Origin of the sequence: Xenorhabdus sp. PB61.4, assembly GCF_963894935.1 — a bacterium.
Classification (GTDB): domain Bacteria; phylum Pseudomonadota; class Gammaproteobacteria; order Enterobacterales; family Enterobacteriaceae; genus Xenorhabdus; species Xenorhabdus stockiae.
Genome location: NZ_CAWQJR010000068.1, coordinates 1 through 56620, shown reverse-complemented (window position 1 = coordinate 56620; position 56620 = coordinate 1). Strand labels below are relative to the sequence as shown.

The following is a 56620-nucleotide window of genomic DNA, read 5'->3' as shown; positions in this document are numbered from 1 at the left end:
AATATTTCTATTTTTTAAAACACCATTTCACTGGTAAATTGTTAAACTTTTATTATGGGCAAGTAATTACATAACGATACGTTACTCGTGATAACGTATTTCACGGAAAATCCAAATTAAAATAACTTTATCGCGCATTTTTAACACAGTCAATATGGCTATTTTTTAAAACCATTAATGTATATATTAAATATAAAATGCGTAATATATTTTTTGATAAAATATCACACCTACTTACATGATAGTCAGGAAAGAAACTCAGCAGAGTAAGCCCGCCATTCGCTTACAATCCACCCTCTTTATCGTATTCTGCCTGCAATCTGTTATATTAACGACGTTTCTGGATGTTCACTAAATGCTTGATTTTCTTTCAGCCAACCAACCCTATCGATTTTGGGTTTGAGGAATAGCGACTATGTCACAGCAAATTGCCATATTTGATCTGGACGACACCCTGATCCGTGGGGATTCCAGTCTACTCTGGACGAATTATTTATGGGAAAAGCAGATCATTACTGACCCCCACTTTATAGAAGCAGACCAGAAAATGATATCGGATTACAGTGCGGGGAAACTGAACATGCAGGAATACCTGTCAGTCAGTTTACAGGCCCTCTACCAAATACCCCATGAACAAGTTGATATCTGGCTGACAGATTTTGTGGAAACAACAATCAAGCCTCTCTTCTATCCCGCAGCGAAAACACAATTAGATATTTACCGCCAGCAAAATATTCCTGTCATTATCATTTCTGCTACTGTTTCTTTCGTGGTGAAAAAAATCGCGACTGCATTTGGCGTAAATACCGCAATGGGGATTGATATGGTCATGAAAGATGGCTGTTATACCGGCGATATTCAGGGTATTCCGACCTTCCGAGAAGGGAAAGTTACCCGCTTACAGCAATGGCTGGCAGAACAAAACTTATCGCCACAACATATCTCTTTTTACACAGACTCAGCAAACGACTTACCGATGTGTTTCTTTGCCAGTGAAGTATTTACCGTGAATCCGGATATGAAATTGCAGTCAGCAGCAGAAAAACATGGTTGGAAGCAATTGAACTGGGCATTAGCGCCACAGAGTTAATACCTGACATCGGGCCAATACAAAAGGCTCAGTTTTCCGGTTGCAGTTTCCATAATCCCCTTTATACTCTGGGGTGTTTTCTTGTCGGAGTGCCTAGCGTTCAGCGTATATCACGGTGGACACAGGCTGAGACCGTTTATTCGGGATCCGCAGAACCTGATCGGGCTAATACCCGCGAAGGGAACAAGAGTAATCCCTCTGCTGATATGCTTTATTGCTTCTGTACAGATCTTCTGCCAGATAACACCGTTCAGCAATCATCATTACTCCCTGCGAGCTCCAGACAAGCAATTTTCTCAACTTAAGCCTGATTACAGGCGATCACACAGTCAGGAATTTGCTATGTCTAATGCTATTACTAATGATACCGTCACTTCCAGTGCAGATATTATCCCTACAACGGATATCTCCCCTAAAACCCATCCGGCACGTCCACGTAAGGCCCAACGGGATGCTGCACAGGAATTCATCAATTCAATTCAGGGTGTCACTTTCCCCAATTCACGCCGTATCTATCTGGAAGGTTCACGCGAGGATATTCAGGTTCCTATGCGTGAAATTCAGGTATCTCCTACGCTGATTGGCGGGACAAAAGAAGAGCCTCAATTTGAGGAAAATGAACCCGTACCTGTTTATGATACTTCCGGCCCTTATGGCGACCCTGAAGCCGTGCTGGACGTGCACGCAGGTTTGCAGAAAATCCGCCAGCCGTGGATTGAAGAGCGCAATGACACAGAGCCTGTCACAACTCTCAGCGCTGATTTTACCCAACAGCGCCTAGCGGATGCCGGGCTGGATCATCTGCGTTTTCACCATCGTCCCCACCCTTTGAAAGCAAAAGCAGGCGAACGCGTTACCCAGTTACACTACGCTCGTAAAGGCATTATCACGCCGGAGATGGAATTTATCGCTCTGCGGGAAAATATGGGGCGGGAACGTATCCGCAGTGATGTACTTCTCCAGCAGCATCCGGGGCAAAGTTTCGGGGCAAACTTACCGGAAAACATTACGCCGGAATTTGTTCGTCAGGAAGTCGCTGCGGGTCGGGCGATTATTCCTGCCAACATTAACCATCCAGAATCCGAACCGATGATTATCGGGCGTAACTTTCTGGTGAAAGTGAATGCCAATATCGGTAATTCTTCCGTGACCTCTTCCATTGAAGAAGAAGTCGAAAAGCTAATCTGGTCTACCCGCTGGGGCGCGGATACCGTGATGGATCTTTCCACCGGACGCTATATCCACGAAACCCGTGAATGGATACTGCGTAATAGCCCGGTGCCAATCGGTACAGTCCCCATCTATCAGGCGCTGGAAAAAGTCAATGGCATTGCAGAAAACCTGACGTGGGAAATGTTCCGTGATACGTTACTGGAACAGGCGGAACAGGGAGTCGATTATTTTACTATTCATGCCGGCGTGTTGCTGCGCTATGTCCCGATGACCGCCAAACGACTGACTGGCATTGTTTCCCGTGGGGGCTCCATTATGGCGAAATGGTGTCTCTCCCACCATCAGGAAAACTTCCTCTATACCCATTTCCGTGAAATTTGTGAAATCTGTGCCGCCTACGATGTTTCCCTTTCTCTGGGAGACGGCTTACGTCCCGGCTCCATTCAGGATGCCAATGATGAAGCACAGTTTTCCGAACTGCATACACTGGGTGAACTGACCAAAATCGCCTGGGAATATGATGTTCAGGTGATGATCGAAGGGCCGGGACATATTCCGATGCAGTTAATCCGCCGCAATATGACGGAAGAGCTGGAACACTGCCACGAAGCGCCTTTCTACACATTAGGGCCACTGACAACCGATATCGCACCGGGTTATGACCATTTCACCTCCGGCATTGGTGCGGCCATGATTGGCTGGTTCGGTTGCGCCATGCTCTGCTACGTCACACCTAAAGAGCACCTTGGCCTGCCAAACAAAGAAGATGTGAAACAAGGGCTCATCACATACAAAATCGCAGCTCATGCAGCAGATTTAGCGAAAGGCCATCCCGGTGCTCAAATCCGCGATAACGCTATGTCAAAAGCGCGTTTTGAATTCCGCTGGGAAGACCAGTTTAATCTGGCCCTTGATCCTGACACCGCCCGCGCTTATCACGATGAAACGTTGCCACAGGAATCCGGTAAAGTTGCCCATTTCTGCTCCATGTGCGGGCCGAAATTCTGCTCAATGAAAATTACACAGGATGTGCGGGACTACGCCGCAAAACTGGAACAACAATCAGGTATGGAACAGATGTCCGAAGAATTTCGGACTCATGGCAGCGAACTGTATCACCGGGCTGAGGATATCAACGATGTCAAATCAGTCTGAAGCAATTTTATCTGAAACCGTTTGCCCTGAAACAGCCTCCTTTGCGCCAACCGAACACCGGTTGGGGTTATATCCCGTGGTGGACTCACTGAGATGGATTGAGCGGTTACTGGAAGCCGGTGTCAGAACGCTGCAACTGCGTATTAAAGATCTGCCCGAAGATCAGGTAGAGCATGATATCCGGCAGGCAATTGCATTAGGGAAGCAATACAACGCACGCCTGTTTATCAACGACTACTGGCGTCTGGCAATCAAACACCGTGCTTATGGTGTTCATCTGGGGCAGGAGGATTTAGATATTGCTGATCTCAATGCCATCCGACAGGCCGGGCTTCGGCTGGGGATCTCCACCCATGACGAGCAGGAACTGGCGCGGGCAAAAGCCTTGCGTCCATCCTACATTGCACTGGGGCATATTTTCCCGACCACAACCAAAGAAATGCCCTCAACGCCACAGGGTTTAATCGCCCTGAAACATCAGGTAGAAATCACACCTGAATTCCCGACAGTGGCTATCGGCGGTATTTCACTGGAACGAGTCCCTGATGTGGTCGCGACCGGTGTCGGTGGTGTAGCGCTGGTCAGTGCCATCACCAAAGCAAAAGACTGGCAACAGGCAACAGCCAGATTGCTTCATTTAGTTGAAGGGACACCTGACAAAAACGTTGAAGAAAATGATCGGAGGCGCTTATGTTGAACGATCAGGAATTTATGCGATACAGCCGTCAATTATTACTGGAAGATATCGGCCCGGACGGACAGGAAAAATTAAAAAACGGCAAGGTGTTAATCGTAGGGATGGGGGGATTAGGCTCCCCCGCCGCACTCTACCTCGCAGCAGCAGGAGTAGGGCATCTTTATCTTGCCGATGATGACAAATTACATGTCTCAAATCTGCAACGTCAGATCCTCTATCGCACCGCTGATATTCCCGCAGGTAAAGCCGCTCTGGCGGCACAAAAACTGTCTGATCTGAACCCATTGGTTAATACAACCGTCATTAATGAACGACTGGATAAAAAATCACTGACAAACCTCGTCCGGCAGGTCGATCTGATACTGGATTGTAGCGATAACATGGCAACCCGCCATGCTATTAACGCCGCCTGTATCGAAACCGGTAAACCGCTTATCAGCGGCAGCGCCGTTGGTTTCAGTGGTCAGCTTATGGTATTCGAACCGCCTTACCAGCATGGCTGTTATGCCTGCCTCTATCCCGATCAGGAAGAACCACAGCGTAACTGCCGCACTGCGGGTGTTTTAGGGCCGGTGGTCGGTGTGATTGGGACGTTACAGGCGCTGGAAGCTATTAAAATGCTGGCGGGTCTCCCTTCTTATCTGAATGGAAAACTGCGACTGTTTGATGGCAGAAAACAGAACTGGAGTACGTTACAGCTGACACCCTCACCACAATGTCCGGTATGCGGAACGCGCCCCATCATTGATAAAACTGCGGGTACAGATAAAACCGTTTCAGGAACAGAAATCGTATGAACATTATTGTCAACGATCAGACGATCACACTGGATACGCCGACAGATAATCCCATGACAGTTCAGCAGTTACTGGAACATATGCAACGTACCCAGTCAGGTACTGCACTGGCTATTAACCAGACCATCATCCCCCGCTCAGAATGGCATACCCACCAGCTCAGTGACGGGGATAATATCCTGCTGTTTCAGGCCATTGCAGGGGGCTAATGCCGGAGGTTAACCATGTTAAAAATTGCTGATACCACCTTTCATTCCCGTCTGTTTACAGGCACAGGAAAATTTGCCAATGCCGGGCTGATGATTGAAGCCATTCGCGCCTCCGGTAGCCAGTTAGTCACAATGGCGATGAAACGGATTGACCTGCATGGCAAAGATGATGGCATTCTCACCCCCTTGCAGGAGCTGGGGGTTAAACTCCTGCCAAATACTTCCGGCGCAAAAACCGCAGAAGAGGCGGTTTTTGCTGCCCGCCTTGCGCGGGAGGCACTGGGCACTAACTGGGTCAAGCTGGAAATCCACCCTGACGTGAAATATCTGTTACCTGATCCGATAGAAACCCTGAAAGGAGCGGAACAATTAGTCAGGGAAGGTTTTGTGGTTCTGCCTTACTGTGGCGCAGATCCGGTTCTGTGCCGCCGTCTGGAAGAAGTGGGATGTGCCGCTGTCATGCCATTGGGAGCGCCTATTGGTTCAAACAAGGGCTTACTCACCCGGGATTTTCTGCAAATTATCATTGAGCAGTCCAATGTTCCTGTAGTTGTCGATGCCGGTATTGGTGCTCCAAGCCATGCACTGGCAGCCATTGAAATGGGAGCTGATGCTGTCTTGGTCAATACTGCAATCGCTGTTGCCCGTAATCCGGTCAAAATGGCGCAGGCATTCAAAACCGCCATTGAGGCAGGCGGACTAGCTCATCAGGCAGGAGTGGCAAGCCAGAAATCCCATGCAGAAGCCTCCAGCCCACTGACCGATTTTCTGGAGGCTTTATGAACAGCAATACCGTGGCCGAACAGACTTTCCGCCATCGCTGGCAACAGTTGGACTGGGATGACATCACGCTGAGCATCAATAGTAAAACCCGCCATGATGTTGAGCACGCTCTAAATAATGAGCGCCTGACACTGAATGATTTTATGGCTCTGCTCTCACCCGCAGCCCTTCCCTACCTTGAACCACTGGCTAGGCGGGCACAGCAATTAACCCGTCAGCGATTCGGTAATACCGTGGGATTTTATATCCCACTTTACCTTTCCAATCTGTGCGCCAATGACTGTACCTATTGTGGTTTTTCCATGAGTAACCACATTAAACGTAAAACGCTCAATGAACAGGAGGTCGAGGCTGAATGTCAGACCCTGAAAAAACTGGGGTTTGAGCATATCCTGCTGGTAACAGGAGAGCATCAGAAAAAAGTCGGAATGGATTATTTTCGCCATTACCTTCCCTTAATACACCGTTATTTCAGTTCAGTCACAATGGAAGTTCAGCCATTGGCACAAGAGGAATATGCCGAACTGAAAACACTGGGATTAGATGCTGTACTGGTCTATCAGGAAACCTACCACGAACCGAGTTATCAGTTACACCATCTCAGGGGAAAAAAACAGGATTTTCACTGGCGACTGGAAACCCCTGAACGGCTAGGACGGGCAGGCATTGATAAAATTGGTCTGGGGGCATTAATCGGTTTATCACCTCACTGGCGAACTGATTGCTATATGGTGGCAGATCATCTGTTTTTCCTGCAAAAACAGTTCTGGAAAAGCCGTTATTCCATCTCCTTTCCACGCCTGCGTCCCTGTGCTGGCGGGATTGAACCCGCATCCCTGATGAATGATGCAGAACTGGTACAACTGATCTGTGCATTCCGCCTGCTGGCACCGGATGTTGAGCTTTCTCTCTCTACCCGTGAATCACCTTATTTCCGCGATCATGTTGTACCTCTGGCGATAAACAGTGTCAGTGCTGGTTCTAAGACCCAGCCGGGTGGTTATGTCGAAAGTGATCATCACGAACTGGAGCAATTTTCTCCGAATGACCACCGCTCTGTGCAACAGGTGGCCGAAGCGCTGGTCAGATCGGGCTTACAGCCCGTCTGGAAAGATTGGGATAGTTATTTGGGAAGGCAGGGATAAAAAATAAGCTTACGTCCCTCATCCACATTGCACATTGCACATTGCACATTGCACATTGGATGAGGGATAGATCATCGCCTCAACACTTATTTAAAGAGACCTTTTTCATTCAGATATCTTTTTATTCTTCTTCGGTATTTACAGGCTGATAAAACCAATACCAAGAAGCTACTATAAAAAATAAATTTAACGATACTTCCCGCAATGACAATACAGAATAAAACCCCGATAACCATAAAAAAATTAAAGATATTTTCCATTATCCATTTTAAAAATGTAAATATGCATTTTATGATGTGATAAATACACTCCAGTAGTGCCGCGAAAAACTCCAACAAATCTTCCATTTGCATCTCCTTTTCCGTAATACCTTTATTTTACTTTCTATATTCGGGTATTAATCCATCATAAAAGCATTTCATCTGACCGGATTGCAGCCATTATACTAACTCAAATCATGCAAAGGCTTGTTCAAGGCTGTCATCAGTTTGAATTCAGAGAACTTCACCTGTAATCCTTCTCGCTCTGGTGAACAACACATCGCACCAACAAACACTCGTTGGCCATTATGTTGGTTGATAGCAAAAGGAGATAACCGCAACAGAGGCCACTGCTTACCGTCGGTGGAATATTGCAGCCGGATAGCACCTTCCTGATAGGTCAGCCGCAACCAGAATTTTTCAGAGTTACCCGAAAAAATCCCCATCGCCCAGTCAGAATAAGGTGCGGTTAATACACTGCCGATTGTTGCATTACCATCGGCATATTCAATACCGGCTTTCAGCCAATGGTGTTCATCCACCAGCAACATAACGCCTGCCTGATCGTATAACTGCTCAAAACGCCCTTCAATACAGAGCTGAAACATGAACCCTTCTTTAATAAGTAAATCGTCAACATAGCAGCCGAAAATATGACCACTGTGGCGCTGAAAGCCATACCATGTATCACGCCAAAAATCGGTTTTATTATCGGTTACCACGCTCAGTGCATTATCCTGACGCTGCCATGAAGCAGGCTCATTAATCCAATGACAGTGCAATAAATTCATCAATATCTCCTGTGTGATTTGCCGTCGATGTTATTTATGCTCGACACTATTTACTTACGCTCAGGAGTAATCAACCGATACCCCGCTAGTAATGAAAGTGACAGCATGGCAATACAGGCAAAAGCACCATGTAATGTTATTTGGTGAGCAAGACCACCAATAATCGCAGGCCCAAGCAAAATACCTGAATAACCCATCGTAGAAACGGCGGAAACAGCCAGAGCATCAGGCATGACTTTTTGTCGCCCCGATGCGGTAAAAAACATTGGCGCCAGATTGGATAAGCCGGCACCAATCATCATAAATGCCACCGCTAATGTAATTACACCGGATGCCAGATAAATCAGCACAAATCCTGAAGTCGCCAAAATAGCACTTCCCAGAAAAACCCTTCGATAACCATACGCAGCAATGATTTTGTCTCCGAAAAATCGGCCAGATGTCATCGTTATAGCAAATAGGGTATAACCCAGCCCCGCCTGATGACTCGCCATATTATGCACACTGCTTAATAAGATCCCGCTCCAGTCCAGCATTGAGCCTTCCATCAGATAAACCACAAAACAGAGAAAACCAATCAGGATCACAATACCACGGGGTACAGAAAAAAATGGGGTATCCCCGGCTTCTGCCTCATCCAATAATCCATTCCATACCGGAAGCAATAACAAAATAGTGAATAATGTCACCGCGATCATGACCAAAAATGGGGATATTCCCATCAACAACAGCAAACTCACCGAACCTGCCCCCGCAATTCCTCCCAGACTGAACAAGGCATGAAAACCGGACATCACCGGCTGCTGTACTCTTTTCTCAATATTAACCGCATGAATATTGGCCGAAACATCCATCGCCCCAATACCAGCTCCGAACAGAAACAGCACACAAGCCAGAGTCAGGGGAGTTGGCAAAATACTCAGTCCCGGCAACATTAAAATTGCCAGTAACGTGAAGAGAATAAAAACCTTCCGGCAACCAACCCGCGCAGACAACATCCCTGCGATGGGCATCATGATGAAAGAGCCGATACCAAATGCCAGCATCAGTAATCCCATTGCACCATCATCAAGTGATAGTCGCTCCTTGACCAAGGGAATCAACGGAGCCCAACTCGCCATACTGAAACCTGCAATAAAAAACGAGAACCTTGTCGCCATAACAGGCTGTTTTATCAAAGATACTGCATACTCTTCAGACATCCGCTTACTCCATCAATCTATGTCACCTAACATATTTCTCTTATAAAAAAACGATATTTACTCAGATATGCCCCCTCCCAAATTCTTGGAAAGGGCATCTGCATTATTTATCCCGGTAATTACATTAGCTTAATATTCATTGAGTAAACCGAATATTTGGGGAATATCCACCAGCTCTCTAATGACCCCTGTGGACTGTTCATATTTTTCTGCTCCTGACAAAGCATGAGGCCAGGCATATATCCAAGGAATACCGGCTTGTTTTGCCGCCAAAATACCCAAATCAGTATCTTCAATCACCAGCGTCTGCCTGACATCCATAGCTTTCAATTTCAGCATCGCCAGATAAGGATCAGGAAAAGGTTTGGTTTGTTTAACATCGTCACCAGAAATCAACGCTGGCTCTTCCCTTAGATTCAACAACCCAAGATTGAGCAAACACACTTCTCGTGGGGCAGTCGAAACGAATCCAAAAACAATCTCATTTTGCTGTAAGGCTGATATCAGGTCAGTAACACCTGACCGTAGGTAGTGCGGAGATAATTTATCCTGATAAGTCGATATAATCCTGTCGGTAATACTTTTCTGTGCCTGTAACGGAACACCAATAGAACTCAATGTTTGCGCCAGACTCAAGCCTATCAACTGCTGAGGCCGAATCTCGTGCGTGTGATCAGGTGCCAGCTCACGCAGCACATCAAAATGCAACTGCTCACTATCAACAATGACCCCATCGATATCAAAAATGATATTGAATTTTTCCATCATTCATCTTCCATTATTTAAGATCAGACAAACGGATCAATACCTTACAGTTTGGGGTACTGAGTGGCACTTGCTGTTTAGCTGCAATATCACATCCGACAGTAAGAAATGCCTGCTGGTAATCGTCAAAATCAAAAACCTGACTGACCAGACGATCTACAGGGATCACCCCATCACGGATCATGACGTAAGCCCGTTCAAAACTGTTGTTCAGGGAATCAATCGAACCAATAACAGAAAGGCTTTTATCTGCGATTTTTAAGATATCGAGACTGGCATGTTTATCTTTCAAAGCTACATTCAGCAACTTACCACCGGGTGCCAAGTGGTCGAAAATATACTCAGTCAGTTGCCCGGTAGTATCTACACATAAGTCTATCAATGTAGATTTATCTCCGAATTCCTGTATCAGTGCTTCGTCAAAATCAGCATATAACCGGCATCCCACAGGTAAATTCTGGCTGGCAAACTGCATACGATACGGGTTTTTCTCAATGATGAACGCGTTAACTCCCCGTTCATGCAATGCCCAAAGGTACAGCATCCCCATAGGCCCCGCACCAGCGACCACAGCACGAATATTAGTATGGGTGATCCCCAGTTTATCCACGCCTGTCAGTGTGCAGCTTAACGGCTCGGTTAATGAAGCCGCTTCCATGCTGACATGAGGCTCTAGCTTAATCAGCGAGCTCTCTTTTGCCAGATATTGCTCAGCAAACGCACCGTCATAGGAGACACCGGCTTCTGTTCCCAATTTCTTTTCACAGTGATTCGGGCTGCCGGTCAGGCACATTCTGCAATGTCCACAAGAATATGTTGGGTTAATGACAACGCGATCACCAGCCTGAAAGCAGGTCACACCACTGCCAACCTGCGCAACAATACCTGTAGTTTCATGACCCAACGTCGTCCCCGGTACTGCTACAGGATAAAACCCGGTGATAATGCCTACATCAGTTCCGCATATCCCACAGACTGCGATATCAACCACCACATCATCAGGTTCAATGCAGGAGAGTGGTGCAACATGTTGGACTTCAATATCCCATGACTGATTAAATTTAAGCGCTTTCATTTATGCCACCTCCTGCTGGTGCTGTACAGAAGCGGTCAGATCAGCAAAAGTCAGATCCAGCTTATGGAGAATTTCAGCTAAGTGTTCCTGTGTACAAATTAAAGGAGGACGTACCTTAAGCGCTCGTCCCTTACCATAACGGGATCCCCGCAAGATCAGTTTATGACGGGAGGCTGTCGCGATTGCCTGTGCTGCAAATTCAGGTGTTGGCGTATCAAAACCAAACATATAGCCAACGCCCCTAACACCCGTAATTTCAGAATATTTATGCTGCAAATCCAGCAAACCATCACGCAGAAAAGTTTCGTTCTGGATGACATTATCTAAAATATGTTCATCTTCAATAATATCGATGATTTCGTTAAGAGCGACCAAAGACAACGGATTAGCACCGGAAGTACTGGAATGCTCAAATGATTCCAGCACATCCAGTGAACTGCGCATCAGCACACCACCGGTTGGAATGCCAATGCCACCAGCACCTTTGGCAAAAACGATAATATCTGGCTCCAGCTCTTTGGCATAACCCGTCGAAGCAAAGAAAGCGCCCGTACGCCCGAACCCTGTCTGAACTTCATCGGCAATGATAATGATGCCGTGCTGATGGCAGATTTCCCTGATTTTACGATAGAACTCCACCGGAAAAACAATATTCCCACCGTTCCCCTGAATCGGTTCAATAATCAGACATGCAATATTGTCGCTTGAGCCCAACTGAATGAACTGTTCCAAATCGATATATTGTGTGGTTTCCTCCTGAGATTCAGCCATCACACTGACCGGAGCGGGGATTTTTATGGAGCCTTCAATATTGATATGAAAATTTTTAAGCCTGAACGCATTACCGGAAACCTGCGCCGTTGCAAGCGATTGACCGTGATGCGCAAGAAAGAAAGAGACGATGCCAGAACGTCCCGTCGCCTTTTGAGCAATACGAATTGCACATTCAACCGCACCAGAGCCGGAAACATCGCGTAACCACATGCGATCTATGCCTTTAGGTGTGTATTTAACCAACTTAGTTAAAATATACTGGGACATTTCCCGGGTATACGCCGAACTCAAATGTGTGCATCTATCAATTTGTTGCTTTAATTTTTCGGCAAGCCGGTGGTTAGTGTAACCAAGTGGCAAATTAAATGTGCCCGATGCCGCATCAATATGTTTTTCCCCATCAATGATTAAATAAGGACCGTGACCGATATAACGGGAAAGCATACCTTCAAGAGAATTCTCTGCTGGGTGATAGTTATTTTCCATAATGACTCACTATTATTAGTTATATTAAACAATGAAGAATCCACCAACTACACGAAATAGGTGTAATCCTATTTAAAACTTAATAGTGATCACAAAAAAGAATAAAATACATTCAGTATTTTTTAAAAATTATCTTATATTTTTAAGTTATAACCTTTCCAATTCATATTTATTAATGAAATTACCGAAAATATCACCTTAGAAAAAATTTTACTGAACACCTAATCCCATCATTTTCATTAAATTCTGCGCCTGTTGAATCGCTTCCTGACGATGAGTAATACCCATTTTCTGATATAGATTGCGGATATGTGTCTTAATGGTTGTCGCAGCCACTTCCAGTTCAGTCGCAATTTGTTCATTGCTGTAACCAGAATAAATTAACCCTAATACCTGCCATTCACGTTGGGTTAATGGACTATTACGGATAAGTTCAGGTACATCGGGATGAGTAAGAAGCTGTTTAACAAATGTTTCATCAAAATGCGCAAATTTATGCCGATGCTGACGATTAATTTCACGCAGAATACGCTGTGCCCGGTGTTGTTCAAAATCAGGCAGGATATTGAGCTGGATAAGCTGGCGTAATTGCAGGGCCATCAACTCGCCCTCAAGCACAAAGTGACTGATAAACCCCGTGCGATTAGCCAATTTCAGCGCTTCTATCAGCACCTGTTGCGCTTCAGCCTTGCGGCCAAGCTGCCAGTAAAGCAAATTGCACAACAACAAATTGCGGTTTAAATCACTGACCAACTCCAGTTTTACCGCATACTGGCTCAGCATGTTTAAAATACTTTCTGCCTCTTCATACTGACCAAGCAGTATCTGAGCACGGGCAATATTACGCCACTGATTCTGATTGAAGTGATTACTGAAACTTTCAGGTTTTTCAGCCTGAGCCAGCCATTGAGCCACTGAAATATTATCTTCCAGATGCTGCCAGATAATGATCCGCAATTTATCCGTATTCGTTCTCCAGTCCCGATGATAATGCCCATTACTCAACAAATTTTCACAACGGGTTAAATGGCGGCGGGCATTATCAATATCTCCCCGGATTAACGAACATTTCGCTAGTTGAGACAGACATTGCAATTGTTGCTGAGGCTGAAAGTTAGACAGTACCTCCAGACCACGCCGGGCAGCTTCCTCTGATTCATCAATACGCGCCCAACACCACAGCAACTGGGAGCGAATACGCAACAGAAACTCATGCATCGGTAGCTGTTCCATATGTTGTTCGCGAACCAGATCAAAAGCGTGTTTTTGGGTTTCATACGCTCCCTGTAAATACCCCTGTGCCAGTAAAATTTCACTTTGCTGTAGCAATGCCCATAAAGCATAGTGGTAGACATGACAGCGGCGGGCCAACTGTTCCGTCTGCTTCATCAATGCTAATGCCTGAGACAACGCCCCCTTACAGTGCAACACTTCCCCTTTCACTGACATCGCGACAATACGGCCATATTCATTATCAGGCAGCAGAGCAGCCAGTGCTTTTTCAGCCAGCAAATCGGCATCATCCGGTCGGCCATCATTAATCGCAACCTGAGCACGTAATGCATCAAATTCCCCCAATAGTTCAGCTTCAATCGTTATCTGTTTTTGCTTCAACGATTGCTCTGCCTGATTCAGTAACGCATTCACCTCATAATGACGATGCTGACTCTGCGCCAGCCATGCCTGTAACAGCACCAGACGCGGGTTTTCCAAAAGCTGCTCATAGGGCAACGCATTCATGCACTCTTCCAGCAGCGACAGTTGACTCTGGTTGAACAATTCCCACGCATATTGCAGCAAAATATCACACAATAACTTCGTATCCCCTGCTGCCAAAGCATGATGAATAGCTTCTCCCGGATACCCCTGCATCAACCAGCCTTCTGCCGCCATACTATGCAGCTTCGGCAGGTCAGCAGCCATTTCCCAATGACAACGCTGCCGAAGAAATGATGCGAACAAGGGATGAAAACAAAACCATTCTCCGAAATCATCCATGCGCTGGATAAATAACCCCTGACGCTCAATATCCTCAAGGCGTTGCTGACCATTCTCCATGCCCGTCAGACAAACAATTAACCCATCATTCATTGAACGCAGGATAGAACTGCGCAATAAAAATTCCCGCGTTTCCTGATCAACACGGTTTAAAACTTCATCCACCAAATAATCGGACAAATGGCCAGCATTAATGCCTGAGAGGCGTTTTGCCGATATTTCTGCTGTATTACCGGCCTGACGGGCAGACAGAGCAATCAACTGCAACGCTGTTGCCCAACCGGCCACGTCATGACATAACTGCCTGCAATTATCCGCATCCAATGGGCTGGGCAATCGTTTATCAAAAAATTGCTGAGCCTCCTGATAGTTAAATGCTAACTGCTGGCTGTCAAACTCCAGTAATTGCTCACGCACCCGTAAGTTAGCGACCCCCAGAGACGGTAATTGACGGGAAAGAATAATCAGTGTGAGATTCTCCGGCTGATGACGAAGAAAAAAACGCATGGCTTCATGGATAAGATTATTTACTATCAGGTGATAATCATCGATCACCAGAAACAACGACTGTTTCCATTCATTCAATTCAATAAACAACTGTGCGAACAGCGCCGATAAACTGGCATACTGGTGTTTCTGCGCCAGAACCTCACTTTTGACACAATGCCCCTGTGTGGCCTGTTGAATCGCAGCAATCAGATAACTGGCAAAACGCTCCGGCTGGTTATCACTATCATCCAGAGAATACCACCCCAGATTACCCTGCCCTGCCGCCCATTGTGACATCAGCGTAGTTTTACCATACCCTGCCGGGCTGGTTGCCAATACCAAACGATAATTCTGTGCTTCATTGAGCTGCGCTAACAGGCGCTCACGCATGACCATATGATTGAGGCGAAGGGGGCGACTGAGTTTCGATGGGATAAGCATTGATTTCCTCCCCTCACAAGCAATGAGTAGAACTGATCCCTGTAACCTTGTTGTCATGTTATTGAGAAATACAAATCAGTAACATTCATAAATAAACACCCAAATTTAGAGAAACGTGCGCCATTTGCAATTAAGTTGATTGATTAGATTGTGTTAAGTTGCACCCTGTCACATTCTTTAACTGAAACGTTTCTTTTTCCTGAATAAATTGCGAAAACGCACGAAAAAATAGCTACGCCCTGATACTCATCCCCGCGAATATCCTGACAGGATGATGTTTCTTGTTCACTGAACCTTCAGCATATCAGACTCAATAATCTCCATATTTTCCTTATTCAGTGACAGGATGAAGACGCCATGAAAAAGCCCCAACTTGATAAAGCCGAATTCCAGGCAGCGCTGACCCGGCAGTTGCAGCGCTTTGGCCTTGATTTAGCACAGGGAGTAACAACACATCAGTGGTGGCAAACGATCAGTGCCACTCTTTTGGAATTACTGCCTGCTTATCGCCAAAGCCATCAGCAGCAAATTGATAATCTTCCGCCGACCGATGGCTCAAAAGGCAAGCAACGGCATGTAAACTACATTTCAATGGAGTTCCTGATAGGTCGTTTAACGGGTAACAACTTGCTGAATCTTGGCTGGTATGATGATGTTCAGGCGTATTTAGCCGAATATGGCGTGGTATTAAGTGATGTGCTGGAAGAAGAAACTGATCCTGCCTTGGGCAATGGCGGTTTAGGACGGCTGGCTGCTTGTTTTCTTGATTCAATGGCGACCATTAATCAACCGGCAATCGGATACGGACTTAATTATCAGTATGGGCTGTTCCGGCAATCCTTCGAGCAAGGGTTACAAATTGAGACTCCGGATGACTGGGAGCGCAATACCTATCCATGGTTTTACCGCAATATACAACTGAACGTTGATGTTAGTTTCGGCGGTGAAATGGTCACAACAACCGACGGCAGTGAAATCTGGCGACCGGCTTTTACCCTGACCGGGGAAGCATGGGATCTGCCTGTCGTTGGTTATAATAATGGTGTTATACAACCGCTGCGCCTATGGCAAGCAACATATGATAATCCCTTTGATTTATCACTGTTCAATGATGGGCAGTTCCTTCATGCGGAACAGCAGGGCATAGAAGCCACCAGCCTGACCAAAGTTCTTTATCCGAATGATAACCATCGGGCTGGAAAACGCCTCCGCCTGATGCAGCAATATTTTCAGTGTGCCTGTGCTGTGGCTGATATTCTGCGCCGTCACCAGCTGGCTGGTCGGAAAATACAGGAACTGCCACAATACGAAGTAATACAGCTCAATGATACCCACCCTACAATCGCTATTCCTGAAATGATGCGCCTGCTGATTGATGATCACCAACTAGATTGGGATACTGCATGGAGCATTACCGGGCAAACCTTCGCTTATACTAACCACACCCTGTTACCGGAAGGTTTGGAACGTTGGGATGAACATCTCATCAAAGAATTACTGCCACGTCACCATCGTATTATTCAGGAAATAAACAATCGTTTTCGTAAAACGGTAGAACAAAACTGGCCGGGTAACCAACAAATATGGGAAAAACTGGCAGTCATCCATGATAATCAGGTGAGAATGGCTAATCTTTGTGTTGTAGCCTGCTTTGCGATTAACGGTGTTGCCGCATTACATTCATCTTTAATTGTGACGGATCTCTTCCCTGAATATCACCAATTGTGGCCTCAAAAATTCCATAACGTTACCAATGGCGTTACACCACGTCGCTGGTTAAAACAGTGTAATCCAGCACTCTCTTCACTGATTGATCAGACATTAGGCCATGAATGGCTCAGTGATATTACTGAACTAAAAAGACTCGAACCCTACGCTGCTGATACTGCTTTTCGTGAGGCTTATCGCACTGTCAAACAGAACAATAAAATCCGCCTTTCCAACTACATCAATAAAACAATGGGGCTTAAGCTAGACCCTCATGCCATTTTCGACGTACAGATCAAACGGCTGCATGAGTACAAACGCCAGCATTTGAACCTCCTGCATATCCTCTCACTTTATCGACAGATTCAGGAAAATCCGGCACTGGATATTTACCCGCGTGTTTTCCTGTTTGGTGCTAAAGCGGCTCCCGGCTACTATCTGGCAAAAAATATTATTTCAGCTATCAACCACGCAGCCGAAAAGATCAACCATGATCCAATGGTACAGGGTCGTATAAAAATCGCCTTTATTCCTGATTACAATGTTTCAAAAGCTGAATTGATGATCCCGGCTGCCGATGTCTCAGAACAAATCTCCACAGCAGGAAAAGAAGCCTCCGGTACTGGTAACATGAAACTTGCCTTGAACGGAGCACTGACTATTGGGACTCTGGATGGTGCAAATGTCGAGATTGCCGAACAGGTTGGCAGCGACAACATTTTTATCTTCGGACATACAGTAGAAGAAGCAAAAACTTTACTGAGAGAGGGCTATGACCCCAAAAGCATTCTCCAACAAAATAAGCAATTACAACAAATACTGGATTCCCTCGCCAGCGGTGAGTTCAGTCACGGAGATAAACAGGCATTTGATTTAATGCTACACAGCCTGATTGATGGTGGTGACCCTTATTTAGTATTAGCTGACTTTGCTGCTTACTGTGCCGCACATCAGCAGATTGATGAACTCTACCGTAATATCCCGTCTTGGACACAAAGTACGATCCTTAATACTGCCCGTATGGGAACATTCAGTTCCGACAGAACTATTCAGGATTATCAACAACGTATCTGGCAGGTTAAATAGAGGATCATAATGGAAAACAAAAGCCTTGAGGATTTAGCAACAGAAGCTGGCATTGCCACTGAATATATAAATGCCTATGGCAAACCACAGGCTATTCCTGCTCAGATAAGGCATAAAATCCTGCAAGCCATGGGGGAAAATAGACCGGTCAAAAGGCCGGTTTCTGATCCATCAGTTTCAGCCTTACCCACAGTTAAGGTATTAATTATTGGCCAGTCATTCACTTTTACGCTGAATACCTCGGCCCAATATCAGTGGCAAATACAGACAGAACAAGGAACAAGCCTGCGCGGAAATTGCCAATATCAACTGACACTGCCAGCCTCTTTGCCTCTGGGTTATCACACGCTAAGTTTAGTCCCCTCATCAGGCCCCAAAGACGCGGTACAACGCCATGTTATGCAGATCATTATCGCTCCGGAACGCTGTTACGAACCAGAATCACTGATAAAAGGCAGCAAATTGTGGGGAGCCTGCATCCAGCTTTATACCCTGCGTTCCGAAACTAACTGGGGAATGGGTGATTTTGGCGATCTAAAAAAAATGTTACGGGAACTGGCACAACGCGGCGGCGCTTTTATTGGCCTGAATCCACTCCATGCGATGTATCCTGCCATGCCTGAAAACGCCAGCCCTTATAGCCCCTCATCCCGTCACTGGTTGAATATCATTTATATTGATGTCAGTCAGGTAGAAGATTTCCAATCCAGTGCCAACGCTCAAAAGTGGTGGCTGATGCCGGAAACCCAAAGCAGAATTCAGAGTGTCCGCCAAACAGAATGGGTTGATTATTCGGGTGTGATGGCACTAAAAATGACAGCATTACGTTTGGCTTATCAACAATTCAATACTCGAAATGATACCGATCCCCTATATCTCTCATTCCGTCAATTCATTAATCAAGGCGGTAAAAGTCTGTACTCTCAGGCTGTCTATGATGCTCTACATTACAAACTATACAGTGAAAGTCACACCTATTGGGGTTGGCCCATCTGGCCTGAAAAATACCGCGACCCAGATAGTGATACTGTACTGAAGTTTTGTCACTCTCACCCACAAGAAGTGGAGTTCTTTCTTTGGTTACAATGGATTGCAGACAGGCAACTGGCTGATTGTTTACGTGAAAGTAAGAACCATGCTATGCCGATTGGTATTTATCGTGATCTGGCTGTTGGCGTGGCGCAAGGTGGTTCAGAAACCTGGGGTAACCGGGAACTCTATTGTATGGAAGCATCTATTGGTGCGCCGCCTGATATCATGGGACCACTAGGGCAAAATTGGGGGCTTCCTCCAATGAATCCTCATATATTACAGGCTCAGAATTATCAGCCTTTTATTCAATTACTGCGTAGTAATATGCGGCACTGTGGGGCATTACGCATTGATCATGTTATGGCACTGCTCAGGCTTTGGTGGATCCCTCAGGGAGAAACCGCAGCTCAAGGTGTTTATGTCCATTATCCTGTTGATGATTTACTGGCGATACTGGCATTGGAAAGCCAGCGTCATTGTTGCATGGTGATAGGCGAAGATTTAGGAATAGTACCAGAAGAGATTGTTGGAAAATTACGTGACCGTGGTATCTATTCTTATAAGGTTTTTTATTTCGAGCGCGACGGGCAAGGTGAATTTAAACCACCTGAGAAATATCAGACACAGGCCATGGCAACTATCACTACCCATGATTTACCGACATTAGGTGGGTTTTGGCAAAGTGGTGATCTGAAACTGGGTGAATCAATTGGGTTATATTCTGATAAGGCATTACTCACTGAGTTATATAATGAACGCGAACATTGTAAGCAAAAGCTATTACAGAGTTTAAATCATCATGGTTATCTCTCTGAATCAGAAAATATAGCAAACACACTAACCCCATTGCAGCCAAAGACATCTTCATCACAGGTACCAACGTCCGTTAATCAAGGAATACACTATTATCTCGCCAGCTGTACCAGTGCCTTGTTGGGCTTACAACCTGAGGACTGGCTGGGTATGGAAAATCCTGTCAATGTCCCGGGCACAACCATGGAATATCCTAATTGGAGACGTAAATTAACCGTCACATTGGAAGACATGTTCAAAAATACAGACATAAATAATTTATTGGAAACAATAGATAAACACAGAAGAAGAGTGCCATAACGACAGGCAAAAAATATTGAACTTCGTACCCTTTATACAGGTACGAAGTTTTGCTTTACTTTTACTCTTTGATGAATTTCGAACAGACCGTCACCCCTTCACACCACCGGCTGTCAATCCTCCAACTAACCAGCGCTGGGCAAGTAAGAAAACTACTGTAATAGGTATAGCAGAAAGTACAGCAGCGGCGGCAAAGTCACCCCAGAGGTAATTTTGTGGGTGAAGATATTGCTGCATGCCCACAGCTAATGTGTAATTATCCACATCCCTTAACAATAGCGAAGCGACTGGTACTTCAGTAATCGCACCAATAAAAGACAGGATAAATACCACCGCTAATATCGGGACAGAAAGCGGCAACAGTATCAAACGAAAAACCTGCCATGATGTAGCACCATCCAGCATGGCCGCCTCTTCTAAAGAACGATCTAACGTTTCAAAATAACCTTTTATTGTCCACACATGTAGCGCAATCCCCCCTAGATAGGCAAAAATCACACCACCGTGGGTATTCAGACCGAGAAAAGGAATATATTCCCCCAAACGATCAAACAAGGCATACAGGGCCACCAACGACAAAACAGCGGGAAACATTTGAAAAATCAGCATGCCTTTCAATAAAGTGTTTTTGCCACGAAAACGCATGCGAGCAAAAGCATAGGCACACGTTGTTGACAGCGCAACAATGCCAGTCGCAGTAATTAATGCGACTTTTACAGAGTTCCATAACCACAGTATTACCGGGAACGGAGGAGGAGTAATGCGCCCATCAGAGGATTCAACACTATAACCCAGCGCCAATTTCCAGTGTTCCCAGGAAATCGACTCAGGGATCAAACTTCCCGTCGCGAAATTCCCCGGTCGTAAAGAGATAGCAATGACCATGAGTAATGGAAATAAAATCGAGGCGATAAAAATCAGCATGAATATATGCGTTGCCCATATTCGCCACCGCTGTGATCTAGATTGGACCATCGCCATGCCACTACCTCCTTAATCAAATTTAATTCGTGTCGTTTTCAGATTAATGATTGCCAAAGCTCCCACCAACAAGAAGATTAGCGTTGCTATCGCCGCTGCTAATCCAAAGTCCTGTCCTCCATCACCCTCAAAAGCAATACGATAGGTATAGCTGACTAATAGATCGGTATAACCCGCTGGTGTCGTTGTCCCAATATGGTCCGGCCTGCCGTTGGTAAGTAGTTGAATGAGAACGAAATTATTGAAATTAAAAGCAAAGCTGGCAATCATCAATGGCGTCAGAGGCTTAATTAACAAAGGAAAAGTGATATAGAAGAAATTCTGTAGCGGCCCAGCACCATCCATCGCTGAGGCTTCATACAGATCATCAGGAATCGCTTTCAGCAGCCCCATACAAAGGATCATCATGTAGGGATAGCCCAGCCATGTATTAACAATAATCAGCATGGTTCTGGCCAGAGTCGGGTCAGTAAACCAGTCCGGTTTCAAACCAAATAGACCATTGAGCAGTAGATTCACCTCACCAAAGCTCTGGTTAAATAATCCTTTAAAAATCAGGATAGAAATAAAGGAAGGTACGGCATACGGTAAGATAAGCAATACACGGTAAATAGCCCTGCCCTTAAGCGCTTCCCACTGCACAATGCAAGCCAGAATCATACCCAGTGCCACAGTCAATATTACCGTTAACAGAGAAAAGAGCACCGTCCAGACAAAAATGGAGAGAAAAGGTTTTTGAATCCCTTCATCCTGAATAACCCGCAGGAAATTTTTCCAGCCAATGGAAACCGTAAACCCGGGACTCAACGTCCCATCGCCCCATTCCCCTTTTGCATCAATGGATTGGTAAAAACCCGTTTCCATATTCGGGCGATATTTTACACCTGTCTGATTATCAATCAGGGTGTGACTATCTTTCTCCAGAGTATAAAGGGAATGTATACCGGAAAACTGCCGCAAAGAGCTCATGCTCAATCTACTGTTATCTGGCAGAATTACTGTGATTTGCCCTAATGCCTGCCGGTTCTGCGTAATGGTACGCAATGTGGCAGCGTCATGATTAAAGCGGGTTACCTGCTCATATAATGGCAGAATGATTTTTTCTTTATCAGATAAAGAAAAAGGCTCTGATACCAATACATTCGAACTATCAGCGGCATTTAATACCAAAATCCACTGTTGATCCTGAGGGTAAAGTTTGAAATTAAATGACTGGCCTGTCTGATAGTGTCTACTCATCAATACAGCCTGAGCTCGCTCAAGGGTGAGTTGGTTGGTACTGCTATAGTTTGTAAAAGCAATCGTAATGGTACAAATAAGCGGGAACAGAACAAACAATAACATTGCGGCAATACCCGGGTAGGTATAACGCCAGGCATAAGACTTACTATTAGCGAAAACATAAACACCACTACCCAGTAATACCAGTATCAAAATCGCAAACAGGTACTCCCCTTGTGCGTACATCAACACAATCAAATAACCGGTAAAAGACAAGCTCAGCCCCACCGTAAACCATTTCAGGACAGAACGTGGCCACCATACATTTTTGTTCAACCTTGCTGACATTATGCACTTCCTGTTACTAGAAATTTATTACCTGCGAGCCTATTCCCACGAACCTGTTTTACTGAGATTCAATGAGAAAATCTTTCCTCCGATAAACAAAAAGCCTCCTTCAAAAGAAGGAGACTAATGCGCGTTTATTTTACAATCCGGGCTTCTGCATCATTGAGAGCCGCATCTACAGGTTGTCGGCTGCTGATTGCATTAAGTACCGCACTACGCATGGCGTACCAAAAGCTGCTCATTTGTGAAATATTCGGCATGATTTCGCCTTTCTGAGCATTGTTCATCGTGGCAGCAATACGTGGATCTTTGGCAAGAATATCCTGATAAGACTTCAATGCTACAGCACCCAGTGGCTTATCCTTATCCATCATTGCTAAGCCATCATTAGTCAGCAGGTAGTTTTCCAAAAACTCCTTAGCCAGTTCTTTATTGGGACTGGCCGCGTTAATTCCTGCGCTCAAAATACCAACAAAAGGTTTAGAAGGCTGGCCTTTAAAAGTCGGCAGCAAAGTAACACCGTAATTAATTTTACTTTTGTCGATGTTCCCCCATGACCAAGGACCATTAATAGTCATTGCTGTCGTACCTTTATTAAAGGCGGCTTCAGCAATGGAATAATCGGTATCAGCACTAAAGTGTTTGTTTTTTACCAGACTGACTAAAAATTCCAGGCCGGCTTTAGAACCAGTATGATTTACCCCACTATCCTTAATATCGTAGGTATCTCCCTGCCTCTTAAAGGCATATCCACCATCAGCAGCAATCAGGGGCCAGGCGAAATAAGGTTCCTGAAGATTGAACATAATCGCACTTTTCCCCTGCTTTTTTAGCTCGTTATCTAATATAGGAATTTCTTCCCATGTTAAGGGTGGTGACTTAACCAAGTCTTTATTGTAAATAAGAGAAAGAGCTTCAACCGCAATAGGGTAGCCAATCAATTTGCCTTCATAACGAACCGCATCCCAGGTAAAGGGAAATAGTTTGTCCATAAAATTCTTATCAGGCGTAACCTCAGCCAGTAACCCCGACTGTGCGTAGCCCCCAAAGCGGTCATGTGCCCAGAAAATGATATCCGGACCATCTCCCACCGCAGCAATCTGAGGATATTTTTCTTCCAGTTTATCGGGATGTTCAACACTGACTGAAATCCCTGTATCCTGCATAAATCTGTCACCAACCTGCGCCAGCCCGTTATATCCCTTATCCCCATTGATCCAAATTACCAGCTTACCTTCTTCCAGTTTTGCGAAAGCAGGAACAGAAAGTACCCATGCAGATAAAACGGAAAGCATCAGCGCACTAGCACCTATTTTTGAAATTCTTTTTGTCATCATTCCGTCCTTTTCAGTATTTGCTGATTTAAGATGAATTCTTCACTACACCACCAGAAAATATTTCATAGTGTGCAATTAATAGAAAGCAGACTCATCCTCCCCCTACCTACGCCTCTCATCAAATGAGTGTGAACGTGATTACAAAAGCACTGTAAACCATGCCAAAAGTCTTAAAAAGGCACCAATTTTTGTAACTAAAATCACATTTTATTTCGTGAAATATAAAGGAATTTTGTAATCCTACTAATCTCATCCTCCTAATCCCTCCCCCATAAAAAACGATAAAATGGAGGATTTTTATTCCTGTTATTTTGCGCACAATCCTGCCATCTACTTTTCGCTACAAACCAAGATGGCAACTCCGAGGTAAATACATGTCCAGCGTCACACTTCGTAATGTATCTAAGGCTTATGGTGAAAATGTTATTTCCAGAAATCTCAATCTTGAGATTGATGAAGGGGAGTTTGTAGTTTTTGTTGGTCCATCGGGATGTGGAAAATCGACTTTATTAAGAATGATTGCCGGTCTGGAAGATATTACGTCCGGTGAAATGCTGATTGCAGGCCAAGTAATAAATGATGTACCGCCCGCTAAACGTAGTATCGGCATGGTTTTCCAATCTTATGCACTTTACCCCCATTTATCCGTAGCAGATAACATGTCTTTCGGCCTGAAACTGGCAGGGATTAAAAAAAGTGAGATTCAAAAACGGGTAGAGCAGGTCGCAGAAACTCTCCAACTCGCTCATCTATTGGATCGTCGTCCAAAAGCACTATCTGGTGGCCAGCGTCAGCGAGTGGCTATTGGCCGTACTCTGGTCGCCGAACCCAATATTTTTCTACTGGACGAACCTCTCTCCAATCTGGACGCTGCCCTGCGAGTTCAGATGCGTATCGAAATTTCACGTCTGCATAAGCGTCTGCAACGCACCATGATCTACGTCACCCATGATCAAACCGAGGCCATGACATTAGCAGACAAAATCGTTGTATTGGATGCCGGCAATATTGCTCAGGTTGGTAAACCTCTCGAAATTTATCACTACCCGGCTAATCGTTTTGTAGCCAGTTTCATGGGCTCTCCAAAGATGAATTTCTTACCAGTCAAAGTCTCTGCAACCGCTGTTGATCAAGTACAGATCAGCCTGCCTAATGGGCAACATGTCTGGCTTCCGGTAGAAAGTAAGGGAGTTACTGTCGGGAGTAATGTGTCTCTGGGTATCCGGCCGGAACACCTTTTACCCAGCGATGTCGCTGACGTAACACTGACAGGAACTGTACAGATAGTAGAGCAGTTAGGAAGTGAAACTCATATCCATATCCACATATCAACCATCCGTCAAAATCTCGTTTATCTCCAGCCTGATATTGTTCTTGTAGAAGAAGGGGCGACCTTCACTATCGGATTAGCCCCTCATCGTTGTCATCTGTTTCGGGAAGACGGAACAGCATGTCGGCGCCTATACAAAGAACCAGGGGTTTAAAACCTCGCCATAAAAAATAACAGGAGAACAATTATGCGCATCTTACCTCTCTCATTACCCGTGCTGGCAGGATTATTTTCCATGCAGGCCGCTGCGGTAGACTTCCACGGTTATGCCCGTTCAGGTATCGGCTGGACAGGACGTGGCGGTGAGCAAACATGTGCTCAAAGTACAGGGGCACAAAGTAAATACCGCCTCGGAAATGAGTGTGAAACCTATGCTGAATTAAAATTGGGGCAAGCATTATGGCAACAAGAAGATAAACGCTTCTATTTCGATACCAATCTGGCCTATAGCGCAGCTCAAAAAAGCGATCATGAATCGGTCAACCCCGCATTCCGTGAAGTGAATGTACAGGCAACTAACCTGATTGACTGGTTGCCCGGCTCAACACTGTGGGCCGGTAAGCGTTTTTATCAACGCCATGATGTACATATGATCGATTTCTATTATTGGGATATTTCTGGTCCCGGAGCCGGTTTGGAAAATATTGATCTTGATTTTGGCAAACTTTCTCTTGCCGTGACACGCAATACTGAAAGTGGAGGTTCATATCGCTGGGTTAGTAATAAAAATCAAAATACCGAAACCTCTAATGATGTTTTTGATGTCCGGCTGGCTGCTCTCCCCATCAACAGCGGTGGTGTGCTGGAATTAGGCGTTGATTACGGGCGGGCTAATCCACGTAAGGGTTATCATTTGGCCAAAAACGCTTCTAAAGATGGGGTAATGCTAACGGCTGAACATACTCAAAGTATGTTGGATGGGTTCAATAAACTTGTTGTTCAGTATGCGACTGACTCTATGACTTCCAATAATAATGGTCGTTCCGCGGGAGCCAGTACCGACAATAATGGTCATATGCTACGTGTGATAAATCATGGCGCTATCAATCTGGCTAAAAAATGGGATTTGATGTACGTCGCTATGTACCAAAATATTGATCGCGACAATCGTAACGGTACCATTTGGTATACCGCCGGTATCCGCCCAATGTACAAATGGACACCCACCATGAGTACGTTATTGGAAGTTGGCTACGATAATGTCAAATCTCAGCGTACCAAAGCGATTAACGACCAGTACAAAATCACTCTGGCCCAACAATGGCAGGCGGGTGATAGCATCTGGTCCCGTCCGACGATTCGTTTGTACACCACTTATGCTAAATGGAATGAAAAATGGGGTTATGCCAATAAAACTCCCGGTTATAACGATGGGTTAGCGTATCGTGATACAACTGATCACCATTTCAGCCGTGGTAAGAATGATGAGTTCACGTTTGGTGCTCAATTTGAAGCCTGGTGGTAATTTCGGGTAAGGGTAAACGATGAAAACCAAACTAATTACTCTCTTCTTTAGCAGTATTTTCTCCTGCATAAGCCTCCCCTTAGTGGCTTATGCAGCAGGTACTGTATCTGAGAAGGCTATGATCAATCCGGAAATAAACAACAGCGTTGCTTATTCCATACCTGTTTCTGTTTTACAGAAGCAGGTATGGAAACCGATAAAGACCCCGGCAATGCACACAATTGTTCTCAGTCGGACTTCATCTCAGATTAACGAAGGAAATATTCAGGGAGCAGTTGCCACTCTTGCTTTACCGGCCAGTCAGGGTGCACTGAAAATCACGTTAAGCAGCCTGATAAAAGATAAGCAGGTCTATTTACCTAACGTGTTGGTGTTTGATGAAAAATTTCAGCCTGTTGCACTTTATGCAAGCCATTCTTTTTCCTATCAACAACCGGAGATCTTCTCGGGGGAACGGGTTGAAAGAACATTAAAAATAACGCCAGTGTCAGGGCAGAAAAATATATATTTGTTGATTTACACCACCCATTCAGACCTGCAAACATCGACCAAAATGGTTGATCCAGCCAAAGCCTATGCTCAGGGAGTAGGTAACGCGGTTCCCAATATTCCAGATCCAGTAGCTAGCCATGCTGATACCGGAATTTTAACGCTGAAAGTGACGTCAGAAGAACAAACTACCGAAAACGTATTGGCTGACCATTCTCTCGTAGATCGAAAGCCTAATAGGGTGCCTAAATCTATTTCAGGTGAAACAGAACAGCACTTCAATGAGGCCATCAAGAAAGCGATCAAAAATGGAGATATCAATAAGGCACTGACTCTGTTAGATGAAGCTGAACGCCTTGGTTCATCGAGTGCACGGGAAACATTTATCAAAATGATAAAGAGCAAAGGATCTACCTGAACCGGTACAAATTAAAGCCACCCGTTTAGTAGGAATAAAACGGGTGGCTTTAATCATTATTACTCATCATATTTAGTCATTAAATTCTGTATTTACGATTGATTCAACCAGCACTTTGCCATTACGTGTGAGTTTAATTTTATTATCATCAAAAAATAGCAACTGACGCTCCGCCAAATTACATAATTTATTATAAATACGTTTGTTTTCTTTTATCGCATGACCAAATCTTTGCTGGTGAACATCGTTGTCTACCGGCTGGCAGGTAGATAACGCCATTTTAATAGCATTTTCTTTTGCCACAGTGCTTTTTTTTCCTCTGAGACACCGGTTCGCGTTTCCATGAAAATTCTTTTCTTATTATTTTTCAAAAACCCTATAAGTTTAATTGATTCAACAACAATTCCGGACATCGGAACGCCATCAAAGGAGATTATTAACACATTATAATCATCTTCAATATCCACGCTCACCTCCACATAATTTAATAATTAAATGGAAATAATAATATATAATATTTTCAAGCTAAACTGACAGGGTCTTATTTCATGAAAACATGATCAAAAATAGCGGACTGTGATATTTGCAATAAAAACCCATTAATACAGTAAGTTTTATATACTTATCTTAACATTAATCTAAATATATCATTTTTTACTATTTATCTTAGAAAAAGGAATATCTCTTGGTTTATTGGCTATCATTTTTGCCATTTTTTCAATGGAATCTGTCCGCAATATATATAGCCGCTTCAAAGAAAAGGGATTGTCTCCCAATTTCACTTTTCCCTGCACAGTGGTAACCGCTAAATGAAAACCTGCATTTTTAGCCGCTTTCATCGCTGACATATTATATCCGCCAAAAGGGTAGGAAAGATAAATTACATGGGGGTTAAATTGTGATAATGCCCGGCGGGAGCGTTCAAAATCATACAGAATATTCCGGTATGAACGCTTGAATAATATGGGTTTCTTATTCTTACCTAATCGATGCAAGAAATGAGTATGGGATTGAAAATCAAAAACATCCTGCATAGATAACAATTCATTAAGACTCAAAAATTGTAGGTTATTGGGATTCCATTTCTGAGGATGGCGTTTGATTCTGGATGAAATGATAAAAAGTGTCGCCTTTTGTTCATTTTTTTTCAGTATTGGGTAAGCATAACGATACACGGACTTCAATCCATCATCAAAAGTCAAAGCAACGACTTTCGCCGGCAGGTTAACTGCACCTTTTAAGTATCCTTCCAACTCATAGAGTGAAATCGTGGTGTAACCAGCCTGTTTTAAGTAATCCATTTGATTACGGAAGGCGTTTAAAGATGTGGTTGTTGATGTATGCAGAAAACGCTTATTTTCTTTCTCCTCAAGGAGATGATGGTATGTCAGCACAGGTATGCCATTATCCTGTTCAGCATCCTGAGCACGAATATAGCCCAGACGTCCTCCCAGATTAATTTCATACCAGATATTATGCTTAATATCCTGTACCTTATCCTGAATTGGATAGCGGAGATCTGCCGCCAGTACTGCAATTGGCTTACTATCGGCTTTCAAAGTGCTGTAAACCTTCGTTTTCTGAAAGGTAGCTAAACCCTGAGCGATTTTATTATTGAGAATGGGGAAAGGATCACTGGGGAATGAGGCTTTTTTTATTTCTTTTAAATGGTTTTTAGCAATGTAACCTTTCCCATTACCAAACCTAAATACGTAATAATCACTGTCTTCTCGTTCATCCTGAGCCACTTTCAGGCTTTGCCCTTCCCTGAAGATACCAACCTGAATCACATGCTCTCCAATCAAGGCATAAATTTTGCTGTCTCTGATGACCTCCATATAGCGATAGCTTTCCCCATCAGGCTGATACGCTGCAACCTGATTGGCGAAAAAGAATAATGACAGCAAGAAAATCATGGCAGCAACATTAACGATTTGTCTCATTCTGTTTTCCACCCAAAATAAAAATGCCCTCTACCAGAGAGGGCATTTTATGATTAGTGATACGAATTATGTATCCTACTCATCATGGTATTACTCGTTAGAGCTGCTACCGAAACCTGCATTCAACAACTCAGCAAGGTTTGCAGTGGCTTCGTCGACAGTCACTTGTGGTGCTTCAACCACTTCGTTTTCGTGACGACGGCGCATACGATCCTGATGGTAAGCATAACCTGTACCCGCAGGGATCAGACGACCCACAATGACGTTCTCTTTCAGGCCACGCAATTCATCACGTTTACCTGCAACAGCTGCTTCAGTCAGTACGCGGGTTGTTTCCTGGAACGACGCCGCAGAGATGAAGGATTCTGTTGCCAGTGATGCTTTGGTAATACCCAGCAGATCACGGTGGAAGGTCGCAGGGACTTTGCCATCTTGATCCAGTTTACGGTTAGCAACTTTAACGCGTGCGTATTCAACCTGCTCGCCTTCAAGGAATTCAGAGCTTCCCGCGCTTGCAATGGTCACTTTACGCAGCATCTGACGAACGATAACTTCAATGTGCTTATCGTTAATCTTAACGCCTTGCAGACGGTAAACTTCCTGAACTTCGTTAGTGATGTAACGAGCAACGGCATGAACGCCACGCAGACGCAGAATGTCGTGTGGAGATTCTGGACCATCGGAGATCACGTCACCACGTTCAACAACCTCACCTTCGAATACGTTGAGCTGACGCCATTTAGGGATCATCTCTTCGTAAGCATCACTACCATCCAGTGGGCTGATTACCAGACGACGTTTACCTTTGGTTTCTTTACCGAAGGAAACGATACCGCTGATTTCTGCCAGGATAGCAGGCTCTTTCGGACGACGTGCTTCGAACAGGTCTGCAACGCGTGGCAGACCACCGGTGATATCTTTAGTACCGCCAGATTCCTGAGGAATACGAGCCAGCGTGTCACCCGCAGAGATAGTAATGCCATCTTCCAGCTGAACAATCGCTTTACCCGGCAGGAAGTACTGAGCAGGCATATCTGTACCTGGGATCAGAACGTCGTTACCCTGAGCATCAACGATTTTCAGTGCCGGACGCAGGTCTTTACCGCTACCGGTACGCTCTGCACTGTCCAGAACCACCAGTGATGAAAGGCCGGTCAGTTCGTCCGTCTGACGGGTAATGGTCTGGCCATCTACCATGTCAGAGAACTGGATGATACCGGACACTTCACTCACGACTGGCATGGTGTGTGGATCCCAGTTAGCAACGGTTTCACCGCCGGCAACTTTCTCGCCATCACCTTTTGACAATACGGAACCGTAAGGCACTTTATAGCTTTCTTTAGTACGACCGAAATCGTCAATCAGGCGCAATTCGGTATTACGGGAAGTAATAACCAGTTTGCCCGCTGAGTTGGTAACGAATTTCGCGTTGGTCAGTTTCAATTGACCTTTGTTACGTACCTGAATACTGGATTCTGCTGCCGCACGAGATGCCGCACCACCGATGTGGAACGTACGCATCGTCAGCTGTGTACCCGGCTCACCGATTGACTGTGCCGCGATAACACCAACTGCTTCACCTTTGTTGATGATATGACCACGAGCAAGGTCACGTCCGTAACAGTTCGCACAGACACCGAAGTCAGTTTCACAACTAACTACAGAACGTACTTTCACGCTGTCAACGGAGTTTTCTTCTAACAGATCACACCATTTTTCGTTCAGCAGAGTGTTACGTGGAACCAGAATGTCCGCAGAACCCGGTTTCAGAACATCTTCCGCAGTCACACGACCCAGTACACGCTCACGCAGAGGTTCTTTAACGTCACCACCTTCGATAACCGGAGTCATCATGATGCCATTATGCGTACCACAGTCATCTTCAGTAACAACCAGATCCTGAGCAACGTCAACCAGACGACGGGTCAGATAACCGGAGTTTGCAGTTTTCAGTGCGGTATCCGCCAGACCTTTACGAGCACCGTGGGTTGAGATGAAGTACTGAAGTACGTTCAGACCTTCACGGAAGTTCGCGGTGATTGGGGTTTCGATGATGGAGCCATCTGGCGTTGCCATCAGACCACGCATACCCGCCAACTGACGAATCTGAGCAGCAGAACCACGAGCACCGGAGTCGGCCATCATAAAGATGTTGTTGAAGGAAACCTGTTGTTCTTCTTCGCCTTTGCTGTTAATCACAGTCTCAGAAGAGAGGTTTTCCATCATCGCTTTAGCAACACGTTCGTTCGCCGCCGCCCAGATATCGATAACTTTGTTATAGCGTTCGCCCGCAGTTACCAGACCTGACTGGAACTGTTCCTGAATTTCAGCAACTTCAGCTTCTGCTTCCGCGATGATGCCTTCTTTCTTCTCAGGAATAACCATGTCGTCAATACCTACGGATACCCCTGAACGGGCAGCGTAAGCAAAACCGGTGTACATGGTCTGGTCAGCTAAGATAACGGTTGGTTTCAGGCCCAGCACACGGTAACAGGTGTTCAGCATCTTAGAGATTGCTTTTTTACCCAGTGGCTGGTTAATCAGTGAGTATGGCAGACCACGCGGTACAATCATCCACAGGATGGCACGACCGATAGTGGTATCAACCAGACCTGTATTAACCGTAACGTTACCTTCGCCATCTCTCACTTCTTCAGTGATACGAACTTTGACACGGGCATGCAGAGAAGCCAGACCTGCGCGGTATACGCGTTCTGCTTCTTTAGGACCGGTCAGAACCATGCCTTCGCCTTTCGCGTTAACACAGTCACGAGTCATGTAGTACAGACCCAATACAACGTCCTGAGATGGAACGATGATTGGTTCACCGCTCGCCGGAGACAGGATGTTGTTGGTAGACATCATCAGCGCACGCGCTTCCAGCTGGGCTTCCAGTGTCAACGGTACGTGAACAGCCATCTGGTCACCATCGAAGTCGGCGTTATAAGCCGCACACACCAATGGGTGCAACTGAATCGCTTTACCTTCGATCAGAACCGGTTCAAACGCCTGAATACCCAGACGGTGAAGGGTTGGTGCACGGTTCAGCAGAACCGGATGCTCACGGATAACCTCATCAAGGATATCCCATACAACCGCTTCTTCGCGTTCAACCATTTTCTTAGCTGCTTTGATGGTAGTCGCCAGACCACGCAGTTCCAGCTTGCCGTAGATAAATGGTTTGAACAGCTCCAGTGCCATCTTCTTAGGAAGACCACACTGATGCAGGCGCAGGTATGGACCTACGGTAATTACAGAACGGCCTGAGTAGTCAACACGTTTACCCAACAGGTTCTGACGGAAACGACCCTGTTTACCCTTGATCATATCAGCCAGGGATTTCAGAGGACGCTTGTTGGAACCCGTGATTGCACGACCACGACGACCGTTGTCCAGCAATGCATCAACCGCTTCCTGCAACATACGTTTTTCGTTACGTACGATGATGTCTGGCGCAGCCAGATCCAGCAGGCGTTTCAGACGGTTGTTACGGTTGATAACGCGACGATACAGATCGTTCAGGTCAGACGTTGCGAAACGGCCGCCATCCAGAGGAACCAATGGACGCAGATCCGGTGGTAGAACTGGCAGAACAGTCAGAACCATCCACTCTGGTTTGTTACCAGACTGAATGAAAGCTTCCAGCAGCTTGATGCGCTTGGTCAGTTTCTTACGCTTGGTTTCAGAGTTGGTTTCGTTCAGCTCTTCACGCAGAGTTTCACATTCGTTTTCCAGATCGAGGTTTTTCAACAAAGACTGGATCGCTTCTGCGCCCATTTTTGCGTCGAACTCATCACCGAACTCTTCCAGTGCATCCAGATACTGCTCTTCAGTCAGGATCTGACTGCGCTCAAGACTGGTCATGCCGCCTTCTACAACCACATAGGATTCGAAGTACAGTACGCGTTCGATGTCGCGCAGAGGCATATCCAGCAGCAAGCCGATGCGGGATGGCAGTGATTTCAGGAACCAGATGTGAGCAGTCGGAGATGCCAGTTCAATGTGACCCATACGTTCACGGCGAACTTTAGTCTGAGTGACTTCAACACCACACTTCTCACAAATCACACCACGGTGTTTTAAGCGCTTGTATTTACCACACAAGCATTCGTAATCTTTTACCGGCCCGAAAATACGAGCACAGAAAAGACCGTCACGCTCAGGTTTGAACGTACGGTAGTTAATGGTTTCCGGCTTTTTTACTTCCCCGAATGACCACGAACGGATCATATCTGGAGAGGCCAGAGCAATTTTGATCGCATCAAACTCTTCGGTCTTGGTTTGCGCTTTCAGAAACTTCAATAAGTCTTTCACGAAATGGCTCCTGTCGGAGTTAGACCTGTTAGGTGAGTGGCCCATGCCACTCCCCCCTTGTAACCAGTGTAACCACTGGCTGGCAGACTGCCCGATTTTATGTTATTTCAACATAAGGCGGGCAGTGCCAGCGGAAAACGATGATTTATTATTCGTCTTCCAGCTCGATGTTGATACCCAAGGAACGGATCTCTTTCAGCAATACGTTGAAAGACTCCGGCATACCTGGTTCCATCTGGTGGTTACCGTCCACGATGTTTTTATACATCTTGGTACGACCGTTAACATCATCAGACTTAACGGTAAGCATTTCTTGCAGAGTATAGGCAGCACCGTATGCTTCCAGTGCCCACACTTCCATCTCCCCGAAACGCTGACCACCGAACTGTGCTTTACCACCCAGCGGCTGCTGAGTAACCAAGCTGTAAGAACCGGTAGAACGGGCGTGCATCTTGTCATCAACCAAGTGGTTCAATTTCAGCATATACATGTAACCAACGGTTACCTGACGCTCGAATTGCTCACCAGTACGGCCGTCAAACAGTGTGATCTGACCGGAAGTCGGCAGGCCACCCAGTTTCAACAGCTCTTTGATTTCAGTCTCTTTCGCACCGTCGAAGACTGGCGTTGCGATTGGCATACCTTTTTTCAGGTTTTCAGCCAGACGCATGACTTCGTCGTCAGTGAAAGTATTCAAATCAACTTTCTGACGGGTGTCATCACCCAGATCATAAGCTTTCTGGATAAATTCACGCAGTTTGGCAACTTCTTGCTGTTGTTTCAGCATTGCATTGATCTTGTCACCAATGCCCTTCGCCGCCATACCCAGGTGAGTTTCCAGAATCTGACCGATGTTCATACGTGATGGTACGCCCAGCGGGTTCAGTACGATGTCAACAGGAGTACCATTTTCATCGTAAGGCATGTCTTCGATTGGGTTGATCTTAGAGATTACACCCTTGTTACCGTGACGACCTGCCATCTTATCACCAGGCTGGATCTGACGTTTCACTGCCAGATAAACCTTAACGATTTTCAGTACGCCAGGTGCTAGATCATCACCCTGAGTGATCTTACGGCGTTTAGCATCCAGTTTTTTCTCGAACTCAGCTTTCAGTTCGTCATACTGTTCTGCCAACTGTTCCAACTGATTCTGTTTATCTTCATCAGCCAGACCCAGTTCTAACCAGCGCTCACGTGGCAGCTTGTCTAATTTTTCCGCTTCAATTCCACCGGCAACCAGTGCGGTACGAATACGGGCAAACAGACCAGCTTCGAAAATACGCAGTTCTTCAGTCAGGTCTTTCTTCGCCTGACGCAGCTGCATTTCTTCGATTTCCAGAGCACGCTTGTCTTTTTCTACGCCATCACGGGTAAAGACCTGTACGTCGATAACAGTACCGGAAACACCGTTTGGTACACGCAGTGATGAATCTTTAACGTCAGACGCTTTTTCACCAAAGATCGCACGCAACAGTTTTTCTTCTGGCGTTAACTGAGTTTCACCTTTCGGTGTCACTTTACCGACCAGAATGTCGCCACCTTTCACTTCCGCACCGATATAAACGATACCGGATTCGTCCAGTTTAGACAGCGCTGCTTCACCTACGTTAGGAATGTCAGCAGTGATCTCTTCAGGCCCCAGTTTAGTATCACGGGATACACAAGCCAGTTCCTGAATGTGAATAGTAGTGAAACGGTCTTCCTGAACAACACGTTCAGATACGAGGATGGAGTCCTCGAAGTTATAACCATTCCATGGCATGAACGCCACGCGCATGTTCTGACCCAGTGCCAGCTCACCCAAATCGGTGGATGGACCATCAGCCAGAACGTCACCACGTTCTACCATCTCGCCCAGAGACACACATGGCATCTGGTTGATACAGGTATTCTGGTTAGAACGGGTGTACTTGGTCAGGTTATAGATATCAATGCCCGCTTCACCAGCGTACATTTCATCTTCGTTAACCTTAATCACGATACGGGATGCGTCAACGTACTGAACCACACCGCCACGTTTAGCAACGGAGGTTACACCGGAGTCAACCGCTACCGCACGCTCCATACCTGTTCCGACCAGCGGCTTGTCTGCACGCAGAGTTGGAACTGCCTGACGTTGCATGTTCGCACCCATCAATGCACGGTTGGCGTCATCGTGTTCAAGGAATGGGATCAGGGAAGCACCGACGGACACGATCTGTTGTGTCGAAACGTCCATGTACTGAACCTGATCACGGCTGAACAAGCTGGATTCGTCATAATGACGGCAGGTTACCAGTTCTTCGATGAAGTGGCCTTCTTCGTCCAGTGCGGAGTTAGCCTGCGCAATGACGTAGTTACCTTCTTCAATCGCTGACAGGTAATGAATCTCATCTGTTACCACGCCGTCACGTACTAAACGATAAGGGGTTTCAAGGAAACCATATTCGTTGGTACGAGCATAAACGGACAGGGAGTTAATCAGACCGATGTTTGGACCTTCAGGCGTTTCGATTGGACATACACGACCATAGTGAGTCGGGTGTACGTCTCGAACTTCAAAGCCTGCACGTTCACGGGTCAGACCGCCTGGGCCCAAAGCAGAAATACGACGTTTATGAGTAATTTCAGACAGTGGGTTGTTCTGGTCCATAAACTGAGACAGCTGGCTGGAACCAAAGAACTCTTTTACTGCTGCTGAAATTGGCTTGGCGTTGATCATATCCTGAGGCATCAGGGTATCCAGATCGCCCAGAGACAGACGCTCTTTCACCGCACGCTCTACACGTACCAGACCTACACGGAACTGGTTTTCAGCCATTTCACCAACGGAGCGGATACGACGGTTGCCCAAGTGGTCGATATCATCCACTTCGCCTTTACCGTTACGGATATCGATAAGCTTCTTCATGACATCAATGATGTCAGCTTTGCTCAGGATACCGGAACCTTCAATCTCTTCACGATCCAGTGAACGGTTGAACTTCATACGGCCAACAGCAGACAGATCATAACGATCTTCAGAGAAGAACAGGTTCTCAAACAGGTTTTCTGCTGCTTCACGTGTTGGTGGTTCACCCGGACGCATCATGCGGTAGATTTCAACCAATGCGCTCAGGCGGTCGTTGGTTGGGTCAATACGCAGAGTCTCGGAGATGTATGCACCGTGGTCCAAGTCGTTGGTGAACAGGGTCTCAATGGTTTTATGACCAGATTGGCTCAAACGTGCCAGCAGATCCAAAGAGAGTTCCATGTTCGCAGCACAGATGATTTCACCCGTGCTCTGATCGATGTAATCTCTTGCAACAACTTTACCCGCGATATATTCAACAGGAACCTCAATGCGGTCTACCTGATCTTTTTCTAACTGGCGGATATGACGTGCAGTGATACGACGGCCTTTTTCAACATACAGTTTGCCGTTCGCTTCAATATCAAATGAAGCTGTCTCACCACGCAGACGTTCTGGTACCAGAGTCATCTGCAATTTGTTGTCGCGAATTTCGAACGTGGTTTTGTCGAAGAACAGATTCAGGATGTCTTCGCTTGTGTAATCCATCGCGCGCAGAATAATCGAAGCCGGTAATTTACGACGACGGTCGATACGCACAAACAGGTTATCTTTAGGATCGAATTCGAAATCCAGCCATGAACCACGGTAAGGAATGATACGTGCATTATACAGTACCTTACCGGATGAATGGGTTTTACCCTTATCGCTGTCAAAGAAAACGCCTGGGCTACGATGTAACTGAGATACGATTACGCGCTCAGTACCGTTGATAACAAAAGTACCGTTATCAGTCATGAGTGGAATTTCACCCATGTAGACTTCTTGTTCTTTGATGTCTTTTACTGTGCCTTCAGGCGCTTCACGCTCATAAATCACCAGACGCAGTTTAACGCGCAGTGGAGCGGAATAAGTCACGCCACGGATCTGACACTCTTGAACATCAAAAACAGGTTCGCCAAGACGGTAGCTTACATATTGCAGCTCAGAACTGCCGCTGTAACTCTGAATTGGGAACACAGAACGGAAGGCCGCTTCCAGTCCATTCTGGCCTTCAGGATCTTGCTCGATAAACTTCTGGAACGAGTCAAGTTGGATAGAAAGAAGGTATGGTACATCCAAAACTTGTGGACGTTTACCAAAATCCTTACGAATACGTTTTTTCTCGGTATAGGAGTAAACCATAGGGTTCCTCAGCTCGCTGATAAGTGACCCACTCTGTCCGCCCTTAAGGACAGCACTCTGCAACACTATTTTTTCGAACAGAAAATAGAATATTTTCCGTAATACTCATTGCTATTACTCTTAAATCATTTCATTGCGTTACCTTACTACCGAGCTACCCGAGTGGATCGTAGCTGAGAACACAGTATATTAAGTCGTCAATAGGAAGGAGTATTTTGGGTTGATGAGTAGCCAAACAGTGTGAAATGCTACTAACACCCTGCATGTGCCCTGTAAGACAGTCTTTTTGTAAAGTAATCCTTGTAAAACAAAGTCCTTACAAAACCACAAGCTGCCTTACAGCGCAAAAAGGCTGGCGATTAAAAAATCGCCAGCCGCCAGCCTTGAAAATCAGGCTGCGAACTTCAAACTGATCTTACTTGATCTCAACAGAAGCACCTGCTTCTTCCAGAGATTTTTTCAGAGCTTCAGCGTCGTCTTTGCTGATGCCTTCTTTCAGTGCTGCTGGTGCGCTTTCAACCAGGTCTTTAGCTTCTTTCAGACCCAGGCCAGTTGCGCCACGTACTGCTTTGATTACAGCAACTTTGTTAGCGCCAACGCCAGTCAGGATTACGTCGAATTCAGTTTTTTCTTCAACTGCTTCAGCAGCACCACCAACTACAGCAACAGCTGCAGCAGCAGAAACGCCGAATTTTTCTTCCATCATGCTGATCAGTTCAACAACGTCCATTACAGACATTTCTGCAACTGCGTCCAGAATTTGTTCTTTAGTGATAGACATAACAAGTGTTCCTAAAATTCAGAAATAATTTATACGTTAAAAAGCAACGAAGGAAATAAGCAATTAAGCAGCTTCTTTCTGATCGCGTAGCGCAGCCAGAGTGCGAACCAGTTTGCCTGCAGCGGCTTCTTTCATGGTTGACATCAGGCGTGCGATTGCTTCTTCGTAAGTTGGGAGTGTAGCCAGACGATCGATGTCCGAACCTGGGATAAACTCACCTTCAAAGGCTGCTGCTTTAATCTCGAATGCTGGGTTCGCTTTCGCGAAATCTTTGAACAGACGAGCAGCGGCGCCCGGATGTTCGTTAGAAAAAGCAATCAAGGTTGGACCAACAAACGCTTCTTTCAGGCACTCATACTCAGTACCTTCAACAGCACGACGCATCAGAGTGTTACGAACAACACGCATGTAAACGCCAGCTTCGCGACCTGCTTTACGCAGTTCAGTCATTTTATCTACAGTAACGCCGCGAGAATCCGCAACAACCGCAGACAGCGCGCCTTTGGCTACTTCGCTGACTTCAGCAACAATCGCTTGTTTGTCTTGAAGATTTAGTGCCATTAGCTTCTTGCTCCTGGATTAACCGGGCAAACCCGGGACTCACTTCACTCAGAACATGAAATATGCCTGAGCGCTGAAACACGGTGAGCAGAATCCAGAAATTAAATTTCATTTGGCTCTGTCACCGTCTACGCAGGATATTAAGTAAGTAATTTATCTACGTACTTACGCCTGCGGTCTTGGACGGGGCTTGGATTAGGCCAAGCTCCAACCGAAAACTGTGATTTGCCCTGAACAAATATTATGCATCAATTATTATAAATTGTTATAAATCTGTTCAGTCAAATTCGAAGCGTCAGATTTTAGACAAATCTGACGCCGAGGTAAAGCGTTATTCGCTTTCAGCCTAAATTATTAAGCTGTTACGGTGTTCAGACCAGACTGGTCAATCGCAACACCTGCGCCCATGGTAGTGGACAGGCTAACTTTCTTAACGTAAACGCCTTTAGCTGAAGATGGTTTTGCTTTTTTCAGCGCAACCAGCAGAGCTTCCAGGTTTTCTTTCAGTTTGTCAGCGTCAAAGTCAACTTTACCGATGGTGGTGTGGATGATACCGTTCTTGTCGTTACGGTAACGAACCTGACCAGCTTTAGCGTTCTGTACAGCTTCAGCAACGTTAGGAGTTACAGTACCAACTTTCGGGTTTGGCATCAGACCACGTGGGCCCAGGATTTGACCCAGCTGGCCAACAACGCGCATTGCATCTGGAGATGCGATAACTACGTCGAAGTCCATCTCGCCTTTCTTAATCTGTTCAGCCAGATCTTCCATACCTACCAGTTCTGCGCCAGCAGCTTTAGCCGCTTCAGCGTTTGCGCCCTGGGTAAATACAGCAACACGTACTGAACGACCGGTACCGTGTGGCAGTACAGTCGCGCCACGAACGTTCTGGTCAGATTTACGAGCATCGATGCCAAGATTAACAGCTACGTCAACGCTTTCTACGAACTTAGCAGTAGCCAGTTCTTTCAGCAGAGCAACGGCTTCGTTGATGTCATACTGTTTAGTGGCATCAACTTTTTCACGAATAGTGCGCATGCGCTTAGTCAGTTTAGCCATTGATTAACCCTCCACTACCAGGCCCATGGAACGAGCAGTACCTTCGATTGAACGCATCATCGCGTCAACATCAGCACCAGTCATATCCGCAGCTTTAGTTTCAGCAATTTCACGAATCTGAGCGCTGGTTACTTTACCAACTTTCTCTTTGTTCGGTTTGCCGGAACCAGATTTAACGCCTGCTGCTTTTTTCAGCAGAACCGCCGCTGGTGGGGTTTTGGTAACGAAAGTGAAAGAACGGTCTGCATAAACAGTGATAACAACTGGAATTGGCAGGCCTTTTTCAATGCTTTCAGTTTTAGCATTGAACGCTTTACAGAATTCCATGATGTTAACACCCTGCTGACCCAGTGCTGGACCAACTGGTGGGCTTGGGTTAGCCATACCCGCTGCAACTTGCAGCTTAACGTAGGCTTGTACTTTCTTAGCCATCTATATTTCCTCTATATGGGTGTTATCGCCTCAGAAAAGAGGCTCCCCTAACGTTTTAGGCCCCACCTAATAATTAAATCAGGCAAAACCACAAAAAATTATGTCTGTCATCAGACTTATTGCCTATTCGGATAACCTAAAATAGCCCCCGAATAAAAACAAAAGGCGCGAAATTGTATGCTAATTTCACACCCTTTGCAAGCAAAATAGCTCAATTAAGCATCAAATCAAGCTTTCTCGACCTGACTGAAATCCAGCTCAACTGGCGTAGCACGACCAAAGATAGAAACCGAAACTTTCAGGCGGCTCTTCTCGTAATCGACTTCTTCTACAACACCATTGAAGTCTGCAAATGGACCATCGCTGACACGGACCATTTCGCCTGGTTCGAACAAAGTTTTTGGACGTGGTTTATCACCAACCTGCTGAAGACGATTCATAATCGCATCGACTTCTTTATCACTGATTGGTGCAGGACGGTCAGATGTACCGCCAATAAAACCCATTACGCGAGGTACACTGCGAACCAGATGCCATGTCGCATCGTTCATTACCATTTGTACCAGGACATAACCCGGGAAGAATTTACGCTCGCTTTTACGACGCTGGCCACTGCGGATCTCAACAACTTCTTCTGTCGGCACCATAACTTCACCGAAAGAGTCTTCCATATCGTGTAATTTGATATGTTCACGCAGAGATTGGGCTACGCGACCTTCAAACCCAGAAAATGCCTGTATGACATACCAACGCTTTTTTGGGGATTCAGACATTCTTAAAACCTCAGGCCTGTAATAAATGAAACTAAACGCACCAGAATACCATCAAGCCCCCACAAAATCAGCGACATGACAGCCGTTACTGCGGCAACAATCAGTGTTGTATGCAGGGCTTCCTGGCGAGTTGGCCAAATGACTTTACGCATTTCGACGCGAGATTCGCGGGCAAATGCTAATGCAGCTTTACCTTTCGCAGTCAACAATGCAACTGCTCCTGCAAGGGCAACAATAGCAACAACGGCTATCGCGCGCAGGGGCAGGTTATACTCCCGGTAATAGTAATTACCCACAATAGCAACCACCAGCAGCACTGCTACCAATAGCCATTTTGCTATATCAAGACCACGCCCGCTTTCTTGAGCATTGCTATTCGCACTCATAAACCAACCTGTAACTATATGTAAGTAACTATGATGTAAATAGATAGCCAGCTTGCCTCGCAAGAGCAAAACAAATCAGACCGAACCCAAAAATAATTGTAATTGTATCTGACTCGGCGTCATAATTCAGCAGGACTTTTTGTATCCATTTGCCTGAAAACGAACTTATTAAGAAGAGTTCTCTTAAAGCTGCTTGTCTGAAAACAGGCAGATACCAAAGCCTATCCGTTGTATCAGAGCCTATCTCACCAATAATTCAGTACAGCTATTTGATGTACCCATCAACAACTATTGATGAGATAGGTTCTTCTTAAGACAACGTATAAAAAGGGCATCTATCGATGCCCTTCCAAAATGAACACATTAAGAAAATTATGCGATCACTTTAGCAACAACACCAGCACCAACAGTACGGCCGCCTTCACGGATTGCGAAACGCAGACCTTCGTCCATTGCGATTGGAGCAATCAGAGTAACGATCATGTTGATGTTGTCACCTGGCATTACCATCTCAACGCCTTCTGGCAGTTCGATAGTACCGGTTACGTCAGTTGTACGGAAGTAGAACTGTGGACGGTAACCTTTGAAGAATGGAGTATGACGGCCACCTTCATCTTTGCTCAGGATATATACTTCAGATTCGAAAGTAGTGTGTGGCTTGATTGAACCTGGTTTAGCCAGTACCTGACCACGTTCGATTTCGTCACGCTTAGTACCACGCAGCAGAACACCAACGTTCTCACCCGCACGGCCTTCGTCCAGCAGTTTGCGGAACATTTCAACGCCAGTACAAGTTGTTTTCGCAGTATCTTTGATACCAACGATTTCAACTTCGTCACCAACTTTAACGATACCACGCTCAACACGACCCGTTACAACAGTGCCACGGCCGGAGATGGAGAATACGTCTTCGATTGGCAGCAGGAATGGCTTGTCAATGTCACGCTCTGGTTCTGGGATGTAAGTATCCAGTGCTTCAGCCAGTTCAACAACTTTCGCTTCCCACTCTGCGTCGCCTTCCAGCGCTTTCAGAGCAGAACCACGGATGATTGGCGTGTCGTCGCCTGGGAAGTCGTACTGAGACAGCAGCTCACGCACTTCCATTTCAACCAGTTCCAGCAGCTCTTCGTCATCAACCATGTCACATTTGTTCAGGAACACGATGATGTAAGGAACGCCTACCTGACGACCCAGCAGGATGTGCTCACGAGTCTGTGGCATTGGGCCATCAGTTGCAGCAACAACCAGAATTGCACCGTCCATCTGAGCAGCACCGGTGATCATGTTTTTCACATAGTCGGCGTGGCCTGGGCAGTCAACGTGCGCGTAGTGGCGAGTTGGGGTATCGTATTCTACGTGAGAAGTAGAGATGGTGATACCACGTGCTTTTTCTTCTGGTGCGTTATCGATCTGATCGAATGCACGTGCGTTACCGCCGTAGGTTTTTGCCAGAACGGTGGTGATTGCAGCAGTCAGGGTAGTTTTACCGTGGTCAACGTGGCCGATAGTACCAACGTTAACGTGCGGTTTGGAACGTTCAAACTTTTCTTTAGACACGACTCTATTCCTTAATACCGCTCCCCCGTCACAAATGATGAGGGAGCCAAAAAGATAGTAAACTCGAAAACTTATCTAGCTTTACGAGCTTCGATAATAGCCTGAGCGACGTTGCTAGGCGCTTCGTTGTACTTCAAGAACTCCATAGAGTAAGAAGCACGACCTTGGGTCTGAGAACGCAGGTCAGTAGCATAACCAAACATTTCAGATAATGGTACTTGAGCACGAACAATTTTGCCCGTAGCCACATCATCCATACCATCAATCATACCACGGCGACGGTTCAGGTCACCGATGACGTCACCCATGTAGTCTTCTGGTGTTTCCACTTCGACTTTCATGATTGGTTCCAGCAGAACTGGCTTCGCTTTCATGAAGCCTTCTTTAAATGCCATGGATGCGGCAATTTTAAAGGCGATTTCCGAGGAGTCAACGTCATGGTAAGAACCATCGAACAGAGCAACTTTAACGTCAACAATTGGGTAACCTGCAAGAACACCGCTCTTCAGCTGTTCCTGAACACCTTTGTCAACGCCTGGGATGTATTCTTTAGGAACTACACCACCAACGATTTCGTTCGCGAACTCGTAACCAGCGCCACCAGCTTCCATAGGCTCGATACGTAGCCAAACGTGACCGTACTGACCACGACCACCGGATTGTTTAGCGTGTTTACCTTCCTGCTCAACGGAAGCACGGATAGTTTCACGGTAAGCAACCTGAGGTTTACCTACGTTCGCTTCAACGTTGAATTCACGACGCATACGGTCAACCAGTACGTCGAGGTGAAGTTCACCCATACCTGCGATGATAGTCTGACCAGACTCTTCATCACTGCTCACGCGGAATGATGGGTCTTCTTGTGCCAGACGGCCTAAAGCGATACCCATTTTTTCTTGGTCAGCTTTAGTTTTTGGCTCGATAGCAACAGAGATAACTGGCTCTGGGAATTCCATGCGCTCCAGAATGATTGGAGAAGACATGTCACACAGAGTGTCACCAGTAGTTACATCTTTCAGACCGATAGCAGCAGCGATGTCGCCTGCACGGACTTCTTTGATTTCTTCACGTTTGTTGGCGTGCATCTGAACGATACGGCCAAAACGTTCTTTCTTGTCTTTAACCGGGTTCAGTACAGTGTCACCAGAGTTAACAACACCGGAGTAAACACGGAAGAACGTCAGGTTACCCACGAATGGGTCAGTTGCGATTTTGAACGCCAGTGCAGAGAATGGCTCGTCATCGCTTGAATGACGTTCTGCTGGGGTATCTTTGCCATCCGGCAACATACCTTTGATAGACTCAACGTCAGTTGGCGCTGGCAGATATTCGATAACTGCATCCAACATTGCCTGAACACCTTTGTTCTTAAATGCAGAACCACAGGTAACCAGGATAATTTCGTTAGCCAGAACACGCTTACGCAGAGCTGCCTTGACTTCTTCTTCAGTCAGCTCTTCACCGCCCAGATATTTGTCCATCAGTTCGTCTGATGCTTCTGCTGCGGATTCGATCAGGTTCTGATGCCATTCCTGAGCCAGTTCAACCATGTCAGCCGGGATATCTTCATAAGTGAAGGTAGTACCCTGATCAGCTTCGTTCCAGTTGATTGCTTTCATTTTCAGCAAGTCAACAATACCAGTGAAGGTATCTTCTGCACCAATAGCCAGTTGCAGAGGAACTGGGGTAGCTGCCAGACGAGTTTTGATCTGCTCAACAACGCGCAGGAAGTTCGCACCCATACGGTCCATTTTGTTAACGAACGCGATGCGTGGAACATTATATTTGTTAGCCTGACGCCATACGGTTTCAGACTGAGGCTGAACACCACCAACTGCACAGTAAACCATTACTGCACCATCAAGAACACGCATAGAACGTTCTACTTCGATAGTGAAGTCAACGTGGCCCGGGGTGTCGATGATGTTGATACGGTGTGGCTCATACTGTTTAGCCATACCAGACCAGAATGCAGTAGTCGCTGCGGAGGTAATGGTAATACCACGCTCCTGCTCCTGCTCCATCCAGTCCATCGTTGCTGAACCTTCGTGAGTTTCACCGATCTTATGGTTTACACCTGTGTAAAACAGAATACGTTCAGTAGTTGTGGTTTTACCGGCGTCGATGTGGGCACTGATACCGATATTACGGTAACGTGCTATAGGTGTTTGACGAGCCATTTTTTCCTCTCTCGTGGGCGTTCTTCAATTTGGAGAACGGGCAGCCGCAGCTACCCAGAACATATTACTGCCGATGGATTCCAAAAAAATGGATTACCAACGGTAGTGTGCGAACGCCTTGTTAGCATCTGCCATACGGTGAACGTCTTCACGTTTCTTAACAGCAGCGCCTTTGTTTTCAGCCGCATCAGATAATTCATTCGCCAGGCGCAGAGCCATAGACTTATCACCGCGTTTACGAGCAGCATCAACGATCCAACGCATTGCCAGAGCATTACGACGGACCGGACGAACTTCAACTGGAACCTGATAGGTAGAACCACCTACACGGCGGGATTTAACTTCCACAGTCGGGCGCACGTTATCCAGTGCCAGCTCGAATGCTTCCAGATGTTCTTTACCGGAACGCTGAGCCAGGGTCTCAAGCGCACCATATACGATTGCTTCTGCGACAGACTTTTTACCGTCTACCATCAGGATATTTACAAATTTGGCCAGCAGTTCTGATCCGAACTTTGGATCTGGCAGAATTTTACGTTGACCAATTACACGACGACGTGGCATGGAAATACTCCGTTTCGAATTTCAGGGTTGTCCAAAACTCTACGAGTTTATTTTGACATTTAAAGTGAACAATGTTTGGCCTTACTTAACGGAGACCCATTAAGCCTTTGGCTTCTTCACACCGTACTTAGAACGACCTTGTTTACGGTCTTTAACACCGGAACAGTCCAGTGCACCGCGAACAGTGTGGTAACGCACACCTGGCAAGTCTTTAACACGACCGCCACGGATCAGGATAACGGAGTGCTCTTGCAGGTTGTGGCCTTCACCACCGATGTAAGAAGTCACTTCGAAACCGTTAGTCAAACGAACACGGCATACTTTACGCAGTGCTGAGTTTGGTTTTTTTGGAGTGGTAGTATATACACGAGTACATACGCCACGTTTTTGCGGGCAAGCTTCCAGAGCAGGAACGTTGCTTTTCACAACTTTCGAGCTACGAGATTTGCGAACCAGCTGGTTAATAGTAGCCATTATTAAAAAAACTCCTGGTTTTTTTGCTTCGTAAACACGGATTTTACCCTCTGTCAGCCATGATGACAAAACGAGAGGACGCGGAATTTTATTGCTGACTTGACGAGGTGTCAAGAAATATACAGTCTTTCTATATGTTGGTATCTGTCAGTATTCTGTCAGCGCACTAAAAAGTTCACAGGCCACTGATTTATTAACTGAATGATCACAGGCAATATCTGCGGAAAAAAAGCGGAATATTTACCAACTTAAACTTTGCTGATGTTTCACCGTTAAACTGACAAAGCCATTGTAATTGACCATCTTTACATGCTCTGAAACCCGCTCCGTAAGCCCTCGGGCATCCAGATCCTCCTGTAAGGCATAGATACCCGCCCCCGTGTGAATCAGCTCAGCCAAATAGGGATTGCCATTAACACCCAGTAATACCCCATTTTGCAGCATCAGGACATCATCTGCATCAGTGATCAAGCCAAGTATTGCATTGAAGTCATTCTGATAAGGTGAGCATCTAACAGTATATAACATGTCATCTCTCCAAAGTAGATTAAAATTTCAACACAACATCGTAGCCCGCCAGCATTTGCCGGATTGCCGCAGCCGAGAGAAATTCAGCGTCCAGAATAAAATCATCTTCTGGAGTAAATCCTCTAACCGTCAGATCTTCCAGGCAGATATAGCATTTCTCAATGTCATACAGAGGTAAAATCTTAAATGTTGAAATATAGTCACGTGACAGGATTTTATCCGGCTGCTGGTTGGACAGCAGCTGAAGTACTCCATCAGAAATAAAGAATACGCCGACCTGCTCCGTCAGTGCTGATGTTGCAAGCAGTGCATCCAGCCCTTCTCTACCAGCAGAAGAGCCGTGGGGGGCCTCAGTAAAAATGAAGGCGATTTTTTTCATTATGAATGTCTTCCTGTTATGCCCCTAACCCTGTGCCATTAAGCCATCGTACTCTTAAAATTGTACTACGCGATCACACAGCATCATGGCCTCAGCCAAAGAACCAAGGCCACTGAGTTCAAAACCATCGGCGAGATTTGCAGAACTCAAATCCAGTTCATTTGCCTGCTGTTCATCCACAACACCGCGTCGTAACGCGGCTGCAACACAAATAAACAGCTCAGACTGATGCTGAATAGCCAATGACTGCCACGCCCTGACAAGATCAACTTCATCATTGGCAGGTGCAGTCAGCTGATTACCGTTCTGGACGCCTTCACGATAAAAAAACACGCTATGCAATTTATGACCAGAGGCAATAAGTGCCTGAGCAAACTGATAGGCACTACTGGCTTGCTGAGTCCCGTATGCCGGCCCGGTTACCAGTAAGCAGTAAGACAGTGGCAACATTACTTCTCCGGATGTGCACATTCACCGTTTTTAAACTGGCGAATATAGAGGTATACCGTATGCTTGGAGATATTCAGGCGGTCAGCGACCTGATTAATCGCATCTTTGATATCAAAAATGCCCTTCTCATAAAGGTTCAGAACAACCTGCCTGTTTTTGGCATTATTGGAAACATTGCGATCAGCATTCACTTCTTCGATAGTGAATTCCAGTGTCTGAGCAACAAGATCATCCACGGAAGAAGCAAAATTGACGTTTGAAGAAACGTCGTGAGTTTTCTCAGGGATAAAAGTCTGAATAATTTCAGAAAAAGGAACATCAAGATTCATGTTTATACACAAAAGCCCGATAACCCGACGCTGACGATTGCGAATAGCAATAGTGACAGATTTCATCAATGCGCCACTTTTCGCCCTTGTGAAGTAGGCTCTGGAAACAGAAGAGTCTTCATCAGTAATATCGTGCAGCATCCGCAATGCCAGATCGGTAATAGGAGAACCGATTTGACGACCGGTATGCTCTCCGTTAGCTATTCTGACAGCTGAACATTTAAGGTCTTCCAGTGAATGAAGAACAATTTCACAATGCCCACCAATCAGCATAGCCAGGCCATCAACTGCCGCTTCATAAGACTTTAAGATTTCATGATCCGTTTCACTGAACGGTTGATTTTCCAGTAAATCAATATCGCTGGTATCACCGGATATTTTATCACCAGATATTTTTTCACCAGAAAATAACGGGGTAGACATGTAATACACCATCCTTCAAGCTTAGACTCCGCCTCACCAAAACATCAGGGAGAGATTTATTATAACCGCACTTAGCAGAAAACATTTTTAATACGCTGTATTCTATCCAGAATAATGACGTTAAAACTACATTAAATTATCGTCAAGTTCTCGCTGGGCAGACCATTCGGCTTTATCACAGCTTAGTGTTCGAATACACCTGATATATGAGAAAGTTATTCTATTTAATACCGTAGAAAATAATAAGTGGTCAAACTCATTTTCTATATTTAATCTTTATAACTTATCAAGTCGAAGTAAATATTCTCATAACAAAACAGGGGCATGATAGCCCCTGTTATAAAATCACGTATTAATTACGATGAAAATTATTTTGTTTTCGCGCTAGGTTTAATATCCAGCAATTCAATTTCAAAGACCAGAGTTGAGTTAACCGGAATTCCCTGTACACCATTTTTACCATAAGCTAACTCAGGTGGAATAACCAGCTTCATTTTTCCACCTTTCTTCAGGTGTTGAAGGCCTTCTTTCCAGCCTGTGATAACGCTATTCAGAGGGATAGACAGAGGCTCTTTCCGGTCATAGGAGCTATCAAACACATTCCCGTCAATCAAAGAACCTTTGTAGTTCACGATGACAGTATCGGTTAATGTAGGAGTCTTGCCCGTTCCTTCACGTTCAACTTTGTACAAAAGACCTGATTTAGTTTTGACTACTCCGGCTTCCTTAGCGAACTGTTCCCGGAATTTATTTCCTTTTTCGCTATTTTCGCTCGCTTCTTTTTCCATTTTAACTTGTAAAGAAGCCCTGATTTTTGCATCAAACTCACTGAGGATCTGCTGAATTTCGCTATCATTCAGTTTGCTTTTATTATTTATTGCGTCTCCAAAGCCAGACATAACCTGAGATTTATCGAGATCGATACCCAGAGCTTTCTGTTCCTCTAAAGATTTTTCCATATAACGACCAATGGAAGCTCCCAGCGCATAAGAATTCTGCTGTTCTGCGGTCTTGAAAGCTTTATTCAATTTCACTTCATCGCTGGCTTTTGCTTCATTAGCCATTACATAAGGTACACCGAATGTCATTGCCAGTGTAGTTGCTAACAAAGTTGTTTTTAAGAATGATTTCATCATATTCTCCAATAAATTTGACTGAATTTGTCATCAGCAAAAATCATGCAACCACATGTACTATAACTGCCTACTAAAACCAATAACAATATTTGCTATACATTGGCCTGAAAAAGATTAGCAGCATATTGATATCAAAAGCTTTTTACTTATCCCGTTTTTTCTTCTTTTTTCTCTGCCCTCACCTTTGCCAAAAGGTTTATACCCAATGGATTTCGAGTTGCATCGCGGCGGCAAGAGAACTCATCCCCGGGAGCATAGATAACCGAATGTTTATAAAAACTGTGACCGGGGTGAGTGAGCGCAGCCAACAAAGAGGCAACTTGAAAGACGAAGGGTATAGGCATCAGGCCACCGGTATTATAGTATCAACCCGATTAGAATAATCATTTCACCATGAAATTAAATGAACAAACAACAAACAAAGATAAGAGGGGAAATAATGGAATTATCCAGCTTTGAACAAAGATTTGAGCAACTGGAAACTAAACTGGCCTATCAGGAAATGACCATTGAAGAATTAAACCAAGAAGTTAGAAAGCAGCAGGTAGAAATAGATAGACTGAAAGAGCAGCTAAAATTAATGGCCGAACGACTGAAAACCCACCAGTCATCAATTATCGCACCAATGTCAGAAGAAACACCCCCTCCGCACTATTAAGAGCCGACTTCGTGGGACGCCCCTGCATGACTGACCAGCGTTAATACCTGCCAGCAAAGTCCGGGGCAGACCGTAAAAAAGAGAAGCCTGTCAGCTTCCCTTTTTTCCTGCCAAAATTAGTGGCAGCTTCCGCCGCAGCAGCTATGGCCTTCGTGATCATGCTGATGATCGTGATCGCCACAACCACCCTGACCATGCACGTGACCGTGAGCCAGTTCTTCTTCTGTTGCTTCACGAACCGCAACAATTTCAACGTTGAATTTCAGGTTCTGGCCAGCCAGCATGTGGTTACCATCAACAACAACGTCATCGCCTTCTAAAGCGGTAATTTCAACAGGTACTGGCCCCATATCAGTGTCAGCCAGGAAGCGCATACCCACTTCTAATTCTTCAACGCCAACAAAAACATCTTTTGGTACGCGCTGAACCAGATTTTCATCATACTGACCATATGCATCGTCAGCTTCAACGCTTACGTCAAAGCGCTCACCAGCCTCACGACCTTCCAGTGATTTCTCTAAACCGCTGATCAGGGAACCACGGCCATGCAGATAGTCTAACGGTGCGCTCACCGGGGACTCATCAACTAAAACACCATCTTCTGTTCTTACTTGATAAGCCAAGCTGACCACCAAATCTTTTGCTACTTTCATGACATCTCCTACAATACCCGGGTAAAAACGTGAGGGAAAATTCTTACGTTACGACTAAAAATGCCACTGATTGTACCGGAATTCTACTTCACTGTATCTGGTAATGAAAAAATTTATCCATTACCTGTTGTAACTTAGTTCAGTTATTTCGGCGTAAAAATACCGATAACCTGCTCCTGATCTCTGACATGGGGCGTTACAGATTCATCAGTTTGCCGCTGAAGATGCCCACAACTGACACATTCCACAACATCCACTTTATTCTCCTGCCACATGGCCAAAGTATCCTGTGACTGACACTTCGGACAAACGGCTCCTGCAATAAAACGCTTACGACTGACAGACATACTTTCCCCCATTACTTCATATACTGCGATGTTATTATTGTTAATTATTTCATATCATCACTCATCCCAGCCTTCCGGCTGGCGACGTTCATTAAGCATTTCCCGTTCAAATAACTCTTCCAATTCCCGACGGGCTTCTTTGACACGGGATATATGCGCCACATCGCCCTGTAGATGAGGCATCAGCTCACGCAACATGCGCATATCCAGACGCCTAAAATGTTGCTGGGCACGATAGGCACGATGAGGATGAATACCCAGCCCGATCATGGTTTTTCTCCCGACTTCCAGCGCACTTGAAAATGTTTCCCGGCTAAAATCCTGTACACCACTTTGCAACAGTTCATGGGCTTCAAAGCGCCCTCTTGCTCGTGCAGTGATATGCAGGTGAGAAAAATGTTGCTGGCATAATCGGACAATAGTCATGGTATCTTCCGGCTCATTACAGGTAATGACAATCGCTTTAGCTCTGTCAGCTCCCGCAGAACGCAGCAGCTCCAGCTCACTTGCATCACCATAATACACCTTATAACCATAACGGCGCAGCGTACTGATTGCACTGACATCGCGTTCCAGCACAGTGATACGGATTTTATTTGCCATTAAAAGCCGCCCGACAACCTGCCCGAAACGACCAAAACCCACCACAATAACCTGTGGAGCGTTATCTTCCACAAAAGGTGTTTCATTGCTTTCTGGTTGTCTATTGTAACGACCGGTTAATATCCGATCGACTAATGTCATCACCAGCGGTGTTGTCATCATCGATAATGTCACCACCACCAACAAAAATGACATCTGGTTCTTATCTAACACCTTCTCTCCAAGAGCAGCTGAAAATAAAACAAAGGCGAATTCTCCCCCCTGACTTAACACCCCGGAAAGCTGAATACCCAATGAATTTCCCAATCCAGAAATTCTGCCAATAACATACAATATGGAGCTTTTTGTCAGCACCAGAGCCAAAACAGCAAGCAATACATCTGGCAAATGGCTCAACAGCACACCAATATTCAATGACATACCAACAGAAATAAAGAACAGCCCCAGCAACAATCCTTTGAAGGGTTCAATGGAAATTTCCAGCTCATGGCGATACTCACTATCAGCAAGCAACACCCCCGCAATAAACGTCCCCAGAGCCATCGAAAAACCCAGTGTTTCCATAAAAACCGCTGCACCAAGAACAACCAGCAGCGCAGCAGCGGTAAACACCTCTCTGACACCGGATTTCACCACCAAACGAAATAAAGGACGTAATAAATAGCGACCACCCAACAACATACCGGCAAAGGCAATAATTTTAAGGCCGATACGATACCAGTCACCGGAAGCCGTACCACCCGCCAGTATCGGGATCAAAGCTAAAGCCGGAATTAACGCAATATCCTGAAACAACAAAATAGAAAAACCAAGTTGCCCGCCTTCGTTATTTGCCATGCCTTTTTCCCGCATTAATTGCAGCGCCATCGCGGTTGACGACATAGCAAGCCCCACACCGCCGATAACAGCAGCCTGCCATGAGAAATTTGTCAGACAAAGAAATGAGGCCAGAACCAGCGCAGTCAGCACAACCTGCACCGTACCGGCACCAAAGATAGAACGCCTGAGTTGCCAGAGTTTTGCTGGATTCAGTTCAAGACCAATGATGAACATCAGAAAAACGACACCAAGCTCAGAGAAATGGAGGATCTCACCGACATCCTTGATAAGCCCGGCTCCCCATGGGCCAAGTGCGATCCCGGCAAGCAGGTATCCCAGAACGGCTCCGATTCTGAACTTCTGAGCCAGAGGAACAGCGACAACAGCAGCAAACAGAAACAATATTCCGGCGCTTAACAGCGCTGAAGTCTCCATGATTAAAGCCCTCCCAAAGACAGTGGCGCTTTAAGCCATTCCCAATAAGCATTAGCATGACTGACAAGCACCTCAGGTGGCTGACGTCTGGCCCAGTAGAGGATCATCGGGGACAGCCAGTGCATATGGCACATCGAAGCAACCAATTCGAAAGGCCGGAGAATTTCTTCCATCGAATAACGGTTGTGCCCACTGCTGCAAAAAGCACCTTCAGGCTCTCCCGTCGTGATAACAGAGCGCCAGTATTTATTTCTCAGCATCGGCTCGGTGCCGCCAATAAAATCACGGCTTAACACGCGATCCATCCACTCTTTCAATAAAGCAGGGCAGCTATAAGTATAAAGAGGATGCTGAAACACAATGATCTGATGTTCACTTAAGAGCTTCTGCTCTGCCGGAACATCAATAAAAAAGTCAGGATAACAGCCATACAGATCGTGAACAGTGACGTTTTCCAGCTCCCGAACCGTCTGGAGCAACACCTTATTCACCACAGAACCCTGCGGTTCCGGATGGATATACAACAGCAATACCCTGGGCGGTAAAACATGAGATGACAATATCATCAATCCCCCCTCAGGACGTGTCAGGTCACCTATTTTCCGCTACCATGCACGCCAGACTATCGAAACAACGAAACGAACAGATACAATGTAATTATTAACTTAACATACTCTATACAGACAACATCATGATTGTTTTTTCTTCTCTGCAAATCCGCCGAGGCATCCGTGTTCTGCTGGACAATGCCAGCGCAACCATCAATCCCGGCCAGAAAGTTGGACTGGTAGGTAAAAATGGCTGTGGCAAATCAACTCTGCTTTCATTACTGAAAGGTGAACTTCAGGCTGAAAATGGCTCTGTGACATTTCCCGGTAATTGGGCTCTGGCATGGGTAAATCAGGAAACGCCCGCTCTGGAAATTTCAGCGCTTGAATATGTAATCGACGGTGATCGCGAATTCCGCCAACTGGAACAGAAGCTGAAAATAGCCAATGAACAGAATGACGGCCACGCTATCGCCCACCTTCACGGCCAACTGGATACTATTCAGGCGTGGACAATCCGCTCCCGCGCTGCCAGCTTGTTGCATGGGCTGGGCTTTTCTCAGACACAACTGGAACAGCCTGTCCGTTCATTTTCCGGTGGCTGGCGTATGCGCCTCAATCTGGCTCAGGCACTGATTTGCCGCTCTGACCTGCTGCTGCTGGATGAACCGACTAACCACCTTGATCTGGACGCAGTAATCTGGCTTGAAAAGTGGCTGAAAAGCTACACAGGCACTTTGATTCTGATCTCCCATGACAGGGATTTTCTCGACCCGATCATCGATAAAATTCTGCATATCGAACAACAAAATTTATTCGAATATACGGGTAACTACTCTTCCTTTGAACGGCAACGCGTTGCCAAACTTGCCCAACAACAGGCTCTGTACCAAAGCCAGCAAGAAAAAGTGGCCCATTTGCAAAGCTATATTGACCGTTTCCGTGCTCAGGCCACCAAAGCCAAACAGGCACAAAGCCGGATCAAAATGCTGGAACGCATGGAGCTGATTGCGCCAGCCCATGTTGATAACCCCTTCCGTTTCAGCTTCCGAAAGCCGGACAGCCTGCCAAACCCGCTATTGAACATGGAAAAAATCAGTGCCGGATACGGTGACAAGACCGTGCTGGACTCGATCAAATTAAATCTGGTTCCGGGTTCACGCATTGGTCTGCTAGGTCGTAACGGGGCGGGTAAATCAACCCTTATCAAATTACTGGCTGGCGAACTGGCACCACAGCAAGGGGAGATCGCGTTAGCCAAAGGTATCAAACTGGGATACTTTGCCCAGCACCAGTTGGAATTCCTGCGTGCGGACGAATCGCCTTTACAGCACTTAGCCAGACTCGCACCACAGGAATCAGAACAGCAGCTGAGGGATTATCTTGGCGGTTTTGGTTTCAAAGGAGACCAAGTAACTGACCCGAGCGCCCGTTTTTCCGGCGGGGAAAAAGCGCGTCTGGTACTTGCCCTGATTGTCTGGCAACGCCCGAACCTTCTGCTACTGGATGAACCCACCAACCACCTTGATCTGGACATGAGACAGGCACTGACTGAAGCTCTGATCGATTTCGATGGCGCTCTTGTAGTGGTATCCCATGACAGACACTTACTGCGTTCTACCACTGATGAACTCTATCTGGTACATGATGGCAAAGTGGAAGCTTTCACAGGGGATCTTGAAGACTACCAACAATGGCTGACAGAATTACAGCGTCAACAGTTGCGTGAAAGTCAGGAAGAAAAAAACGCGGCCGGTACTGATTCATCTACCAATAACGCCCAGAATTACAGTGCGCAGGAGCGTAAAGATCAAAAAAGACGTGAAGCAGAATTCCGCAGCCAAACACAACCATTACGTAAGCGGCTGACCATTCTTGAAAAGCAGATGGAAAATTTAAGTACAGAGCTGGAAAATATTGAAGAAAAGCTGTCAGATAACACAATATATGAAAATGATCGGAAAACGGAATTAACCGAATGCCTATATCAACAGAATAATACTAAATCCAAACTGGAAGATATTGAAGTGGAATGGTTAGATATTCAGGAACAAATTGAAAAAATGACAGAAACTTTTAACTCGAATCAGTAAGCTTATTCTGAATATTTATTCTCGTGCAATCATAATCGGGCATTTTAACCTAACGCCCGATTATGATATTTTCAGACCTAAAAACATACCATTGTGTAACCTGTACAAAAAATCACTTTACTGATTATAAAAAATTAAAATCATATAATTAAGAAATATCT

At 45.7% G+C, this 56620-nt stretch carries 47 protein-coding genes and 1 riboswitch; of the genes, 14 read left to right on the top strand and 33 right to left on the bottom strand.

Translation table 11 applies throughout. The annotated features are described in order from the left end of the window. The first annotated feature begins 415 nt into the window (after positions 1-415). The 7 genes from AACX68_RS05105 to thiH all read left to right on the top strand — a co-directional run bounded on the left by AACX68_RS05105 (position 416) and on the right by thiH (position 7049). A complete protein-coding gene (locus AACX68_RS05105) occupies positions 416-1090 on the top strand; it encodes an HAD family hydrolase (protein WP_228858499.1) in 675 nt (224 codons plus the stop codon). A 75-nt stretch (positions 1091-1165) separates the two neighbouring features. Then, a riboswitch (TPP riboswitch) is annotated at positions 1166-1290 on the top strand. 142 nt (positions 1291-1432) lie between these two features. Then, positions 1433-3418: a phosphomethylpyrimidine synthase ThiC gene (gene thiC, locus AACX68_RS05100; protein ID WP_228858498.1), complete on the top strand. Its 1986-nt coding sequence runs from the start codon at positions 1433-1435 to the stop codon at positions 3416-3418. After that, complete coding sequence (thiE, locus tag AACX68_RS05095) at positions 3402-4115, top strand: thiamine phosphate synthase (protein ID WP_228858497.1); 714 nt, start codon at positions 3402-3404, stop codon at positions 4113-4115. Before thiC ends, thiE begins: the two co-directional genes overlap by 17 nt. Next, complete coding sequence (locus AACX68_RS05090) at positions 4109-4912, top strand: HesA/MoeB/ThiF family protein (protein ID WP_228858496.1); 804 nt, start codon at positions 4109-4111, stop codon at positions 4910-4912. The genes thiE and AACX68_RS05090 overlap by 7 nt, the downstream gene beginning before the upstream one ends. Beyond that, positions 4909-5121 (top strand): sulfur carrier protein ThiS, encoded by a 213-nt coding sequence (gene thiS, locus AACX68_RS05085; RefSeq protein ID WP_228858495.1) that lies wholly within the window; start codon positions 4909-4911, stop codon positions 5119-5121. The genes AACX68_RS05090 and thiS overlap by 4 nt, the downstream gene beginning before the upstream one ends. A 15-nt stretch (positions 5122-5136) precedes the next feature. Further along, a complete protein-coding gene (locus AACX68_RS05080) occupies positions 5137-5904 on the top strand; it encodes a thiazole synthase (protein WP_228858494.1) in 768 nt (255 codons plus the stop codon). Continuing rightward, complete coding sequence (gene thiH / locus AACX68_RS05075) at positions 5901-7049, top strand: 2-iminoacetate synthase ThiH (protein ID WP_228858493.1); 1149 nt, start codon at positions 5901-5903, stop codon at positions 7047-7049. The genes AACX68_RS05080 and thiH overlap by 4 nt, the downstream gene beginning before the upstream one ends. A 445-nt stretch (positions 7050-7494) precedes the next feature. Here thiH and AACX68_RS05070 read toward each other — a convergent pair whose 3' ends face one another. The 6 genes from AACX68_RS05070 to malT all read right to left on the bottom strand — a co-directional run bounded on the left by AACX68_RS05070 (position 7495) and on the right by malT (position 15330). Next, positions 7495-8100, bottom strand: a complete 606-nt coding sequence (locus AACX68_RS05070) for a DUF1349 domain-containing protein (RefSeq protein WP_228858492.1) — start codon at positions 8098-8100, stop codon at positions 7495-7497. Between the two features lie 50 nt (positions 8101-8150). Further along, positions 8151-9302, bottom strand: coding sequence for an MFS transporter (locus AACX68_RS05065; RefSeq protein ID WP_228858491.1), 1152 nt, complete (start codon positions 9300-9302; stop codon positions 8151-8153). 129 nt (positions 9303-9431) lie between these two features. Further along, positions 9432-10067 (bottom strand): HAD family hydrolase, encoded by a 636-nt coding sequence (locus tag AACX68_RS05060; RefSeq protein ID WP_228858500.1) that lies wholly within the window; start codon positions 10065-10067, stop codon positions 9432-9434. Between the two features lie 13 nt (positions 10068-10080). Then, complete coding sequence (locus AACX68_RS05055; protein WP_228858490.1) at positions 10081-11142, bottom strand: zinc-dependent alcohol dehydrogenase; 1062 nt, start codon at positions 11140-11142, stop codon at positions 10081-10083. Continuing rightward, the gene (locus AACX68_RS05050) at positions 11143-12402 is read right to left on the bottom strand and encodes a class-III pyridoxal-phosphate-dependent aminotransferase (RefSeq protein ID WP_228858489.1); all 1260 of its coding nucleotides are present in this window, start codon (positions 12400-12402) and stop codon (positions 11143-11145) included. A gap of 210 nt (positions 12403-12612) precedes the next feature. Beyond that, positions 12613-15330, bottom strand: coding sequence for an HTH-type transcriptional regulator MalT (malT, locus tag AACX68_RS05045; protein ID WP_228858488.1), 2718 nt, complete (start codon positions 15328-15330; stop codon positions 12613-12615). Between the two features lie 357 nt (positions 15331-15687). Here malT and malP point away from each other — a divergent pair, with 357 nt between their 5' ends. Next, positions 15688-18123, top strand: a complete 2436-nt coding sequence (gene malP / locus AACX68_RS05040) for a maltodextrin phosphorylase (RefSeq protein ID WP_228858487.1) — start codon at positions 15688-15690, stop codon at positions 18121-18123. Between the two features lie 9 nt (positions 18124-18132). Then, a complete protein-coding gene (gene malQ, locus AACX68_RS05035) occupies positions 18133-20268 on the top strand; it encodes a 4-alpha-glucanotransferase (RefSeq protein WP_228858486.1) in 2136 nt (711 codons plus the stop codon). A gap of 90 nt (positions 20269-20358) precedes the next feature. Here malQ and malG read toward each other — a convergent pair whose 3' ends face one another. The 3 genes from malG to malE all read right to left on the bottom strand — a co-directional run bounded on the left by malG (position 20359) and on the right by malE (position 24152). After that, positions 20359-21249: a maltose ABC transporter permease MalG gene (gene malG, locus AACX68_RS05030; RefSeq protein ID WP_099109259.1), complete on the bottom strand. Its 891-nt coding sequence runs from the start codon at positions 21247-21249 to the stop codon at positions 20359-20361. Positions 21250-21261: 12 nt separating this feature from the next. Beyond that, positions 21262-22818, bottom strand: a complete 1557-nt coding sequence (malF, locus tag AACX68_RS05025) for a maltose ABC transporter permease MalF (RefSeq protein ID WP_228858485.1) — start codon at positions 22816-22818, stop codon at positions 21262-21264. 134 nt (positions 22819-22952) lie between these two features. Continuing rightward, positions 22953-24152, bottom strand: a complete 1200-nt coding sequence (gene malE / locus AACX68_RS05020; RefSeq protein ID WP_228858484.1) for a maltose/maltodextrin ABC transporter substrate-binding protein MalE — start codon at positions 24150-24152, stop codon at positions 22953-22955. A gap of 377 nt (positions 24153-24529) precedes the next feature. On the opposite strand from malE, the gene malK reads away from it, so the two are divergent. Genes malK through malM form a run of 3 tightly spaced genes read left to right on the top strand, consistent with a single transcriptional unit; the run spans position 24530 to position 27857 of the window. Next, positions 24530-25639, top strand: coding sequence for a maltose/maltodextrin ABC transporter ATP-binding protein MalK (gene malK / locus AACX68_RS05015; protein ID WP_228858483.1), 1110 nt, complete (start codon positions 24530-24532; stop codon positions 25637-25639). A 33-nt stretch (positions 25640-25672) separates the two neighbouring features. Continuing rightward, the gene (locus tag AACX68_RS05010; protein WP_228858482.1) at positions 25673-26950 is read left to right on the top strand and encodes a maltoporin; all 1278 of its coding nucleotides are present in this window, start codon (positions 25673-25675) and stop codon (positions 26948-26950) included. A gap of 19 nt (positions 26951-26969) precedes the next feature. After that, on the top strand, positions 26970-27857 hold the full coding sequence (gene malM / locus AACX68_RS05005; RefSeq protein WP_228858481.1) for a maltose operon protein MalM: 888 nt from the start codon (positions 26970-26972) through the stop codon (positions 27855-27857). A 72-nt stretch (positions 27858-27929) separates the two neighbouring features. Here the strand turns inward: malM and AACX68_RS05000 are convergent, their stop codons facing one another. The 20 genes from AACX68_RS05000 to fkpA all read right to left on the bottom strand — a co-directional run bounded on the left by AACX68_RS05000 (position 27930) and on the right by fkpA (position 50300). Beyond that, a complete protein-coding gene (locus tag AACX68_RS05000; protein WP_228858480.1) occupies positions 27930-28160 on the bottom strand; it encodes a hypothetical protein in 231 nt (76 codons plus the stop codon). Continuing rightward, positions 28109-28324 carry a hypothetical protein gene (locus AACX68_RS04995; RefSeq protein WP_228858479.1) on the bottom strand — a complete coding sequence of 72 codons (216 nt, stop codon included), beginning with the start codon at positions 28322-28324 and terminating at the stop codon, positions 28109-28111. The genes AACX68_RS05000 and AACX68_RS04995 overlap by 52 nt, the downstream gene beginning before the upstream one ends. 180 nt (positions 28325-28504) lie before the next feature. Continuing rightward, on the bottom strand, positions 28505-29800 hold the full coding sequence (locus AACX68_RS04990; protein ID WP_228858478.1) for a polysaccharide deacetylase family protein: 1296 nt from the start codon (positions 29798-29800) through the stop codon (positions 28505-28507). A 90-nt stretch (positions 29801-29890) separates the two neighbouring features. After that, positions 29891-34114 (bottom strand): DNA-directed RNA polymerase subunit beta', encoded by a 4224-nt coding sequence (gene rpoC / locus AACX68_RS04985; RefSeq protein WP_228858477.1) that lies wholly within the window; start codon positions 34112-34114, stop codon positions 29891-29893. 148 nt (positions 34115-34262) lie between these two features. Then, the gene (gene rpoB, locus AACX68_RS04980) at positions 34263-38291 is read right to left on the bottom strand and encodes a DNA-directed RNA polymerase subunit beta (protein ID WP_228858476.1); all 4029 of its coding nucleotides are present in this window, start codon (positions 38289-38291) and stop codon (positions 34263-34265) included. Positions 38292-38706: 415 nt separating this feature from the next. Further along, positions 38707-39072 (bottom strand): 50S ribosomal protein L7/L12, encoded by a 366-nt coding sequence (gene rplL / locus AACX68_RS04975; RefSeq protein WP_038237923.1) that lies wholly within the window; start codon positions 39070-39072, stop codon positions 38707-38709. 63 nt (positions 39073-39135) lie between these two features. Beyond that, positions 39136-39633: a 50S ribosomal protein L10 gene (rplJ, locus tag AACX68_RS04970; RefSeq protein ID WP_099109249.1), complete on the bottom strand. Its 498-nt coding sequence runs from the start codon at positions 39631-39633 to the stop codon at positions 39136-39138. Between the two features lie 354 nt (positions 39634-39987). After that, on the bottom strand, positions 39988-40692 hold the full coding sequence (rplA, locus tag AACX68_RS04965; RefSeq protein WP_099109248.1) for a 50S ribosomal protein L1: 705 nt from the start codon (positions 40690-40692) through the stop codon (positions 39988-39990). Between the two features lie 3 nt (positions 40693-40695). After that, positions 40696-41124, bottom strand: a complete 429-nt coding sequence (gene rplK, locus AACX68_RS04960) for a 50S ribosomal protein L11 (protein ID WP_010848553.1) — start codon at positions 41122-41124, stop codon at positions 40696-40698. A gap of 227 nt (positions 41125-41351) precedes the next feature. Then, positions 41352-41897, bottom strand: a complete 546-nt coding sequence (nusG, locus tag AACX68_RS04955; protein ID WP_099109247.1) for a transcription termination/antitermination protein NusG — start codon at positions 41895-41897, stop codon at positions 41352-41354. 2 nt (positions 41898-41899) lie between these two features. Continuing rightward, positions 41900-42283, bottom strand: a complete 384-nt coding sequence (gene secE / locus AACX68_RS04950; protein ID WP_099109246.1) for a preprotein translocase subunit SecE — start codon at positions 42281-42283, stop codon at positions 41900-41902. 372 nt (positions 42284-42655) lie between these two features. Continuing rightward, positions 42656-43840: an elongation factor Tu gene (tuf, locus tag AACX68_RS04945; protein ID WP_228858475.1), complete on the bottom strand. Its 1185-nt coding sequence runs from the start codon at positions 43838-43840 to the stop codon at positions 42656-42658. A 71-nt stretch (positions 43841-43911) separates the two neighbouring features. Continuing rightward, entirely contained in the window at positions 43912-46020 is a 2109-nt protein-coding gene (fusA, locus tag AACX68_RS04940) for an elongation factor G (RefSeq protein ID WP_228858474.1), read from the bottom strand. A gap of 93 nt (positions 46021-46113) precedes the next feature. Next, entirely contained in the window at positions 46114-46584 is a 471-nt protein-coding gene (rpsG, locus tag AACX68_RS04935) for a 30S ribosomal protein S7 (protein WP_099109204.1), read from the bottom strand. Positions 46585-46683: 99 nt separating this feature from the next. Beyond that, complete coding sequence (rpsL, locus tag AACX68_RS04930; RefSeq protein ID WP_038269449.1) at positions 46684-47058, bottom strand: 30S ribosomal protein S12; 375 nt, start codon at positions 47056-47058, stop codon at positions 46684-46686. Between the two features lie 240 nt (positions 47059-47298). Beyond that, positions 47299-47586, bottom strand: a complete 288-nt coding sequence (tusB, locus tag AACX68_RS04925; RefSeq protein WP_099125329.1) for a sulfurtransferase complex subunit TusB — start codon at positions 47584-47586, stop codon at positions 47299-47301. Between the two features lie 19 nt (positions 47587-47605). Further along, positions 47606-47965, bottom strand: coding sequence for a sulfurtransferase complex subunit TusC (tusC, locus tag AACX68_RS04920; protein WP_228858473.1), 360 nt, complete (start codon positions 47963-47965; stop codon positions 47606-47608). A 54-nt stretch (positions 47966-48019) separates the two neighbouring features. Further along, positions 48020-48415, bottom strand: a complete 396-nt coding sequence (gene tusD, locus AACX68_RS04915; protein WP_228858472.1) for a sulfurtransferase complex subunit TusD — start codon at positions 48413-48415, stop codon at positions 48020-48022. Further along, entirely contained in the window at positions 48415-49167 is a 753-nt protein-coding gene (locus tag AACX68_RS04910) for a helix-turn-helix transcriptional regulator (RefSeq protein ID WP_228858471.1), read from the bottom strand. The genes tusD and AACX68_RS04910 overlap by 1 nt, the downstream gene beginning before the upstream one ends. A 368-nt stretch (positions 49168-49535) precedes the next feature. Further along, complete coding sequence (fkpA, locus tag AACX68_RS04905) at positions 49536-50300, bottom strand: FKBP-type peptidyl-prolyl cis-trans isomerase (protein WP_228858470.1); 765 nt, start codon at positions 50298-50300, stop codon at positions 49536-49538. A gap of 442 nt (positions 50301-50742) precedes the next feature. Here fkpA and AACX68_RS04900 point away from each other — a divergent pair, with 442 nt between their 5' ends. After that, positions 50743-50961 (top strand): SlyX family protein, encoded by a 219-nt coding sequence (locus AACX68_RS04900; RefSeq protein WP_099109210.1) that lies wholly within the window; start codon positions 50743-50745, stop codon positions 50959-50961. Between the two features lie 116 nt (positions 50962-51077). Here the strand turns inward: AACX68_RS04900 and slyD are convergent, their stop codons facing one another. The 4 genes from slyD to kefG form a co-directional block, all read right to left on the bottom strand. Beyond that, complete coding sequence (slyD, locus tag AACX68_RS04895) at positions 51078-51614, bottom strand: peptidylprolyl isomerase (RefSeq protein WP_099109211.1); 537 nt, start codon at positions 51612-51614, stop codon at positions 51078-51080. A gap of 143 nt (positions 51615-51757) precedes the next feature. Beyond that, complete coding sequence (locus tag AACX68_RS04890; protein WP_099120249.1) at positions 51758-51961, bottom strand: YheV family putative zinc ribbon protein; 204 nt, start codon at positions 51959-51961, stop codon at positions 51758-51760. Positions 51962-52018: 57 nt separating this feature from the next. Then, positions 52019-53818 (bottom strand): glutathione-regulated potassium-efflux system protein KefB, encoded by a 1800-nt coding sequence (gene kefB, locus AACX68_RS04885; protein WP_228858469.1) that lies wholly within the window; start codon positions 53816-53818, stop codon positions 52019-52021. A gap of 2 nt (positions 53819-53820) precedes the next feature. Beyond that, a complete protein-coding gene (gene kefG / locus AACX68_RS04880; protein WP_099120251.1) occupies positions 53821-54384 on the bottom strand; it encodes a glutathione-regulated potassium-efflux system ancillary protein KefG in 564 nt (187 codons plus the stop codon). A gap of 125 nt (positions 54385-54509) precedes the next feature. Here kefG and AACX68_RS04875 point away from each other — a divergent pair, with 125 nt between their 5' ends. Next, the gene (locus AACX68_RS04875; RefSeq protein ID WP_228858468.1) at positions 54510-56459 is read left to right on the top strand and encodes an ABC transporter ATP-binding protein; all 1950 of its coding nucleotides are present in this window, start codon (positions 54510-54512) and stop codon (positions 56457-56459) included. The last annotated feature ends 161 nt before the right edge of the window (positions 56460-56620 follow it).

Coding starts and splice junctions, on each gene's coding strand:
- AACX68_RS05105 (WP_228858499.1), top strand. CDS start 416: ATGTCACAGCAAATTGCCATATTTGATCTGGACGACACCCTGATCCGT.
- thiC (WP_228858498.1), top strand. CDS start 1,433: ATGTCTAATGCTATTACTAATGATACCGTCACTTCCAGTGCAGATATT.
- thiE (WP_228858497.1), top strand. CDS start 3,402: ATGTCAAATCAGTCTGAAGCAATTTTATCTGAAACCGTTTGCCCTGAA.
- AACX68_RS05090 (WP_228858496.1), top strand. CDS start 4,109: ATGTTGAACGATCAGGAATTTATGCGATACAGCCGTCAATTATTACTG.
- thiS (WP_228858495.1), top strand. CDS start 4,909: ATGAACATTATTGTCAACGATCAGACGATCACACTGGATACGCCGACA.
- AACX68_RS05080 (WP_228858494.1), top strand. CDS start 5,137: ATGTTAAAAATTGCTGATACCACCTTTCATTCCCGTCTGTTTACAGGC.
- thiH (WP_228858493.1), top strand. CDS start 5,901: ATGAACAGCAATACCGTGGCCGAACAGACTTTCCGCCATCGCTGGCAA.
- AACX68_RS05070 (WP_228858492.1), bottom strand. CDS start 8,100: ATGAATTTATTGCACTGTCATTGGATTAATGAGCCTGCTTCATGGCAG.
- AACX68_RS05065 (WP_228858491.1), bottom strand. CDS start 9,302: ATGTCTGAAGAGTATGCAGTATCTTTGATAAAACAGCCTGTTATGGCG.
- AACX68_RS05060 (WP_228858500.1), bottom strand. CDS start 10,067: ATGGAAAAATTCAATATCATTTTTGATATCGATGGGGTCATTGTTGAT.
- AACX68_RS05055 (WP_228858490.1), bottom strand. CDS start 11,142: ATGAAAGCGCTTAAATTTAATCAGTCATGGGATATTGAAGTCCAACAT.
- AACX68_RS05050 (WP_228858489.1), bottom strand. CDS start 12,402: ATGGAAAATAACTATCACCCAGCAGAGAATTCTCTTGAAGGTATGCTT.
- malT (WP_228858488.1), bottom strand. CDS start 15,330: ATGCTTATCCCATCGAAACTCAGTCGCCCCCTTCGCCTCAATCATATG.
- malP (WP_228858487.1), top strand. CDS start 15,688: ATGAAAAAGCCCCAACTTGATAAAGCCGAATTCCAGGCAGCGCTGACC.
- malQ (WP_228858486.1), top strand. CDS start 18,133: ATGGAAAACAAAAGCCTTGAGGATTTAGCAACAGAAGCTGGCATTGCC.
- malG (WP_099109259.1), bottom strand. CDS start 21,249: ATGGCGATGGTCCAATCTAGATCACAGCGGTGGCGAATATGGGCAACG.
- malF (WP_228858485.1), bottom strand. CDS start 22,818: ATGTCAGCAAGGTTGAACAAAAATGTATGGTGGCCACGTTCTGTCCTG.
- malE (WP_228858484.1), bottom strand. CDS start 24,152: ATGACAAAAAGAATTTCAAAAATAGGTGCTAGTGCGCTGATGCTTTCC.
- malK (WP_228858483.1), top strand. CDS start 24,530: ATGTCCAGCGTCACACTTCGTAATGTATCTAAGGCTTATGGTGAAAAT.
- AACX68_RS05010 (WP_228858482.1), top strand. CDS start 25,673: ATGCGCATCTTACCTCTCTCATTACCCGTGCTGGCAGGATTATTTTCC.
- malM (WP_228858481.1), top strand. CDS start 26,970: ATGAAAACCAAACTAATTACTCTCTTCTTTAGCAGTATTTTCTCCTGC.
- AACX68_RS04990 (WP_228858478.1), bottom strand. CDS start 29,800: ATGAGACAAATCGTTAATGTTGCTGCCATGATTTTCTTGCTGTCATTA.
- rpoB (WP_228858476.1), bottom strand. CDS start 38,291: ATGGTTTACTCCTATACCGAGAAAAAACGTATTCGTAAGGATTTTGGT.
- rplL (WP_038237923.1), bottom strand. CDS start 39,072: ATGTCTATCACTAAAGAACAAATTCTGGACGCAGTTGCAGAAATGTCT.
- rplJ (WP_099109249.1), bottom strand. CDS start 39,633: ATGGCACTAAATCTTCAAGACAAACAAGCGATTGTTGCTGAAGTCAGC.
- rplA (WP_099109248.1), bottom strand. CDS start 40,692: ATGGCTAAACTGACTAAGCGCATGCGCACTATTCGTGAAAAAGTTGAT.
- rplK (WP_010848553.1), bottom strand. CDS start 41,124: ATGGCTAAGAAAGTACAAGCCTACGTTAAGCTGCAAGTTGCAGCGGGT.
- nusG (WP_099109247.1), bottom strand. CDS start 41,897: ATGTCTGAATCCCCAAAAAAGCGTTGGTATGTCATACAGGCATTTTCT.
- secE (WP_099109246.1), bottom strand. CDS start 42,283: ATGAGTGCGAATAGCAATGCTCAAGAAAGCGGGCGTGGTCTTGATATA.
- fusA (WP_228858474.1), bottom strand. CDS start 46,020: ATGGCTCGTCAAACACCTATAGCACGTTACCGTAATATCGGTATCAGT.
- rpsG (WP_099109204.1), bottom strand. CDS start 46,584: ATGCCACGTCGTCGTGTAATTGGTCAACGTAAAATTCTGCCAGATCCA.
- rpsL (WP_038269449.1), bottom strand. CDS start 47,058: ATGGCTACTATTAACCAGCTGGTTCGCAAATCTCGTAGCTCGAAAGTT.
- tusB (WP_099125329.1), bottom strand. CDS start 47,586: ATGTTATATACTGTTAGATGCTCACCTTATCAGAATGACTTCAATGCA.
- tusC (WP_228858473.1), bottom strand. CDS start 47,965: ATGAAAAAAATCGCCTTCATTTTTACTGAGGCCCCCCACGGCTCTTCT.
- tusD (WP_228858472.1), bottom strand. CDS start 48,415: ATGTTGCCACTGTCTTACTGCTTACTGGTAACCGGGCCGGCATACGGG.
- AACX68_RS04910 (WP_228858471.1), bottom strand. CDS start 49,167: ATGTCTACCCCGTTATTTTCTGGTGAAAAAATATCTGGTGATAAAATA.
- fkpA (WP_228858470.1), bottom strand. CDS start 50,300: ATGAAATCATTCTTAAAAACAACTTTGTTAGCAACTACACTGGCAATG.
- AACX68_RS04900 (WP_099109210.1), top strand. CDS start 50,743: ATGGAATTATCCAGCTTTGAACAAAGATTTGAGCAACTGGAAACTAAA.
- slyD (WP_099109211.1), bottom strand. CDS start 51,614: ATGAAAGTAGCAAAAGATTTGGTGGTCAGCTTGGCTTATCAAGTAAGA.
- AACX68_RS04890 (WP_099120249.1), bottom strand. CDS start 51,961: ATGTCTGTCAGTCGTAAGCGTTTTATTGCAGGAGCCGTTTGTCCGAAG.
- kefB (WP_228858469.1), bottom strand. CDS start 53,818: ATGGAGACTTCAGCGCTGTTAAGCGCCGGAATATTGTTTCTGTTTGCT.
- kefG (WP_099120251.1), bottom strand. CDS start 54,384: ATGATATTGTCATCTCATGTTTTACCGCCCAGGGTATTGCTGTTGTAT.
- AACX68_RS04875 (WP_228858468.1), top strand. CDS start 54,510: ATGATTGTTTTTTCTTCTCTGCAAATCCGCCGAGGCATCCGTGTTCTG.